Genomic DNA, 57,671 nt, shown 5'->3' on the forward strand with positions numbered 1-57,671 from the left:
GCTGAGCAGGATCACCTCGTCACCACGGGTCACTTCAGCGGTGCCGCTGACCACGATCCAGTGTTCGGCGCGATGGTGATGCATCTGCAGGCTCAGCGTGCCGCCGGGCTTGACCGTGATCCGCTTGACCTGGAAGCGCTCGCCGTTGTCGATCGAATCGTAGGCACCCCACGGGCGATAGACCTTGCGGTGCCAGGTGGCCTCGCTGCGGCCTTCGGCCTTCAGCTGCGCCACTACGGTCTTGACCTCCTGCATGCGGTCCGCCTTGCCGACCAGCACCGCGTCGTCGGTTTCCACCACCACCACGTCATCCAGCCCCACCAGCGCCACCAGGCGCTGTGCGTAGGCATAGGTGTTGCGGCAGTCGATGGCGATCACGTCGCCCTGGTGGGCGTTGCCATCGCCGTCCTGCTGCGAGACATCGCGCAGCGCGGTCCACGAGCCGACATCGTTCCAGCCGGCATCCAGTGGAATCACCACGGCATCGGCGGTCTTCTCCATCACCGCATAGTCGATCGAATCGGACGGAACGGCAGTGAAGGCCTCCTTGTCCAGGCGGGTGAAATCGGCATCGCGACGCGCCTGCTGCCAGGCCTGGCGGCTGCCGGCGAGCATGGCGGGCTGGAAGCGTTCCAGCTCCTGCAGGTAGCGCGAGGCCTTGAACAGGAACATGCCGCTGTTCCAGTAGTACTGGCCGCTGCTGACGTAGCGGGTGGCGGTACCCAGGTCGGGCTTCTCGACGAAGCGCTCGACCGCGCGCAGGCCCTGGCCATCGGCGGCCTTGATATAGCCGTAGCCGGTTTCCGGGCCGGTCGGCACGATGCCGAAGGTCACCAGCTTTCCGGCTTCGGCGGCAGCGGCGGCAGCCTGGACGGCGCTGCGGAATGCAGTCTCGTTGTTGATCACATGATCGGAGGGCAGCACCAGCAGCAGCGCGTCGCCGCCGTCGCGGGTGGCTTCCAGCGCGGCCACCGCGATCGCCGGTGCCGTGTTGCGGCCGACCGGCTCAAGGATGATCGCGGCTGGCTCGGCGCCAACCTGCTGCAGCTGCTCGGCGGCAACAAAGCGGTGTTCCTCGTTGGCAATCACCAACGGGCCGCGCGCGGCAATCGGCGCCACCCGCTGCCAGGTGGCCTGCAGCATCGTCTGTTCGCTGGCCAGCGGAAGGAACTGCTTGGGATAGGCTTCGCGCGAAAGCGGCCACAGACGGGTACCGGAGCCACCGGACAGGATGACAGGCTGGATAGTGCTCATGGCCTTCCTTTGATTATTTCTGCAGCAGGGAGGAAATCTCGTCGGTACGCGCCTGCATCAATGCAGCGTCTCCCCGCGATTCCACATTCAGGCGCAGCAGCGGTTCAGTGTTGGAGCTGCGCAGGTTGAAGCGCCAGTCGCCGAAATCGGCGCTGACGCCATCGGTGTAGTCCAGCGCGGGCGACTGCGCGGCGAAGTGTTCCATCACGCGTGTGACCGCAGCCTTGGCATCGGCAACCTTGAAGTTGATCTCACCGCTGCAAGGGTAGGCGGCCATGCGGTCTTCAACCCAGTCGGCCAGCGAGCGGCCGCTTTCGGAGACCAGCTGGGCGATCAGCAGCCACGGAATCATGCCCGAGTCGGCATACGCGAACTCGCGGAAGTAGTGGTGGGCGCTCATCTCGCCGCCGTACACGGCATCCTCCGCGCGCATCTTTTCCTTGATGAAGGCGTGGCCACTCTTGCACAGCACTGGCACGCCACCGGCCTGTTCGACCATCTCCACGGTGTTCCAGACCAGGCGGGGGTCATGCACGACCTTGCCACCCGGATGGTGGGCGAGGATTGCCTTGGCCAGCAGGCCGACCAGGTAGTAGCCCTCGATGAAGCGGCCGTTGTGGTCGAAGAAGAAACAGCGGTCGAAATCGCCATCCCACGCAATGCCGAAGTCCGCGCCATGTTCGCGCACGGCGTCGGCGGTGGCGGCGCGGTTTTCCGGCAACAGTGGATTGGGAATGCCGTTGGGGAAGCTGCCGTCCGGTTCGTGGCAGATGCGGATGAACTCGAACGGCAGGTGCGGTGCCAGCAGGTCGACGATGGCACCGGCGCCGCCGTTGCCGGCGTTGACAACGATCTGCAGTGGCTTGAGCTTGCTGGTGTCAACGTAGCTCAGCAGGTGCTGGATGTAGGCGCTCTTGTCATGCTGGGCGATCTGGCCGGCGCAAGGCGGCTGTGCCGCGGATGAATCGGCGGCGACCGCATCGGAGATCGCGAACAGGCCGGTATCGGAGCTGATCGGCCGGGCGTTCTCCTTGACCAGCTTCATGCCGTTGTAATCCATTGGATTGTGGCTGGCAGTGACCATCACCCCGCCGGCAGCCCCCAGGTGATCGGTCTGGAAATAGACCTCCTCGGTGCCACACAGGCCGATGTCGATGACTTCGCGGCCGGCACCGCGCAGGCCGGCCGCCAGCGCGTCCTGCAGCGCGGGGCTGGTCAGGCGGACGTCGTGGCCCAGCACCACCGGGCCCGGAGCGAGCTGTGCATTCAGGGCCGTGCCGATCCGGCGTGCCAGGTCTTCGTTCAGTTCTTCCGGCACGCGGCCGCGGATGTCATAGGCCTTGAAGGCGGGCAGGGGCATCGGTCAGATCCAATGTGAGCTTAGCCACTGATTGTAGCCTTTGTCCTGTATGGGAATCGTTTCCATTCCGCAACTCCCGGTGATTGGCTGAGGGTATCGGGTACGCGGGGGCGCCCGTACCGCTTGGCAAGCGGGTAAACGGCCGCTGGCTGGGCGATCACGGCCAGGCCAGCCTGCGTCAAGTGGCCGGGAGCCAGCAGCAGCCCCAGGAGTTCCTGCCACTGGCAGCCAAACGCGATCACGCCGTTGCTGGCGTACTTGACGTGGCGGAGCAGGACCGGCGGGCGATGGCCGGACGCGGACAGCTGCAGGGATGACGCAGGCTTGTGGCGCGGTTGCTTCCCCCCGCCAGGAATTTCTGGCCGAGCATTTCACCCTGGCGACGCGCCTGTCGCCGCATGGCTGCGTGCCGCGACATCTGACAGGCAGCGTTCACCCTTTTCCAGCGGCCACGCGTCCGTCCCGCGAAGCAGGCCCTCTTCGTTGCAGGTCCGGGCCATCAGTGCGGGCGAGCCGAGCGCCGCGCCCACCACCGGCAGGAGAAACCCCCATGCAACGCAGCCCTTGGCGATGCCTCGGCAATGCTGCGGCGCATCCAGCTCTTTCGTTGCCTCCGGCTAGAATGCGGTCATCCTCAACGTGCAGGGCAGTAGAGCAATGCAGCAATCGACTTCCGGCGGAAAGCGCGGCAAGCGCTTCGCCAGTGCGACGGAGGCCCTGCAGGGGGTGGTCGCCGATGGACAGACCCTGGCCGTGGGCGGCTTTGGCCTGTGTGGCATTCCCGAGGCGCTGATCGCTGCGCTGCGCGACAGTGGCGTCAAGGGCCTGACCGTGATCTCCAACAATGCCGGTGTCGATGGCTTCGGACTGGGCCAGCTGCTGGAAACCCGGCAGATCAAGAAAATGATTTCGTCCTACGTGGGCGAGAACAAGGAGTTCGAACGGCAGTTTCTGGCTGGTGAGCTGGAGCTGGAGTTCAACCCGCAGGGCACACTGGCCGAGCGCCTGCGTGCCGGTGGTGCGGGTATTCCGGCATTCTTCACTGCCACCGGCTATGGCACGGTGGTTGCCGAGGGCAAGGAAACCCGCGAGTTCGACGGTAAGCACTACGTGATGGAGACGGCGCTGCGCGCCGATGTGGCACTGGTCAAGGCCTGGAAGGCCGACGAGGCCGGCAACCTGGTGTTCCGCAAGACCGCACGCAACTTCAACCCGGCCTGTGCGATGGCCGGCAAGGTCTGCATCGTGGAAGTGGAGGAGGTGGTGCCGGTCGGTGCCATCGACCCGGACCAGGTGCACCTGCCAGGCATCTATGTGCACCGCATCGTGCACAACGCGCATCCTGAGAAGCGAATCGAACAGCGCACCATCCGCGCGGAGGGCAACTGACATGGCGTGGACCCGTGACGAGATGGCGGCACGCGCCGCCCAGGAGCTGATCGATGGCGCCTACGTGAACCTGGGCATCGGCCTGCCGACGCTGGTTGCCAATCACATTCCCGAAGGCGTGGATGTGTGGCTGCAGTCGGAGAACGGCCTCCTCGGCATCGGCCCGTTCCCGACCGACGCTGAAGTCGACGCGGACCTGATCAATGCCGGCAAGCAGACGGTTACGGCGCGTGCCGGTGCCAGCTACTTCGGCAGCCACGACAGCTTCGCGATGATCCGCGGTGGCCATGTGAACCTGGCCATCCTTGGCGCCATGCAGGTCACCGACAAGGGTGACCTGGCCAACTGGATGGTGCCCGGCAAGATGGTCAAGGGCATGGGCGGGGCAATGGACCTGGTCGCCGGCGTGCAGCGCGTTGTGGTGCTGATGGAGCACACTGCCAAGAACGGCGAGCACAAGATCCTGGCCGAATGCACGCTGCCGTTGACCGGCGTGGGCGTGGTCGACCGCATCATCACCGATCTGGCGGTGTTCGACGTGACTGAAAAGGGCCTGTTGCTGGTGGAGGCCGCGCCGGGTGTCAGCGATGAAGAGCTGAAGGAAAAGACCGGCGTCGCGTTCCGGCGTTGAGGACAATGATGTTGCCGCGCAGCGCCAGCCTCAGGGTTGGCGTTGTGCGCCTCCGACGACGTAGCCGGCGTTGGCAACAAGGTCCGGCAGCAACTGCATGACCGGATCAAGTGCATTGTCGTTGTCCAGCTCACTGGGATAGCAGTGCGCATCCAGCAGTGACCGCAACGCCGACGCCCGCAGCCACATCGTGCCTGCTGTCTGCGGCGTAGGGGCGTCGGCCATCCCCAGCCGCGCCGCCCAGCGGAGATGACGGCGTGAAACGGCGATGGCCTCCGGAGTGGATGCCGCGAACATGCCCAGCGCAGGTTGCTCATCGAACTGTTGAAGCACAGCGTCGAGATCGGCCGTTCCTGGTAGCTGAGGTCTTGTCTCGCTGCTTCCGCGGAGGTCCAGCCAGCAGGCCAGCAACGATGGATCCGGACCAAAAGCCTCCAGGACCTGCACGATGCTGGACAAGGCATTGCCCGCATGGCCGATGATATCGACCGCAGCGTCATGAGGGCGCTGCGCCATTGGAATGAAAACACGGTAGCTCACGCCCAGGCCGCTGGCGGCCTCGCAAGCTGTAGCGATCAGCCCGGGATCATCAATGAGAATCAGCAGGCAGGCCCGCAGGGGGCCGGCGGGCGAAGCCGGGGACAGCGCTTGGCGCGTCGCGTCAAGCCAGGCATGCCCAAGCCGGGCATCCGGTTCCAGCACCGCGCCTTCGGCCCATTCGTTCCAGGCATTGATGAAGACCATGCGTTGGCGCGCAGGCGCCAGGGCCAGGCGTTCATGGATCGTGGTGCGCAACCAGTCGCGGTAGCCACGGGGTGAGGCGTGCAGGTACACGCGTCCGCGGCCGGAACGACGCGCCTCGTTGTCCCAGCCCGGGTTCACGCCGGGATAGAGCGGATAATCCGGAAGCGGCCGCGCTGCGATTTCTGCAGCCAGTTCGCGCCAGTCGCGTACATCGCCATTGAAGGCAGGATTGAGCAGCCACTGCTGTGCCGACAACGAGCGCGGGTTACTCATGTTCGGCGGGAATTCGACGGCGGCATCGAAGCCGATATCGCGCGGATCCGGTCGCTCGAAGCCTTGGACGTAGGCCAGGTGGATCTCGCCCGCGCCGTTGTCGCGGCACCAGCGGCGCCAGCGCTCGGCAGTCGCCCGGGCGTCGGGCAGCAGGTTCGGGCGATAGACCAGCAGCATCGGCCGACCCTCGACCTTCAATGCACGGCGGTCGCGCAGGTAGGGCGCGACATGTGCGATGAAGGCCAGATCGTCCTCTGCGCTGTGCTGCTGGCCGATCAGGATGTCGTCGTCGCGGCCGTCCCAGCGTCGTGCCCAGTTCTCGTTGGCCCAGCACAGGCAGAACGGCAGGTCGATGCTGTCATCGGCCAGCCATTGACGCAGCGGGTCCTCCATCAGGGTGCGGCCGCTGAACCAATAGTAGTAGAAGCAGAATGCGCCGATGCCGTACTCCGCAGCCAAGCGTGCCTGGTCACGCATCACCTGCGGGTTGCGCAGGTCATAAAAGCCGAGGTCGGCCGGCAGGCGGGGTTGGATGTGACCCTCGAACTGCGGCAGGGCGCGGGTGACGTTGCGCCACTCGGTAAAGCCCTTGCCCCACCAGGCGTCGTTCTCCGGGAAGGTATGGAACTGCGGCAGGTAGAAAGCGACCAGCGTCGCCGGCATGGGTGACGGCAATGCTCCCTCACGCCATGGCACGTGGCCGATCGCCGGTTCATCGGCACGCCAGCGCAGCTGGGCACTGGCGCGCGCGCCCCCCTCATCCTGCTGCCCCTTGGGGGGCGGCGGCACCCAGTCGCCATGCCGTGCCAACAGCCGGGTGCGCAACCGGTCGCGCTGCGCCTGCGGCAACGGCAAGGCCCGGAACACGGCGCGCAGCAACGGGAACAGCGACTGGCGCAGGCTCATCGGGCGAGGCCTCGCGACAGCGGGCGGTAGGACGGGATCAGCATCTGGGCAACGGTCATGGCGCCATTTTCGGTGCTGGCGGCCATGACGGCAAACGGCGGCGTGCTAGCGTGTGACCATGCTGTTCCCCCACGACCTGCCCGATGCCGATGTCCTGCACCTGCCGGGATGGCTGGCTGCGGCCGAGGCCGACCAGCTGCTGTATTCGCTGCAGGCCGAAGTGCCCTGGGAAACCCATCGCATCCGCATGTTCGGCAACTGGGTGGACTCGCCGCGGCTGAGCTCCTGGATCGGCGACCCGCAGGCCCGCTATCGCTATTCCGGTGCCGAGTTCGTGCCGCGCCCCTGGCCGCCGGTGTTGCAGGCCATGCGCGGGCGCCTGGAAGCCGAAGGCCACGGCCGCTTCAACAGCGTGCTGCTGAACCGCTACCGCGGTGGCGGTGACTACATGGGCTGGCACAGCGATGACGAGCCGGAGCTGGGTCCGGCCCCGGTGATCGCTTCGCTGAGCCTGGGCGCGGCGCGCCGATTCCTGCTGCGACGCCGCGAGGACCCGGCACGCAAGGCTGAATTCGTGCTGGGCCACGGCGACCTGCTGCTGATGGCCGGACAGACCCAGCGCTTCTACCAGCACGCGCTGCCGAAAATGGCGCGGGTGCACGGCGAGCGGATCAACCTGACCTTCCGTTGGATTTCGCCGCGTTGACGAAGAAGGGGTCAGATCCCTTTCCGGCCGGAAAGGGACCTGACCCCGTAACCACATGCCCGGCGAATGCTGCGATCAGCGCGCAACGGTCGGCTGGTCGGCCTGCCCGCTCTGCAGCGTCCAGCCCACCACGTCCTGCGCCAGCTGCTGCAGGCCACGCTCGAACGCGGCGGTCACCGCCGGTACGTCGGTGCTGCCGACCGGCTGCGCCTGGCGGAAGGTGCGGTCAGCGACCACACGCTGGTCGGCGACATGGATCAGCTTGGCGTTGACCTCGATCACCACGGTGGGCGTGGCCTGGCCCTGGTAATCCGATTCGAAGCGGCGCACATCGGTGGACAGCTTGTAGTCGGCGCGGATGCCGGCGGTGCTGCGGGCCACGCCGCGGATGCGGCCGGAATCCTCGAAGCCACGCAGCAGGGTGTCCTCGATCATGTCGGTGGCCGGCTGCGCCCAGCTGGCGCCCTTGTAGATCTCAAGCTGCGACGGTGTCGGCCGCACATTGATGCGCGGGCTGTCGACCATGCGCGCGGCGCTGGGCTTGGCCAGTACCAGCTGCCAGCTGGCCTGCGGCCACGCCGGGTCCGCCTTGACCTGCACGGACGGCGAGTACAGCGTCACCGCGGTTTTCTCGCTGCTGCCGAGGATGGAGCAGCCCCCCAGCAGGGTGACCATCGAAGCGGCCAGCAGCAGGCGCGGAAGGGTGGTCGGGCTCATTTGGGTTCGAACTCCTTCGGTGCGTCGCGGCCCAGCAGGTAGCGCGCGGGGTTGTTCTCGAGGCGGTCGCTGACCCGGCGCAGGTCGCGGATCAGGCCGCGCAGTTCGGTAAGCGTCGGGCCCAGCTGGCCGAGGCCATCGTTGGCGAAGCTGTTGATCGCGGCGCGGTTCTCGCCAAGGATCGAATCGGCGTTGCCGGCGGCCGAGTCGAGCTTGGCCAGGGTCGCGTCGAGCTTGTCGATGATGCCAGGCAGCTGCTGCACCAGGTTCCTGTCCAGGCGCTCGATGGTGCCGTTGGTGGTCTTCAGCGTGGTGTCCAGGCTGCGGGCGGCATCGCGCGCGCTGAGCAGCAGCGCCTGCGTGCCCTGGTCACGGTCGGCCAGGCCGCCGCTGATCGTCTCCAGGTTGGCCAGCGTCGCGTTGATCGAGGCCACGTTGCGGTCGCTGAGGATCTGGTCCATGCGCTCGACGATGCGGTTGGCGACGTCGGTGATGTTCTGCAGCGCAGAGGGCGTGGTCGGGATGATCGGTGCCGGGTCCTTGTTGACCGTGGTCAGCGCCGGCGACTGCGGCGTGCCGCCGCTGAGCTGGATGATCGACGGGCCGGTCAGGCTGGTGATCGCCAGCTTGGCGCGGGTATCGGTCTTGACCGGCGTGTTGGAGTTCAGGCGGATGCGCGCGACTACCTGGCGCGGGTCGTCCGGCACCAGGTTCAGTTCGGTGATCGAGCCCACCGCGATGCCGTTGTACTGCACCGGGCTGCCCACCGACAGGCCGGTCACCGCTTCGCGGAACACCACGCGGTACTCCTGCCAGGTACGGTCGGAGGAGTATTTGGCGGCCCACAGGCCAAAGGCCAGCAGGGCCAGGCCGGTGATCAGGGTGAACGCGCCGATCAGCACGTAGTTGGCTTTGGTTTCCATGGCTCAGGCACTCTCGATCTGTTCGCCACGCGCGGCGCGCGCGCGGGGTCCGTGGAAGTATTCCTGGATCCACGGATGATCCAGTTTCTCGATGTCAGGCAAGGGTGCGTTGGCCACCACCCTGCGGTCGGCGATCACCGCGACCCGGTCGCAGATCGCGTACAGCGTGTCCAGGTCGTGGGTGATCAGGAACACGGTCAGCCCCAGCGCTTCCTGCAGGGTCTTGATCAGGCGGTCGAACGCGGCCGCGCCGATCGGGTCGAGGCCGGCGGTGGGTTCGTCCAGGAACAGCAATGGCGGATCCAGCGCCAGTGCCCGGGCCAGGCCGGCGCGCTTGCGCATGCCGCCGGACAGCTGTGAGGGCAGCTTGTTGATCGCATCGGCGGGCAGGCCGGCCAGCTTCACTTTCAGCAGCGCCAGTTCGTAGTGCCAGCGCTCGGGCAGCTCGCGGTGGTGTTCCTTCAGCGGCACCTGCACGTTCTCGCCCACGGTCAGCGAGGAGAACAGGGCGCCGTCCTGGAACAACACGCCGGTGTTGCGCTCGATGTGCAGGCGGCTCTCGGCGTCGTCGGCCCGCGCGTCGCGGCCGAGTACTTCGATCTGCCCGGCATCGGGCACGCGCAGGCCCAGGATCGAGCGCATCAGCACCGATTTGCCGGTACCGGAGCCGCCGACCACGCCCAGGATTTCGCCGCGGCGCACATCCAGGTCCAGGTCTTCGTGCACGGTCTGGCTGCCGAAGCGGTTGACCAGACCACGCACGCGGATGGCCAGTTCGTGGCCCTGGTCGTCGCGCATGTCGATGGGGTCGGGGAGGGCGGATGTGCTCATGTCACCAGTCCATGTGCATGAACCACAACGCCGCGAAGGCGTCGATGATGATCACCAGCGAGATCGTCTGCACCACGCTGGAGGTGGTGCGCTCGCCGACCGACTGCGCGGTGCCCTCGACCTTCAGTCCTTCCAGGCAGCCGATCAGGCCGATCACCAGCGCGAACACGGGTGCCTTGGACAGGCCGACCAGCAGGTGCCGCACTTCCATCGTCTCGTGCATGCGCGCGATGTACATCTGCGGCGGGATGTCGAGGTCGAACGCGCCGACGGTGATGCCGCCGGCCAGGCCCGCGATCATCGCGATGAAGGTCAGCAAGGGCAGGGTGACCAGCAACGCCAGCAGTCGCGGCAGCACCAGCAGGTCGACCGGGTCCAGGCCCAGCGTGCGCATTGCATCGATCTCCTCGCGTGCCTTCATCGCACCAATCTGCGCGGTGAACGCACTGGCGGTGCGGCCGGCCAGCACGATCGCGGTCAGCAGTACCGCGAACTCGCGCAGGAAGGCGATGTTGACCAGCTCGACCACGTAGATCTCGGCGCCGAAGTCGCGCAGGATGGTCGAGCCGAGGAATGCGATCACCGCACCCACCAGGTAGGACAGCAGCGCCACCAGCGGTACCGCATCCAGCCCCACCTGCTCCATCTGGTGCACGGTGGCGGTCAGCCGGAAGCGGCGGGGTTCCTTGACCAGCCGGGCCGCCTTGACCAGGTTCTCGCCGAGGAAACTGCACAGCGCCTTGATGTTGTGGCCAGTGGCGTGGACGCTGACACCCAGCCGTTCCAGCGCGGCCAGCACGCCGAAATCGCGCTTGGGCTTGGGGCGGTCGTCGGCCACTTCCTCGATGGTGCACACCAGCGCCTGGTGGTCCGCGCGGAACTGCAGTGCGTCTTCGTGCAGATCGGCACGGTGGGCCACGCGCAGCACCTGCAGCACGCCGGCCGAATCCAGCTGCTCGATGCCGGTGGCATCGATGCCGGTCAGCTTGTCGGGAACGCCGTGCAGGACCTCGGCCGCGGCCAGCGCGGTCTTCAAGGTCCAGGTGCCGGACAGGTGGATCAGGCCCGGGTCATGGGCATCCTGTTCGAGCTGGGGGGCGAGGTTCGGGGTGACGTGGGCCATTCGGGTCGCAGCATAACCGTTCTGTATCGGGCTTCGCGTCGAACTCGGATGAATTTCTCCGGTGGGCCCCAGCGTAGGTAATACTACGGCGCATGTCCGCAGACGCTCACACGATCCCCACGCCCCAGGCCACCTACGCACAGCGCGTGGCCTTTGTTTCCGAGATCGCCGGACGCCTGCACAGCTATGGCACCACGGCCCAGCGCCTGGAAACGGCGGTGGTGGCACTGGCCCGCCAGCTCGATCTGGATTGTGAACCGTGGTCGAATCCCACCGGTATCATCCTCAGCTTCAGCGATCCGGCGCAGGCGATCGGCTCCAGCGACATCACCCGCGTGATCCGCCTGGCGCCCGGTGAGAACGACCTGCACAAGCTCAGCGTCGCCGACCATATCGCCGAAGAAGTGTCCAACGGGCGGATGAGCATCGCCCAGGGCCATACCGCGCTGCGCCAGCTGGACAAGGATCCGGGCCGGCGCGGCAAGCTGCGCACCATCCTGTCATTCACCCTCGGCGCGGCCGGCGTGGCCGGCATGTGGAAGCTGCCGTGGCTGGACATCGCCACCGCCGGTGTCATCGGCCTGATGATCGGCCTGCTCGGCATGGTCACCGACCGCCGCCCGGCCACCCGCGAAGCGGCCGAGGCGCTGGCGGCGCTGCTGGCCGGCATGGTCGCCACCCTGGTGGCGTCCTTCATTGGCGCGCTCAACCTCAATACGGTGATCATCGCCTCGCTGGTGGTGCTGCTGCCCGGCATGTCGCTGACCAATGCGGTCAATGAGCTGGCCAGCCAGCACTGGGTGTCGGGCACCGCGCGCTTTGCCGGCGCGCTGACCACCATCATGAAGCTCAGCGTCGGCGCGATGATCGCGGTGACCCTGGCCGACGTGCTCGGGCTGGATCCGGTGATCCGCGCCACGCGGCCGCAGGGGCCGTGGGTGGAGTGGGGTTCGCTGCTGACCGCGGCCTTTGCGTTCGCGATGCTGTTCAAGGCCAACCGGCGCGATTACCCGTGGGTGATCGCCGCCTCGGTAGCCGGTTATGCGATCTCCAAGTTCGGCGGCCATGCCTGGGGCGCGCCGGCCGGCATCTTCCTGTCGGCGATGCTGCTGACCGCGGGCGGCAATCTGTTCGGTCGCCTGGTCGGGCGTCCGGGCGCGATCATCCGCCTGCCCGGCATCATCATGATGGTGCCCGGCAGCACCAGCCTGCGCGGCGTGCTGACCCTGGTCCAGCAACAGGATGTCGGCGCCGGCCAGAGCGTGTTCCTCACCGTGCTCAACGTGGTGATGGCGCTGGTCGCCGGCCTGCTGTTCGGCAACCTGCTGATGCCCGCTCGCAAGACCCTGTGATGATGTCGGTGGGTGTGGACCCCGGTCCACACACCGGAGAATGAAAAACGCCGGCGTCCGCCGGCGTCTTTCATTCCAACCTGATCCCGGCCTCAGGCCTTCTTGATCAGGAAATCTTCCGGCTTCTTGTTGCCCTTGGCGGTCAGTTCAGCCATCCAGCGCGGCTGCTTGCCACGGCCGGTCCAGGTTTCCTTCGGATTGGCCGGGTTGCGGTACTTCGGTGCAACCTTGCCCAGCTTGCGGCCGGCGGTCTTCGACGGGGCCTTGGCGGCCGGGGCGGCCTTGCGGGCACGCGTGGCCGGGGCGCTGCCGAACAGTTCTTTGATGGTGTAACCCTCGGTCTTGGCCAGCTTGGTCAGCTGGGCCCGGACCTTGGTGATCGGCCGGCGCTTGGCGACGATGGTCTGCTGCTTCTTGGCGGTACGGATCAGGGCGCCCAGCTCGCGTGCTGACAGGCCGGTCAGGTCAATGCTCATTTACGGTTACTCCGGAAACTAATGTGTGGACGGGACAAGCCAGTCCATGGCGTCGGCGGACAGAATAGAGATGAATTAATCACAGCACAAATGCAGGCGGGTCATGGCGTGGCGGCATGCAGACGCCGTCGCGGTGATTTTGACCGGATTATGTCCGCTGCAATATCGGGGAAGGGCGCGGGCAAAAAAAAAGACCGGGGCAGGCCCCGGTCTTTTCCTGATCAGCCCTGCAGACGCTGCAGCAGGGAGGCCCTGTCCAGGTTCTCCGCGTCGCTGGCGCGGCGCGAGCGGTACTCGTAGGTGCCAGCGGCCAGGCCGCGTTCGCTGACCACCACGCGATGCGGAATACCGATCAGCTCCATGTCGGCGAACATCGCGCCCGGGCGCAGGCCGCGGTCGTCGAGTGCAGCGTCCAGGCCCGCGTCGCGCAGCTCCTGCAGCAGGTTGGCAGCGGCGTCGGCCACGGCCGCATCGCCCTTCGGGTTGATCACACACACCACCACCTGCCACGGCGCCATCGCGTCCGGCCAGATGATGCCGGCATCGTCATGGTTCTGTTCGATCGCGGCAGCCACCACGCGCGAAATGCCGATGCCGTAGCACCCCATCGCCATCACCGCGGCCTTGCCGTTCTCGTCCAGCACGGTGGCATCCAGCGCTTCGGCGTACTTGCGGCCGAGCTGGAACACATGGCCGACTTCGATGCCACGTGCGATCTTCAGTTCACCGCCGTCCACGGCACGGTCGCCGGCCCGCACGTTGCGGATGTCGGCCACTTCCGGTTCCGGCAGGTCGCGGCCCCAGTTGACGCCGGCCAGGTGGAAACCGGCTTCGTTGGCGCCGACGACGAAGTCGGCCATCGCCGCCACTTCGCGATCGGCGACCACGCGGATGGCCTTGGCCGGGGCGACCGGGCCAAGGAAGCCCGGCACGCTGCCCAGGTGCTCGGCGATTTCCGCCTCGCTGGCGAAGCGCTGCTCGTCCAGGCCGGCGACCTTGGCCAGCTTGATCTCGTTGACCTCATGGTCGCCACGCACCAGCGCCAGCACGAACTGCTGTGCCTTGCCTTCGCCGGCGATCAGCGCCACCGACTTCACCGTGCGCTGCAGGTCGATGCCGAGCAGCGCCGCGACGTCCTCGCAGGTCTTCTGGGTGGGGGTATCCACCTTGCGCATCGTTTCGGTGGCGGCCGCACGCGGCGCCGGATCGGCGGCAATCGCCGCTTCCATGTTGGCTGCGTAGTCCGAGCCGGTGGAGAACACCAGCGCGTCCTCGCCGGAATCGGCGATGACGTGGAATTCCTGCGACGCATCGCCGCCGATGGCACCGGAGTCCGCCTGCACCATGCGGAAATCCAGGCCGAGGCGGGTGAAGATGCGGCTGTAGGCCGACTTCATGTTCTCGTATTCGCGCACCAGGCACTCATCGTGCAGGTGGAACGAATAGGCGTCCTTCATCAGGAACTCGCGCGAGCGCATCACGCCGAAGCGGGGGCGGATCTCGTCGCGGAACTTGGTCTGCACCTGGTAGAAGTTCACCGGCAGCTGCTTGTAGCTGGACAGCTCGCTGCGCGCGAAGTCGCAGGCGGCTTCTTCGGCGGTCGGGCTGTAGCAGAACACCTGGTCCTTGCGGTCCTTGATCTTCAGCAGCTGCGGGCCGAACTTCTGCCAGCGGCCGGTCTGCTCCCACAGTTCCTTCGGCTGGATGGTCGGGATCTGGAATTCCACGGCACCGGCCCGGTCCATTTCCTCGCGCACGATGCGCTCGACCTTGCGCAGCACGCGCAGGCCCAGCGGCGACCAGGTATACAGGCCCGATGCCAGCTTGCGGATCATGCCCGCGCGCAGCATCAGCCGATGGCTGGTCAGCTCGGCGTCGCTGGGGGTTTCCTTGGTGGTGTGCAGGTGGAACTGGGAGAGGCGCATCGTCGGCTTCGAATAACGGCAGAGACCTCTATTCTGCCAGCCCGGCCGGGGGGAGGGGTATCGGCAGGGCTGCGCCCTGCACCTGCGGGTAGTGCCGGCCGCTGGCCGGCAACAGCAACAGAAAAAACGGGTTTCCTGGGAGATGGCGGGGTGGGTCCGGCGGCAGGGGACGCCGTGAACCCATCCCTGGGGGCTTGGTCGCGGCATCCATGCCGCTCACCCCCCTGCCGCCAAACCCACAGATAGCCCAGAGCCGGCTGTTGCCCTTGCTGTTGCCTCTGCAGGTGCAGGGCGCAGCCCTGCCGATACCCTTAACCGGCCGGTGGGCAGTACGCCTTGATGGCGGCCTCCGCCAATCCCCTCTGCGCGGTGTGCTGCTCCGGAGTCAACGGGGTATCGGCCTTGCCATCACCATCGGTGTCCTGCATCACCTGGCCACCACCGTCCAGCAGGGCCAGGTTGGCCCGGGCCGTGCTGCACTGCCCGGGGACCGGCGCGGCCGGGGTCTCGGTGCTGGCTGCGGCCTGCGGGGTGCGGGCCTGCTCGCGGGTCTCGAACTTCTTGCCCGCCGGCGGGGTCTCCGAATACTGGGTTACGCCATGGGCGTCCTTCCATTTGTAGACGGGGCCGGCCACGGCGTTGGCACTGGCCAACAGCAGCAGGCATCCAAGGCAGGACAGGGCACGCATGGCAGACTCCACGGAATGGGCGCAGAACGCCGATTGCAGCATTGGCGCCGACCGCTGGCAAGTCGATTAAACTGGATTCCATGGACCCGATCACACCGCCGCCGCGCTCGCGCACGATTTACCTGCTGCCCAACCTGTTCACCACCGCCGGCCTGTTCGCCGGTTTCTACGCGATCATCGCCGCGGCCAACGGGGATTTCGTCAATGCCAGCATCGCCGTGTTCGTGGCGGCGGTGATGGATGGCCTGGACGGGCGCGTGGCGCGCCTGACCGGTACCAGCAGCGAATTCGGCGTGCAGTACGACTCGCTGGCCGACCTGGTCAGCTTCGGCATGGCCCCGGCGCTGGTTATGTACCACTGGTCGCTGTCGTGGCTGAAGTTCGACGATCCGCTGCTCGGCCGCGTCGGCTGGGCCGTGGCCTTCCTGTATGCGGCCTGCGCGGCGCTGCGCCTGGCCCGCTTCAATACCCAGGTGGCGGTGGTCGACAAGCGCTGGTTCGTCGGCCTGGCCAGCCCGGCAGCAGCGGGCCTGATGATGTCCTTCGTCTGGGCGTTCGCCGATGGCAACCTGGGCTGGGACGGCAACCAGCTGCGGTACGTGGCGCTGGCGGTGACGATCATCGCTGCGCTGCTGATGGTCAGCCGCATCCGCTTCTGGAGCTTCAAGGGTGGCGCTGCCAAGGGCACCCGTTCGGACCGCGTGCCGTTCCTGGTGCTGGCACTGGTGCCGGTGGCGATCGCGATTGCGGTCATCGACCTGCCGCGCGTGCTGTTCGCGGTCGGCATCCTGTACGCCTTGTCCGGCCCGGTGATGTGGGCCGTGCAGCGCCTGCGCAAGAAGCCCGAGGCCGCGTGAGCCAGGACCTGCCCGTGCTGTGGTCACCGGCCCAGCAGGCCTGGCTGCAGGCCATGGGCTACACCGTCTATCACGATGGCCAGCTGGCTGCCGAGCTGGATGCCGCGCTGCAGTTGAGCGTGGCCGAAGCCGAGGCCAGCGTCGCCCCGCCGGAACCGGTGCGGGCCCCCGTGCCGTCGCGCGAACAGCATGCCGGGGTGGCGCCCGCAGCCCGCCCGGAACGGCCGGCACCGCCGCGCCGCGAAACGCCGGTCAGTGCCCCGGATACCGTGCCGGCGGCTGAGCGCCCGATGCCCAGCGGCAACGCGCGCCAGCCGGTGGTCCGCCTGCCGGATCGCCTGCAGATCGCGCTGCTGCGTGCGTCCGGCTGCAACCCGAACGACCCGGCTACGCAGCGGTTGATGGACAGCTGGCCGCTGGACCAGCTGCGCCACGACCCGGCCGCCAAGCGTGCGCTGTGGCCGCAGCTGCGTGCCCTGCGCAAGCGGGGCACGCCATGAGCGCGGTCACCCGGCCCGGCCCGGTCAGCCTGCGTGCGTTGCGCGAGAGCGACCTCAATGCGGTAATGGCGATCGAACTGCGCGGCTACCCTTTTCCCTGGACCCGCGGCATCTTCATCGACTGCCTGCGTGCCGGCTATCCCGGCCTGGCGATGGAGCGCGATGGCCTGCTGGTCGGCTATGGCGTGCTCAGCATCGCCGCCGATGAAGCGCACGTGCTGAACATCTGCATCGATCCGCTGGCACAGTCGCGCGGGCTGGGCCGCCAGCTGCTGCGCGCGCTGGTGCAGCTGGCCGCCGACCGTGGCGCACAGCGCGTCTTCCTGGAAGTGCGTCCGTCCAATACGCCGGCGCTGGCGCTGTATCACAGCGAAGGATTCAACGAGATCGGCCGCCGCCCGCGCTACTACCCGGCTGCACAGGGCCGCGAGGATGCGGTCGTGATGGCGATCGAGCTGGTCGACGGCGATCTGCAGGAAATGCCGCCGCTGTAACGCAGACGGGTTGCCGGCCAGCGGCCGGCACTACCGATGCGTCGCTCACGCCAGCCGCAACGCCAGCACACCGCCGACGATGAGCACCGCTGCCAGCCAGCGCGTGCGCGGAACCCGCTCGCGCAGCAGGAACACCGAGATCAGCAGCGCGAACAGGATCGAGGATTCGCGCAGCGCCGAGATCATTGCCACCGGCGCCTGGGTCATGGCCCACAACGCCATCGCATAGGAGGCGGTGGTGCCGACGCCACCGGCCAGTCCCAGCGGCCAATGCTGCCGCGCATAGTCCAGTACCGCGCCGCCGCGCGTATACAACGCCCACAGCGGCAGCGGGATGCCCGACAGCAGGAACAACCACAACGTGTAGCTGAGCGCGCTGCCGGACTGGCGCGCACCCTGCGCATCGACCAGCGTGTAGGTGGCGATCATCGCTGCGGTCAGCAGCGGCAGGCGCAGCTGGCCGCCACGCGCACCCAGTGCCATGCACAGGATGCCGGTGCTCACCAGCACCACGCCCAGCCACGCTGCGGCGGGCAATGGCTCACCGAGCAGGGTGCCGGCCAGTGCGACCAGGATCGGCGCGCTGCCACGCATCAGCGGGTAGGCCAGGCTCATGTCGACCTGCTGGTAACAACGCGCGACCAGCCCGTAGTAGGTCACCTGCAGCAGCACCGACGCAGCCAGCCAGGGCCAGCTGTGCGCGGCCGGGAAGGGCAGGAAGGGCAGGGCGGCGGCCGACAGCAACGCGGCACTGCCGGTCACCAGCACGGTACCGAGGAACTTGTCCGGGCCGCGCTTGACGATCGCATTCCAGCTGGCATGCAGCGCCGCGGCAGCGAGGACGAGCAGGAAGATGGAAAGCGGCATCCGCCGATGATGCCATGCGGGGCAAATGGAAACGCCGGGCATCGCCCGGCGTTTCCGATTCCGCTTCGGTGGGTGCCAACCTCTCCCGCCGTGGTAGGTGCCAACCTCTCCCGCCGTGGTAGGTGCCAACCTTGGTTGGCACGCACCAGAGCGCGACGTTACAGCTTCGCGCGCTGCTCGCGCAGGCCGGCCAGCTGGGTGTTCCAGTCGACCAGGCGCACGCGCTCCTGATCGACCACCGCCGGTGGCACCTTGTCGGTGAACCTGGCCAGCTTGGTTTCGCTCTTCTCCTGCTCACCTTCCACGCGCTTGATCTCCTTGTCCAGGCGCGCGCGCTCGGCATCGAGATCGACCAGGCCTTCCAGCGGCACCAGCAGCTTCAGCTCGCCCACGATCGCGGCGGCCGCCGGCGGTGCGCTTTCGCCCTCGGCCAGCCACTGGATGCTGTCCAGCTTCAGCAGGAACGACAGCGAGGCGCTGAAGCGTTCGATGCGCACGCGGTCCTGCTCCAGGCCGGCCTGCAGGCGCAGCGGCACCTGCCTGGACGGCGCGACGTTCAATTCGCTGCGCACGCGACGCACCGCACTGATCACCGCCTTCAGCCATTCCACGTCGGCCTCGGCCTGGGCGAAATCACCGGCGAATTCGGCGGCGGTCGGATACGGGCGCAGCGACAGCGTGGTTTCGGCCAGGCCCAGGCGCGGGGCCAGCTGCTGCCACAGCTGTTCGGTGATGAACGGGGTGAGCGGGTGCAGCAGGCGCAGCAGCGCTTCCAGCACGTACAGCAGGGTGTGGCGGGTGCTTTCGGCATCAGCCGCGTCGGCACCGTTCAGTGCCGGCTTGCTCAGCTCCAGGAACCAGTCGCAGAACGCGTTCCAGGCGAACTCGTACAGGCACTGCGCCAGCAGGTCGAAGCGGTACGCGGCGAAATGGCCCTGCGCTTCGGCGGTGGTGGCGGCCAGGCGCGAAAGGATCCAGCGCTCGGCATCGGTGCGCGGGGTCGGCACGCCGCTGAACGCCGCACCTTCGGTGTTCATCAGCGCGAAGCGGCTGGCGTTCCACAGCTTGTTGCAGAAGTTCTTGTAGCCCTCGGCGCGGTTCATGTCGAACTTGATGTCGCGGCCGTGGGTGGCCAGCGCGGCGATGGTGAAGCGCAGCGCATCGGCACCGTGGGCAGCAATGCCGTCCGGGAATTCCTTGCGGGTGGCCTTCTCGATCTTCTCCACCATCTTCGGCTGCATCAGGCCGCCGGTGCGCTTGGCGACCAGGTCGTCGATGGTGATGCCGTCGATGATGTCCAGCGGGTCGAGCACGTTGCCCTTGCTCTTGGACATCTTCTGGCCCTGGCCGTCGCGGATCAGGCCGGTGAAGTACACGTCCTTGAACGGGATCTTCCCGACCAGGTTGTCGGTGGCCATGATCATGCGCGCCACCCAGAAGAAGATGATGTCGAAGCCGGTGATCAGCACCGACGACGGCAGGTAACGATCGAAGCCGCGCTCGGCCATGGCCTGTTCGTTCGGCCAGCCCAGGGTGGAGAACGGCCACAGCTGCGAGGAGAACCAGGTCTCCAGCACGTCGCTTTCCTGGTTCAGCACCACCTCGCTGCCCAGGTTGTGCTTGGCCCGCACTTCCTCTTCGCTGCGACCGACGTAGCAGCTGCCGGTGGCGGCATCGAACCACGCCGGGATGCGGTGGCCCCACCACAGCTGGCGGCTGATGCACCAGTCCTGGATGTTGTTCATCCAGTGGCGGTAGGTGTTGATCCAGTTCGGCGGCACGAAGGCAATGCTTCCGTCCTCGACCAGGTCCAGGCCACGCTTGGCCAGGTCGTCCATCTTCACGAACCACTGGTCGGTCAGGTACGGCTCGATCACCTGGCCGGTTCGGTCGCCACGCGGCACCTGCAGCTTGTGCGCCTTGGTCTCGACCAGGATGCCCAGATCTTCCAGCTCGGCCAGCACGGCCTTGCGTGCTTCATAGCGGTCCAGGCCCCGGAAGCGTTCCGGCGCGTTCTCGTTCAGCGCCGCCACCGGGGTGAACAGGTTGATCATCGGCAGGCTGTGGCGCACGCCTACTTCATAGTCGTTGAAGTCGTGCGCCGGGGTGACCTTGACCACGCCGGTGCCGAACGCGCGGTCCACGTAGTCGTCGGCGATCACCGGCACGCGCCGGCCGGTCAACGGCAGCACCACGTTCCTGCCGATCAGGTGCGCGTAACGCTCGTCTTCCGGGTGCACCATCACCGCGGTATCGCCCAGCAGGGTTTCCGGGCGGGTGGTGGCAACGACCAGGTAGTCGCGGGTTTCGCGCAGGGTTTCCACGCCGTCGGCATCGCGCTCGACGTGTTCGTAGCTCAGGCCGTCATCCAGCGTGTAGGCGATCGACCACAGGAAGCCGTCCTCCTCGGCGCTCTCCACTTCCAGGTCGGAAATGGCGGTCTTCAGCACCGGGTCCCAGTTGACCAGGCGCTGGCCGCGGTAGATCAGGCCCTGCTCGTACCAGCGCACGAAGGCCTCGTTGACCGCCGCCGATGGCTGCGGGTCCATGGTGAAAGTGCTGCGCGACCAGTCGGCGGAGGTGCCGAGGCGGCGCATCTGGCGTTCGATGGTGTCGCCGGACTGCTGCTTCCACTCCCAGACCTTGCCGATGAAGCCTTCGCGGCCCAGCGAATCGCGGGTCTCGCCCTTGCCTTCCAGCGCCAGGTTGCGGCTGACCACCATTTCGGTGGCGATGCCGGCATGGTCGGTACCGACCTGCCACAGCGTGTCGTAGCCGCGCATGCGGTGGTAGCGCACCAGCGCATCCATCAGGGTCTGCTGGAAGGCATGGCCCATGTGCAGGGTGCCGGTCACGTTCGGCGGTGGCAGCAGGATGGTGTACGGCTCGCCCGTGCCGGACGGCTTGAAGTGGCCGGCCTTCTCCCAGGCCTCGTAGAGGTCGGTCTCGAAGGACGTCGGGTCGTAGCTGGAGGCGAGTTGGGTCATGCGGGGGAACCGGTAATCAAGGCGGAAGGGAGATCAGCGCGACCCGAGGGCGCGGCGGATCTTCTGGTCGGTGTGGTACTGGCTGACCGCGTAGGCGGCCCAGATGGCGGCGGGCAGCCAGCCGATCAGGGTGATCTGCAGGATCAGGCAGACGATCCCGGCCAGCGGCCGGCCGATGGTGAAGAAGGACAGCCAGGGAAGAATCAGGGCGATCAGCAGGCGCATCAAGGGGTCCTCGCCGGGCTCACATGTCGTGCTTGTTGAGGTCGTAACCGGCGGCCTTGTACTGGCGCCAGCGCTCGCGCAGCGGTTCGCGCGCTTCCGGATCGGCCGGGACCACTTCCAGCACACGCTCGCACTGGCCCAGCCAGGGCTCATCGCGCAGGTTGATCACCAGCGGGCGTGCCGGCGCGTCGGTGCCGGGTACGGCGATCAGCACCAGGGCCTCTTCCTCGTCCATGTCTTCGCCGGCAATCTGGTGCGGGATGTAGGCATCGTTGTCGAACGCCCACAGCAGCTCGTCCAGTTCCTCGGCCTGGGCCTGGTCACGGGCCAGCACCAGGGTGAACAGCCCGGCGTCGTTGGCCTTGCGCGCCAGTTCGCAGACCAGGCGCAACGGCTCGGTCAGGAAGCGGGGCTTGGCGATCAGGTAGAAGTCGGCGCGGGGCATGGCAGGGTCCGGGTCAGGCAAGGGCCCGGCAGTGCCGGGCGAGGCCCCGGCCGGCGTCTGCCGGCCAGGGTCGGGTACGGCATCAGGCGCGGGCGACCTGGTCCAGCAGCCACTGGCTCAGCAGGCCGACCGGGCGGCCGGTGGCCATGCCACGCTTGCCTTCATCGCTGGCGACGCCTGCGATGTCCAGGTGGGCCCAGCGCTGGCCTTCGGTGAAGCGCGACAGGAAGCAGCCGGCGGTGATCGCGCCGGCCCAGCGGCCGCCGATGTTGTAGACGTCGGCGAAGGTCGAATCCAGCATCGGCTGGTACTCGTCCCACAGCGGCAGGCGCCAGGCGCGGTCGAACACGTGCTCGCCGGCGGCCAGCAGCTCGTTGGCCAGGTCGTCGTGCTTGCTCATCAGGCCGGCGGTCTGGTGGCCCAGGGCGACCATGCAGGCACCGGTCAGGGTGGCGACGTCGACCAGCGCGGCCGGCTCGAAGCGCTGTGCGTAGGTCAGCGCGTCGCACAGGATCAGGCGGCCTTCGGCGTCGGTGTTGCCGACTTCGATGGTCTTGCCCGACATCGAGGTGATCACGTCGGAAGGACGGTAGGCGTTGCCGTCGATGGCGTTTTCCACCGCCGGCACCACCACCACCAGGTTCAGCGGCAGCTTGGCCTTGACCGCCGCGACAAAGGTGCCGATGACGTTGGCGCCGCCGCACATGTCGTACTTCATCTCTTCGATGCCGCCCTGGGTCTTCAGGTTGACGCCACCGGTATCGAAGGTGATGCCCTTGCCGACCAGCACGTAGGGCTTGGCGTCGCCGCCATTGTTCCACTTCAGCACGACCAGGCGCGGGCGGTTGGCCGAACCGCGGGCCACGGCCAGCAGCGAGCCCATGCCCAGCGCTTTCATCTGGTGCTCGTCGAGGATCTCGGCTTCGGCACCGTCGTGCTCGCCGGCGAACTTCACGCCGACCTCGGCCAGATGGGCCGGGGTGCAGTAGTTCGGCGGCAGGTTGCCCAGTTCGCGGGCGAACTCGACACCGGCGGCGATGGCCTGGCCCTGGGCCAGGGCCTGGGCGTCGTCACCGGCCACGGCCAGCTGGGCCAGGCCGGCATCGTCGGCCTTCTTCTTGCCCAGGGTGGCGGTGTAGCGGTAGGCGGCGTGATCGGCGGCGATCACTGCCTGGCGGATCGCCCAGGCCGCGTCGCGGTCCTTGATGGCCACTTCGGACAGGGTGAACAGCGCGCTGCGGACGGCGCCGGCCTTCAGCGCGCGCACCCCGTCGCCCACGGCCTTCAGGTACTGCGGCACGCCGAAGCGGGCGGCGTCGCCGAGGCCGACCACCAGCACGCGCGGCGCGGTCACGCCCGGCAGGTCGTGCAGCAGGGTGGTCGCGCCGGTCTTGCCGGACAGGTCGCCACGCTGGGCCAGGGCGGCCAGGCGGCCACCGCTGGCGGCGTCCAGGGCCTGCGCGGCCGGGGTCAGGGTATGGTCGGCATACGCGCCGACCACCAGGCAATCAACGGTGGCGGCGGCCGGAGCAACGTGGTTCAGGGTGAATTCGAGGGCCATTGAGCAGATTCCATTGGCGAGTCCGTACAATCGCAGGCCGTTTACGCCCAGACAGTAGACTGGGCGGCACCGCGAACGAACCCCAGAGTTTAAACCACCGCCCCATGCTGAAGCTCGACCGATACCTGCTGGGCGATTTCGTCCAGAGTTTCCTGGCTACCCTGATCGTCCTGCTGGTGGTCAGCGTGGGCGGCGTGCTGGTGGACATCCTCGGCAACATCGCCGACGGACGCCTGCCGGCCAAGCTGCTGTTCTCCCAGCTGGGCCTGCAGTTCATCGCCTACCTGCCGCTGATCCTGCCGCTGGCGCTGATGCTGGGCCTGCTGCTGGCCGTGGCCCGGCTCTACCGCGACTCGGAGATGGCGGTCATCACCGCCATTGGCGTGGGGCCCAAGCGGCTGCTGCGGCCACTGCTGATGCTGGTGGTGCCGGTGGTGCTGCTGGTCGGCGCCTGCTCGCTGTGGCTGGGCCCGTGGGCCGGCCGGATGGCCGAGCAGATGATCATCGAGGCCAACCGCAGCGTGCTGATGGCCGGCCTGGAGCCGGGCCGCTTCACCCCGCTGCCCAATGGCGGCGTGGTGTACCTGTCCTCGATCTCGCCCGATGGCACCCAGCTGGGCAAGGTGTTCCTGCAGCGCCAGAAGGATGACCGCCTGGAAGTGGTGTCCGCCAATGGTGGCCGCATGTTCTTCGAGGGCACCCGCCAGCGCTTCCTGGAGCTGGATGATGGCCACCAGGTGGAAGGCCCGGTGGCCGGCGCGCTGGATTACCGGCTGGCGACCTTTGCCCGCAACGACGTGGCCCTGCCCGACGGTGCACAGACCCGCACCGAGGACGACCCGGAACTGATGCCGACCCTGCAGCTGATCGGCGATGAGCGCCCCCAGGCGCAGGCGCAGCTGCACCGCCGCCTGGCACCGCCGCTGATCGCGCTGGCCTTCGCCCTGCTGACCGTGCCGCTGGGCCGCAGCTCGCCGCGCCAGCAGCGCTACGGCCGCATGATGCTGGCCCTGATGGCCTACATGGTGGGCACCAACCTGATGTTCATCGGCAGTGGCTGGATCGCCAACGGCAAGATTCCGGCCGCGCTCGGCCTGTGGTGGTTGACCGTGCCGCTGCTGGCGCTGGCGATCTGGATGTATGCACGTGATGGCCGCCTGGGCCGCTCGAAGGGAGCCCGCGCATGAGGCTGCGCCCGATGCGTTTCGATCTGTACCTGGGCCAGTCGGTGTTCACCACGGTGCTGCTGACCTGGGCGGTGCTGGTCGGCCTGGACGTGGTGATGGCGTTCTCCGGCGAGTTCAAGGACATCGGCAAGAACGGCTACACCCTGGGCCATGCCGCCGCCTGGGTGCTGTACACGGTGCCGCGCCGCGCCTACACGATGTTCCCGACCGCCGCGGTGATCGGCGCGCTGATGGGTCTGGGCCAGCTGGCCGCGACCTCGGAGCTGACCGCACTGCGTGCGCTGGGCCTGTCGCGCAAGCGCCTGAGCGTGTCGGTGGCGATCGCGCTGTCGCTGCTGACCGCAGTGATGGTGCTCAGCGCCGAGACGCTGGGCCCGTGGGGGCAGGACCGTGCCGATGCATTGAAGGCCAGTGCCAAGTGGGGGCGGGACATCTCCACCACCCGCTACTCCGGCCTATGGGCACGCGAAGGCGACACCTTCCTCAACGCCCAGAGCGGCGAGGAACAGCTGGTGGGCGACAAGGGCACGCGGCTGATCCTGCGTGACGTGCGGCTGTACCGGATCGCCGAAGACGGCAATATCGCCTCGTTGACCCATGCCGCCACCGCCGAGCACGACAAGGACGGTTGGGTGCTGACCGGGGTGCGTCGCGACACCTTCGGCGAGCGCTCGGCCACTCGCCAGGAAGTGGCGCGTGAGCCGTGGAACTCGAAGCTGGATCCGGCGGCGCTGGCCACCGGCATCGCCAAGCCGCGAAACCTCAGCGTGGCCGAGCTGAGCACCAGCATTGCCTACCGCCAGCGCAACGGGCTGGATGCGCGCGATTTCGAGGATGTGTACTGGAGCCGCTGGTTCTACCCGGTGAACGTGCTGGCGCTGTGCCTGGCCGCGGTGCCGTTCGCGTTCGGGTCGCTGCGTAGCGGCGGCATGGGCAAGCGCCTGTTCCTGGGCATCCTGTTTGCACTGGGCTTCTGGCTGCTGCAGCTGTTCTTCGGCCGCATGGCCGGTGCGCTGAAGTTCGATTACCGCATTGCCTATGCGCTGCCGCCGATCGTCATGCTGGCCGTGTCCGGACTGTTGTTCCGGCGCAAGTCGGGCTGATTCTGGTAGCGCGGGGCCATGCCCGGCGCTACCGGGGCAATCCACCGCTTCGGCATCCGTGCCACGACCACCAGCATCCCGGCCCAGCGTGCTGGATTCTGTAGAGCCGAGCCCATGCTCGGCTGCTTTTTGCGCACTGCCTGCCAGCCGAGCATGGGCTCGGCTCTACAGATCGTGCATCACCGCTTGGGCATGCGCACCAGGCGGGTGCCGCTGGCGCGGTCGTGCCAGGTCAGGCGTTGGCGGTCGACCCAGGCCCACCAGAATCCCAGGCCGCCCAGCAGCAGCGACAGCGTCCCCACCGCGAAGCGCAGCCACAGCTGGCCGTGCCGCAACGGCGTGCCATCGCGCGACTGCAGTTTCAGCCGCCACGGCCGCATGCCCAGCGTCTGCCCGCCGCGGCGCCAGCTGGCCGTGGCATACCACCCCGTGATCGCCCAGCACACCGCCCACAGCAGCCACTGCCAGATACTGAACGGTGCGATGTTCTCGCGCTGCGCGTGGCCGCTGAAGGTGTAGGCGAGGGTGAACAGCGTGCCGGCCAGCATCCACAGCGCCAGCACCGGCAGCGCGTCGTAGACCATCGCCAGCATGCGCCAGGACAGCAGCGCGCGCGGACGGGGCGTTTCGGTAGCGGCCGCAGGGGCCGTGTCGGTGGCAGGGCGGGACATGCGCCGAGCATACGCAAAGCTGGCCGTGCCCGCAGTGGCCCTCGTATCCTGCATGCATGGCCCTTGTTTCCACCCCCGCCGAACGCCGCCAGCTGGTCCAGCAACTGCCCGAGCTGCGCGCCGACGACAGTGTGCGCATCCAGCGCTTCCTCGATGCGATCTGGGCCGAGAACGGCCTGGCCCGCGCCACCCTGGACAGCTACCGGCGCGACCTGGAAGGGCTGGCGCGCTGGATGGATGGACGCGACGGTGGCCTGGCCGGCATCGAACGTCCCGGGCTGTTCGACTACCTGGCCTGGCGCACCCGCCACGGCTGGTCGCCGCGCAGCAACGCGCGCCTGCTGTCGGCGCTGCGGGCGTTCTTCGCCGATGGCGTGCGCCGTGGCGAACGCAGCGAAGACCCCAGTGCGCTGCTCGACCCCCCGAAGCTGCCGCGGCTGTTGCCCAAGGCGCTGGCCGAGAGCCAGATCGATGCGCTGCTGGCGGCACCGGACATCGACAGCCCGCTGGGCCTGCGCGACCGCGCCATGCTGGAACTGATGTATGCCGCCGGCCTGCGCGTGAGCGAGCTGGTGCTGCTGCCGGCCACGGCGGTCAACCTGCGCCAGGGCGTGTTGCGGGTCACCGGCAAGGGCAGCAAGGAGCGGCTGGTGCCGCTGGGCGAGGAATCGCAGCACTGGCTGGAGCGTTACCTGCAGCAGTCGCGCCCGCTGCTGGTCGGCAAGGGCAAGGTGCATGCCCTGGCGGATGGTCAGACCCCGTTGTTCATCGAGCCGACGCTGCATGCGCTGACCCGGCAGGCGTTCTGGCACCTGGTCAAGCGCCATGCGCAGGTGGCCGGCATCGACCCGGCGCGGATCAGCCCGCATGGCCTGCGCCACAGCTTCGCCACCCATCTGCTCAACCGCGGTGCCGACCTGCGCGCGCTGCAGATGCTGCTCGGCCACAGTTCCTTGTCGACCACCCAGATCTACACCCTGGTAGCGCGCGAGCATCTGCAGAAGCTGCACGCCCGCCACCATCCGCGCGGCTGAGCGCCGGGCTGAATCGCTGCCCGGGGCCGTGCCGGGCGTCGCGGCCCGGTACCGGCGGCTGTGTCAGAATCCGGAGTCTTCTTCTGCTGCGGATCGCTCCATGCTCCGATTTGCCATCGCCGCCGTGTTCGGTGCGCTCAGCCTGACCGCCTGCGCCCAGCCGGCTCCGCCGGCCGCCAAGGCGCCTGCTGCCGCTGCGGCCAAGGCCAGCCCGGCCGCCAACGCGCCGGCCGACCAGGCGGTACGTGCCGCGTTGACCGCGCTCAATCCGGGTTTCCAGGTCGATTACATCGGTGCCGCGCCGTTCCCCGGCTTCCGCGAGGTCGTCGTTTCCGGCCAGCTGCTGTACGTGTCCGATGACGGCCGCTACCTGTTCCAGTCGCAGCCTTACGACACCCGCGCCAAGGGCCCGGCCAACAGCGAGGGCCTGCTTGGTTACCGCCGGGGCCTGCTGGCCAAGGCCAACCACGGCGATCGCATCGTGTTCGCGGCGCCGAACGCCAAGTACACCATCAGCGTGTTCACCGACATCGAGTGTGGTTACTGCCGCAAGCTGCACCAGGACATCGCCGAACTCAACCGCAACGGCATCACCGTCGAGTACCTGGCGTTTCCGCGCATGGGCCTGGGCAGCAAGGACTACACCGACATGATCTCGGTCTGGTGTGCAGCGGATCGTCGCCAGGCGCTGACCAACGCCAAGCGCGGTGGCAGCGTGCCGGCCAGGAACTGCACCAACCCGGTGGCGATGCAGTACGCGCTGGGCCAGCAGCTGGGCGTGAATGGAACGCCGGCGATCTTCGCGCCGGATGGCACCCAGCTGGGCGGCTACCTGCCGCCGGCGCAGCTGCGTGCCGCGCTGGAGAAGCTGTCGGCCAAGCGCTGATCGTCGCTGGTCTTTTTCTGTAGAGCCGAGCCCATGCTCGGCTGCGGAAACAGCAGCCGAGCATGGGCTCGGCTCTACAGGCAGGAAGCCAGGGATGCGTGTCGCATCCCCGGCCTTTTGCTTACTTCAGGCCATCACTGACCGCCTTGGTCAGCGTGCCCTGCGCATCGTCACCGCTGAACTCCCAGACGAACGCGCCGCCCAGGCCCTGGGTCTTCACGTAACCCATCTTGCGGGTGATGTTGGCCGGGGTGTCGAAGCTCCACAGCGTGCTGCCGTTGTAGATCCAGGTGGCACCGGCGGTGTTGTCGGTGTAGCCCGGCCACGCCAGGTTCTTCAGCACCTTCCAGTCCTCGATGCCGGCTTCATACGTACCCGGGGCGGCGCCGGTCGCGGTCTGGTACAGGCCGTTGTTGGCGTTGGCCACACCCGTCCAGCCACGCCCGTAGTAGCCAATGCCCAGGTTGAGCTTGGCGGCGGGCACGCCACGGCTGATGAAGGCCTCGATGGCGTCGTTGCTGTTGTACAGCTTCTGGTCGCCGGTGGACGGATCATTCGGCGAATCGAACAGCGCCGACTGGTGATTGGTCTTCGTATCCCACGCGCCGTGGAAGTCGTAGGTCATCACGTTGATGTAGTCCAGGTACGGGTGGTATGCGGCCGGATCGGTGACACGGATCTTGTCGATGCCGGCGCCCACCGCCACCGTCAGCAACAGGCCCGGCCGCACCGCATCGAGCTGGCGGCGGAACTCGGCCATCAGCGCGGTGAAGTTGGCGTTGTCTTCCGGCTTGCCGCATTCGATGCCACAGGCCACCGGGTATTCCCAGTCGATGTCGATGCCGTCGAACACGCCCAGCGCGGCACCGGCACCGCCGGCACCGTCGGTCACCGGTAGGTTGCCCTTGATGTAGGCGTCGATGCACGAGGCGACGAAGGCCTGGCGGTTTTCCGGGCGCGCTGCGCTGGAGAAGCCGCGCGACCAGGTCCAGCCACCCAGCGAGATCAGCACCTTCATGCCCGGGTATTTGGCCTTGAGCTGCTTGAGCTGGTTCCAGTTGCCGCGCAGCGGCTGGTCCCAGGTATCGGCACTGCCGCTGACGCTCTCGGCGGCACTGAAGGCCTTGGTGTAGTCGGCGAAGGCATCGCCACCGGCACCGCTGTTCGGATCCGACGGCTGGGTGATGCCGACTTCGCATCGGTTGTTGCGCACGTTGCCGAACGCGTAGTTGATGTGGGTCAGGCGTGCGGCCGAGCCGCTGCTGTCGATGTTCTTGACCCGGTAGTTGCGGCCGTAGATGCCCCACTGGGTGAAGTAACCGATGACCCGCTTGCCGGTGGTGCCGCCGTCACCGGCCAGCGTGGTGGCGCTGATTTCGGTGCCCTGCGCCGACGCGTTGCCGGCGTTGTCGCGCGCCCGCACGCGGTAACGGTAGGTGGTCGATGCGGTCAGCCCGCCATCCACATAGCTGGCGCTGGACGGCGAACCGACCAGGCTGCCGTTGCGGTACACGTCATAGCCAGCCAGGCCACTGCCACCGGTGTTGTCGGTGGACGGGCTCCAGCTGAGCGCGATGCTGTTGGCGGTACGGGTGCCGACCGCCAGCCCGCCCGGCACGCTCGGTGCGGTGGTGTCGCCACCGGCGGCGTTGACGGTGATGGTGATGGTCGGGGTGCTGGTGGTGGCGTTGTTGTTGTCGGTCGCGACCGCACGCAGGGTGTGGCTGCCGGCGCTGGCATTGGCCCAGCTGGCCGCATACGGCGCACCGGTGGCCACGCCCAGCGAGCTGCCGTCGCGGAAGAACTCGACCTTGGCGACGCTGCCGTCCGGGTCACTGGCGGTAGCGGTCACGTTGACCGTGCTGCCGGCGCTGAAGGTGGCGCCGTTGGCCGGCGAGGTCAGGCTGACCACCGGCGGCTGGTTGCTGCCGCTGCCATCGCAGGCACCAAGGTTGGTGTAGTAGGGCGCACCGGCCGGATGGTCCGGCGGCGCGTTCCAGATGTCCTGGTTCGCCCGATAGAGGACGCCTCCTTTCTGCAGGGTATCGCCGGCCCGGTAGATCCTGGCCTGGTCCCACTGGGCCACGCCGGCACAGCTGGCAGCCTGCGCCAGGCCGGGCAGGGCGGCGGTACCGGCGGCCAGGGCAAGCAGCCAGGCCAGGTGGCGGGGACGACAGCTTCGGGTCGAACGTTCGGCACTGCGCACAATCGGGTCGTACATGGGTAAGTCTCCGATCAAAGGGCGCGCGGGCCCCGATGGCGCCGCGCGTGACGCAGGTCCGGGCGTCGCCCGGGAAGGCGACGGAGGGGGCGGACGGGGTACCTGGGGGGCCGGGGAGAGAGTCCGGCGCCAGGTGGGGACAACGTTGTCATCAATCGCGTGGTCAATCCGTGAGCAAGCGCATGGTTCCGGGATTCGGGCGGAGAGCGGCGCTGCGCGCGGTCGGCGGCCATCGGCGGAGCCCCCTCGTGGCTGGGGGCTTTCCGCGAAAAGCAGATTTCTGGGGTTGGCCGGGTGGGTGGGCTGCGCAGGGGACGCCGTGAATACGTCCCTGTAGGCTCGGGCGCGCCATCCATGGCGCTTACGCCCCTGCGCAACCCACCCGCCCGGCCACGGACAGGTTCCTGCGCGGCCAGCCACGAAAGACAGAACAAAAAATCAAAAGCAAAAGCCGGTCGCTTCGCTCTTCAATGCCTGACTTCTGAGATTTCCCTGGTTGCCGGCCAGCGGCCGGCACTACCGCAGAGCATGCACGCATGGCGTGGATTTACCGCAGATCGCGGAAATCTGTCGAAGGCGGGGTGGGTCCGGTGGCGGGGGTGTCCGCGGCATGGATGCCGCGGCCAAGCCCCCAGGGACGGGTTTACGGCGTCCCCCGCCACCGGACCCACCCCGCCACCCCACGGGAACCCCGCTTTTGCTTTGGCCGTTGCTGTTGCCGTTGCCCTGGCCTCGGCGGGTGCCGGGCGCCGCCCGGCCAGAGCCCTTCCCCCGCTTCCGGTACAATGTCGGGCCCGTTTCCCAACTACGGTTCCCCGGACATGATGGTCCTCGAGGGCGCGCCCGCCCTGTCGCCGTTCCGCCGCGAACGTCTTGAATCCCGCCTGCAGTCCATCGCTCCCTCCCTGCGCATCAGCGGTGCCTGGCACGTCTATTTCGTGCAGCCCGAAGGCAGCGCCGCCCCCGACCTGACCACCCTGTGCCGCATCCTCGAAGCGGCGCCGCAGGCCGAAGCCGTGGCCGACGGCGCGGTCAGCCGCATCGTGGTGCCGCGCCTGGGCACGCTGTCGCCGTGGTCGAGCAAGGCCACCGAACTGGTCCGCGGTGCCGGCCAGCCGGTCAGCCGGGTCGAGCGTGGCCTGCGCATCGACGTGCAGGGCTGGCCGGCCGATGCCGCCGCCCAGCAGGCGCTGGTCAAGGCGCTGCACGACCCGATGACGCAGTCGGTGCTGGAGACCGTGGAACAGGGCCAGGCGCTGTTCTCGGCACCGGCCCGGGGTGAACTGGAGCGCGTGCCGGTGGACCAGCTGGAGGCCGCCAACCAGCGCCTCGGCCTGGCCATGGCCCAGGACGAGATCGACTACCTGCGCGAGCGTTTCACTGCGCTGGGCCGGTCGCCGTCGGACGTGGAACTGATGATGTTCGCGCAGGCCAATTCCGAGCACTGCCGCCACAAGATCTTCAACGCCAGCTGGACCATCGACGGCCAGGAGCAGGACCGCTCGCTGTTCCGGATGATCAAGAACACCCACCAGCAGACTCCGCAGCACACGCTCAGCGCGTACAGCGACAATGCCGCGGTGATCGAAGGCCATCCGGCCTCGCGCTATCGCCCCGATCCGGCCAGTGGCGAATACCGCCGCGAGCCGCAGGTGCCCAGCGCGTTCCAGATCAAGGTGGAAACGCACAACCATCCGACCGCGATCGCGCCGTTCCCGGGTGCCTCGACCGGTGCCGGTGGCGAGATCCGCGACGAGGGCGCGACCGGCCGTGGCGGCAAGCCGAAGGCGGGCCTGACCGGCTTCTCGGTCTCGCACCTGCGCATCCCCGAGCTGCCGCAGCCGTGGGAAGCGCCGCGCGCGCTGAACCCGCGCATGGCGCCGGCGCTGGAAATCATGACCGACGGCCCGCTCGGCGGCGCCGCGTTCAACAACGAATTCGGCCGACCGAACCTGCTCGGCTACTTCCGCAGCTTCGAGCTGCCCGAAGGCGCCGATCTGGTGCGTGCATACGACAAGCCGATCATGCTGGCCGGCGGCCTCGGCGCGATCGACCGCGTGCAGGTCGACAAGATCCCGCTGCAGGCCGGTGATGCGGTCATCGTGCTGGGTGGCCCGGCAATGCTGATCGGCCTGGGCGGCGGCGCGGCCAGTTCGGTGGCCTCCGGCGAGAGCGCCGAGGACCTGGACTTTGCCAGCGTGCAGCGCGACAACCCGGAAATGGAGCGCCGCTGCCAGGAGGTCATCGACCGCTGCGTGGCGATGGGCGCCAACAACCCGATCAAGTTCTTCCACGACGTCGGTGCCGGTGGCCTGTCCAATGCCATCCCCGAACTGCTGCACGACTCCAAGGTCGGCGGTGTCATCGACCTGGGCAAGGTGCCCACCGATGATCCGTCGCTGTCGCCGATGCAGCTGTGGTGCAACGAGTCGCAGGAGCGCTACGTGCTGGGCGTGGCCCAGGAGCGCCTGGCCGAGTTCGCCGCGCTGTGCGCCCGCGAGCGCTGCCCGTTCGCTGCCGTTGGCGTGGCCACCGCCGAGGAGCACCTGGTGGTGGCCTACGGTGCCGTGCCGGGCCACACCCCGGCCGATGCGCCGATCGACCTGCCGATGGACGTGCTGTTCGGCAAGCCGCCGAAGATGCACCGCGACACCGCGCACCCGCCGGCACCGCGCTGGCCGGCGCTGAAGACCGGCGGCCTGGACCTGCAGGAAGCCGGCCTGCGCGTACTCGCGCACCCGACCGTCGCCTCGAAGAACTTCCTGGTCACCATCGGTGACCGCAGCGTCGGTGGCCTGACCGCGCGTGAGCAGATGGTCGGCCCGTGGCAGCTGCCGGTGGCCGACGTGGCGATCACCCTGGCCGACTTCGATGGCGTGGCTGGCGAAGCGATGTCGATCGGCGAGCGTACTCCGCTGGCCCTGCTCGATGCGGCGGCTTCGGCACGCATGGCGGTGGGCGAAGCGCTGACCAACCTGTGTGCGGCCCCGGTCGATGCGCTGGATGAAATCAAGCTGTCGGCGAACTGGATGGCCGCGGCCGGCCACCCGGGCGAAGACGCACTGCTGTACGACGCGGTGAAGGCGGTGGGCATGGAACTGTGCCCGCAGCTGGACATCAGCATCCCGGTGGGCAAGGACTCGCTGTCGATGCAGGCGCAGTGGCACGACCAGGGCGAAGCGCACAAGAGCGTGTCGCCGGTGTCGCTGGTGATCTCGGCGTTCGCGCCGGTCGCCGACGTGCGCCAGCAGCTGACCCCGCTGCTCGACCGCGACGTGGACAGCGAGCTGTGGCTGATCGGCCTGGGTGCCGGCAAGCAGCGCCTGGGCGGTTCGATCCTGGCCCAGGTGCACGCCGACCATGGCGATCTGCCGGCCTTCGCCGGTGCCGCTCCGGACCTGGACGATCCGCAGCGCCTGCGTGGCTTCTTCGAGCTGATCCGCGATGCGCGCCAGTCTGGCCTGCTGCTGGCCTACCACGACCGCAGCGACGGTGGTGCCTTCGCCGCGCTGTGCGAAATGGCCTTCACTTCGCGCCTTGGCCTGGACATCACGCTCGATGCCTGGGGCGATGATCCGTTCCGCAGCCTGTTCAACGAAGAACTGGGTGCGGTGGTGCAGATCGCGCGCGAAGACCGCGCTGCGTTCGCCGACCTGGTCGAACGCCACGCACTGACCGAATGCGCACAGCGCATCGCCAAGCCGACCACCGCGCCGGTGGTGCGCGTGTCGCTGGGTGGCGAGAACCTGGCCGAATGGCGTTGGGACGCACTGTTCGACGCCTGGTGGTCGGTCACCCACGCGATGCAGAAGCGCCGCGACAACCCGGCCAACGCCGATGCCGAGCGCGAGGTCGCCCGTGCCTTCAACGCACCGGGCCTGAAGCCCAAGCTCAGCTTCGACCTGAACGAGGATGTGGCGGCACCGTTCATCAGCACCGGTGCGCGTCCGCGCGTGGCGGTGCTGCGCGAGCAGGGCGTCAACGGCCAGATCGAAATGGCCAACGCCTTCGAACGTGCCGGCTTCCGCGCCTTCGACGTGCACATGAGCGACCTGATCGAAGGCCGCGTGGCGCTGCAGGATTTCACCGGCCTGGTCGCCTGCGGCGGCTTCAGCTACGGCGATGTGCTCGGTGCCGGCCGTGGCTGGGCCACCTCGATCCTGGAGCGCAGTGCGCTGCGTGATGCCTTCGCCGCGTTCTTCGCGCGCGAAGACAGCTTCGCGCTGGGCGTGTGCAACGGCTGCCAGATGATGAGCCAGCTCAAGAACATCATCCCCGGTGCCGGACACTGGCCGCAGTTCCGCCGCAATGCCAGCGAGCAGTTCGAAGCCCGCACCGCGCTGCTGGAAGTGGTGGAATCGCCGTCGATCCTGCTGCGTGGCATGGCCGGCTCGCGCCTGCCGGTAGCGGTGGCGCACGGCGAAGGCCAGGCCGTGTTCGACAACGCCGTCGACCAGGCTGCCGCCCGCGTCTCGCTGCGCTACATCGATGGCCATGGCAACGTCGCCAGCCAGTACCCGCTGAACCCGAACGGTTCGCCGGACGGCATCACCGGCCTGACCAGCACCGACGGCCGCGTCACCATCATGATGCCGCACCCGGAGCGCACCCCGCGCGCGCTCAACCTGAGCTGGGCACCGGCTGAATGGCAGGGTGATTCGCCGTGGATGCGCATGTTCCGCAACGCGCGGGTGTGGTGCGGCTGATCGCATCGTTCCGCGCAGGCCGCAATGCCACCGCGTATGGAAAAACCCGCCGCTTTGTCGGCGGGTTTTTCTTTGTGTGCGTGAAATTGCTGATCTGGCCGCTAGTTACATCCGTTTTCATGCGCCAGCAGTTCGTCACGTATGTCTAACAAAATGCCTTTATAAACACGTGAAATAGTGAACTGCTTCACGGCAATAGGATTTGTCGTGTCAAAGTCTTGACGATCTGCAAAGTTGCCGTTAACACTTGAACCCCGTTTCAGAATCATTCATTTCGCAGTAACCGGTTGGCGCACGCGCTCGGTTTTCTGTCGCTGCGCGCCGTTCGGCAATACCCCGCAGTAAATCACGCGAATAAACGCCCCCAGGGGACGTTGGGCCGGAAAGCCCAGCGGTGGCGTTGCTTTGCCCAAAACCAGTCCAATCAGGAGCCGTACCGATGAATCGGATTTATCGCAAGGTCTGGAACAAAGCACTGGGTCAGTTGGTGGTGGCCTCGGAACTGGCCTCCTCCGACAGCAGCAGTGGCGGGGTCGTCGACCAGCGCCGCGATGCGACACAGGCCACGCCCGCACTGCTGGCGGTGGCACTGGGCCTGGTATTGGGGTTGGGCATGAGCGGCAGCGCGACGGCACAGTCGGTGCAGATCGGCGGCAGCGCCACCTGCGTTGCATTCAGCGGCAAGCTGCTGGAAAAGTGCCTGATCGAAGGCTCGGCCACGGCCAAGGGCAGCAACGCGGTGGCGATCGGCAGCAACAGCAATGCCAGCGCCGCCAACAGCGTGGCGCTGGGCGCTGGCTCCAAGGCCACGCGGGCCAATACCGTGTCCATCGGCGATGCCGGCAAGGAGCGGCAGATCACCAACGTGGCTGCTGGCACGCAGGGCACCGATGCGGTGAACAAGGCGCAGCTGGACGCGCAGGCGCGCGCCACGCAGGCCGCGCTGGCTGATGTAGCCGCCGATGGAAACCGCTATTTCAAGGCCGACGGCGCAGGCGATGACAGCGACGCGGCGAAGATCGAGGGGCAGGGCGCAGTCGCGGCCGGCGCCGGTGCACAGGCGCTGGCCAACGCCACCACCGCCATCGGAACCCAGGCCATTGCCGCCGGTCTCGGCGCCAGTGCCTTCGGCCAGGGCGCCCTGGCCATCGGCGATGCCAGCGTGGTGGTCGGGCAGAGCGCGGCCGCGTTCGGGCTTGGCGATACAGCCGTCGGCGCCAGCGCGTACGCAGCCAGCGAGAACGGCGCGGCCACCGCACTCGGTGCGTTGTCCGAAGCCACTGCCGATGGCGCGACGGCCGTCGGCGGTGGTGCCGTGGCGATGGGCCCGGGCAGCACCGCACTGGGCCGCGGCGCCACTGCCGCCAATGAAGCATCGATCGCGGTGGGGGCGTTCAGCACTGCCGTGGGTGAGTACAGCACCGCGCTGGGGTCCAACTCGGCGGCGGTCGCCACCGGCAGCGTGGCGCTGGGCGCCGGCTCGCTGGCCGACCGTGTCGACACCGTGTCGGTCGGCGCCGCCGAATACGGCCTGACCCGGCAGATCACCAGCGTCGCGGCGGGCACCGAAGACACCGACGCGGTCAACGTCGGCCAGTTGAAGGGCGTCGCCGCCGTGGCCGATGCCACCGCCAAGCGTTTCCAGGCCACGGGCAGCAGCAACAGTGATGCGGGTGCATTGGCCGAGGGCGACGAGGCGCTGGCGGCTGGCGAGGCCGCCAATGCGATCGGCAAGGGTGCGACGGCCGTGGGCGCCGGTGCGACCGCCGTCGCGCAGAACGCCACCGCCGTTGGCAACAACGCGCTGGCCTCGGGCCAGAACAGTGCCGCGTTCGGCAACAACGCGCAGGCCAACGGCCCAGGCAGTGTCGCCGTCGGTGGTGCTGCGGTGGATGCCGATGGCAATCCGCTGATCACCAGTGGCGGCGTGCCGGTGGAAACCGGCGCCACCAGTGCCGGTGTCGGGGGTACTGCGGTGGGTGCGAGTGCCGAGGCCGGTGGTTTCGCCGCGTCGTCCTATGGCGTTGGCGCATATGCCGCCGGCGCGCAGTCGTCCGCGTTCGGTGCGGTTGCCAATGCCATCGGTGATTACTCCACCGCGCTGGGTACGCAGAGCAATGCCACCGGCACCAGCAGCGTGGCCATCGGCGGCCCGGCCGATCTGATTCCAGGCCTGGGCTTCTTCGTGCAGACCCAGGCCAGCGGCGAAGCGTCGACCGCCGTCGGCGCCGGTGCCATCGCCAGCGGTGATCGCGCGGTGGCCAACGGCAGCCTGACCGAAGCGTCCGGCGCCGAAGCGACTGCGGTCGGCTACTTCGCCTACGCACCGGGCGAGAACGCCAGCGCGCTCGGCGCGCAGACCTGGGCCAGCGGCGCGCAGAGCACCGCCGTGGGCTACTACGCCACCGCACGCGGTGCCAACAGCGTTGCGCTCGGCGCCAACTCCGAAGCGGTGCGTGCCAACAGCGTAGCCGTGGGCAGTGCCGGCAACGAACGGCAGATCACCAGCGTCGCCGCGGGCAGTGAAGCCACCGATGCAGTGAACAAGGCGCAGCTCGACGCGGTGGCCAGCACCGCCGACAGCACAGCGCGCTTCTTCCAGGCCCAGCCGGAAGCAGGCAGCGATGCGGGTGCATTGGCCGAGGGCGAAGGTGCGGTTGCGGCGGGTTCGTCGAGCAATGCGATCGGCGCCGGCGCGGTTGCACAGGGCGCAGCAGCCTCGGCCATCGGTGACGACGCCGTGGCGGTGGGTCGCAACAGCAACGCCACCGGCAATGGCGGTGTTGCCATCGGTGGCCTCGGCCAGGCCTACGACGAGTACAACCAGCCGATCATCGGTGCCGACGGTACGGCACAGCAGGTCGGCACCACTGCCGTCGCCGACGCCACAGCGGTCGGCAGTGGTGCGCAGGCGACCGGTGCTGCCAGCAGTGCGTTCGGCAACGCCGCCAGGGCCAGCGGAGACAACAGCTTCGCGGCCGGCGGCAAGTCGCGTGCGACCGGCAGCTACGCGGTTGCGGTTGGCGACAGCGCCTTCGCCAGCAGTGACGACAGCACCGCCGTCGGTGGCTACAGCTGGGCTACCGCAAGCGGGGCGAGTGCGTTCGGTTCCGGCGCCTGGGCAACGGCCACCAATGCCTCGGCATTTGGCAACGCGGCCTGGGCCAGTGGCAGTGGTGCGACCTCCATCGGTTACAACAGCTGGGCCAACGGCACCAGCTCCACCGCCGTCGGTCGCGGCGCATTCGGTTATGGCGACAACAGCGTGGCGCTGGGCTTCCAGGCGCTGGGCAACAGCCTCAACAGCATCGCCATCGGCACCAACACGGTGGCCGGTGGTGAAAGCGCGATCGCACTCGGTGCCGGCAGCAACGCCAGCGCCAGCAACGCCGTCGCACTGGGCGCCGGCTCGGTCGCCAACCGCGCCCGCAGCGTTTCGGTCGGCAGCACCGGCAACGAACGCCAGGTGACCAACGTCGCCGCCGGTACCCAGGCCACCGACGCGGTGAACAAGGCGCAGCTGGATGCCGTGGCGGGCGCGGCAGCCACCACCAGCCGCTTCTTCCAGGCCAGCGGCAACGGCGGTGATGTGGCCGGTGCACTGGTGGACGGTGACAACGCGCTGGCCGCCGGTGATGCGGCCAACGCCATCGGCAACGGGGCCACCGCACTCGGCAGTGGCGCCAACGCGCTGGCCAGCAATGCGCAGGCACTGGGCGTCAACGCCCTGGCCAGCGCCGCCAACGCCAGCGCGGTCGGTGCAAATGCACAGGCGACCGCTGAATACGCAACCGCGCAGGGTGCGGAAAGCGAGGCCAGTGGCGAGCAGAGTGCGGCGTTCGGTGCGGCCAGCATCGCCAGCGGTGCTGGCAGCACCGCGACCGGCGTGCTGTCCGAAGCCTCCGGCGAGGAGGCGGTGGCAGTGGGGTACTTCAGCAATGCCAGTGGCAGCGGCGCCACCGCGGTCGGCAGCGAGAGTGTCGCAAGTGGCACCGCGTCGGCAGCGTTCGGCATCGGTGCCGAGGCGACCGGCGGCTACAGCACCGCCATCGGTGGCTATGCACAGGCCTCGGCCTTCAATGCCACGGCCTTCGGCAACTTCGCCAATGCCTCCGGCTCCAACAGCGTGGCGCTGGGCGGTGATTCGGAAGCCTCCGGTGCCTACAGCACCGCCACTGGCCAGGGCAGCCTGGCCACCGGCACCAACAGCGTCGCCGTCGGCGGATCGCTGTTCGGCGTGCTGGCCACCGAAGCATCGGGCAACTACTCCACCGCCGTCGGTGGCGGCGCCTGGTCCGGTGGCATCAACAGCACCGCGCTGGGCAACGCCGCCGAATCGCGCGCTGCCAACAGCGTGGCGCTGGGTGCCGATTCGATCGCCGACCGCGACAACACCGTGTCGGTCGGCGGCGGTGGCAACACCCGCCAGATCACCAACGTGGCTGATGGCACGCAGGGCAATGATGCGGTCAACAAGAACCAGCTCGACGCCGTAGCCGCCGCAGCGGAAAAGACCAGCAGGCAGTTCCAGGCCAGCGGCAACGCCGATGGCGAAACAGGGGCACTGGTCGAGGGCGACAACGCGCTGGCGGCCGGCGATGCGGCCAACGCCATCGGCAATGGTGCCACCGCGCTGGGCAGCGGTGCCAACGCGCTGGCGGCCAACGCCACGGCCGTGGGCATCGATGCATTGGCCACCGGCAACAATGCGGCGGCGCTGGGCAGCACAGCGCAGGCCAGCGGTGAAGACAGCCTTGCGCTCGGCACCGGTGCCAGCGCCAGCGAGCTCGGCGCCAGCGCGGTCGGTGCGCGTGCACAGGCCAGCGGTGCGTACAGCACGGCAACCGGCACCGAATCCAACGCCAGCGGCACGCAGGCCCTGGCCAGCGGCTTCCGTAGTGCCGCCTCTGCCGATGGCACCACTGCCGTCGGTGGTTATGCCGAGGCCAGTGGACGCCTCGGCACCGCGTTGGGCTACGGCTCGGCGGCCAGTGGTGCCAACACGACCGCCGTCGGCTTCGGTGCTGCTGCAGCCGGTACCGGTGCCGTGGCGGTGGGTCAGTCCAGCGAGGCCAGCGGCGAGGAGAGCGTGGCCATCGGTGGCAGCACCTTCTTCGGCCTGATCCCGTCGCGTGCCAGTGGCACCGGTGCGGCGGCGTTCGGTGCCGGCGCATGGGCGACCGAAGACTACGCCACGGCAATCGGCTGGAACTCGTGGGCCGCCGGCAGCAATGCCACGGCCCTGGGCGCCAACGCCACCGCCAACGGCAGCAACAGTGTCGCCCTCGGTGCCGGCTCCAAGGCCGACCGTGACAACACCGTGGCCGTCGGCAAGGCCGGTGGCGAACGCCAGGTGACCCATGTGGCAGCCGGTACCGAAGCCACCGACGCGGTGAACAAGGGCCAGCTGGATGCCGTTGCCAGCGTCGCCGACAGGACCAGCCGCCAGTTCCAGGCCAGCGGCAACGCCGATGGCGAGGCCGGTGCCCTGGTGGACGGTGACAACGCCTTGGCCGCCGGCAACGCGTCCAACGCCATCGGCAACGGTGCCACCGCGCTGGGCAGTGGCGCCAACGCGATGGCCGCCAACGCCACGGCGGTAGGCGCCGACGCCCTGGCGACCGGCAGCAACGCGGCGGCACTGGGTACCAACGCACAGGCCAGTGGTGTCGACAGCGTGGCCGTGGGCAGCGCTGCCAGCGCCAGTGAACTCGGCGCCAGCGCTACCGGCGCCGGCGCCCAGGCCAAGGGCGCCTACAGCACCGCCAGCGGCGCGCAGGCCACGGCCAGCGGCACGCAGTCGCAGGCCAGCGGTTTCCGCGCCACTGCCTCGGCCGATGGCGCCTCGGCGCTGGGCAGCTACGCCGAAGCCAGTGGTCGACTGGGTACTGCGGTGGGTTACGGCAGCAAGGCCACCGGTGCGAACGCTACCGCGGTGGGTGTCAGTGCCAACGCTTCGGCGGCCGGCAGCATCGCACTGGGCGCAGGCTCGGTGGCTGATCGTGCCAACACCGTGTCGGTCGGCAGTGCCAGCAGTGATCGTCAGATCACCCGTGTCGCCGCCGGTACCGAGCGCACCGATGCAGTCAATCGTGGCCAGCTCGATGCGGTCGCGGCGACCGCCGATGGCACCGCACGCTACGTCAAGGCCAGCGGCGCGGGTACCGCCAGTGCCAGCGGCAGCGATGCCGCAGCGATCGGTTCGGCCGCCAGTGCCAGCGGCGCACGCAGCAATGCGCTGGGTGCAAATGCGATGGCCATCGGCAACGGTGCGCTTGCACTGGGCAACAGTGCCGGCGCGTCCGGTGCGAACTCGGTGGCACTGGGTGCGGGCTCGCGTGCGCTCGATGCCAACGTGGTGTCGGTCGGTGGTGGCAACGGCACCGATGGCCCGGCCGCGCGCCGCATCGTCAATGTGGCCGACGGCCGCATCGCCGCCGGCAGCAGCGACGCGGTCACCGGCTCGCAGCTCAACGTCACCAACCAGCGCGTGGGCGCCGTGGAAACCCGTGTCGGTGATTTCGACTCGCGCATCGCCACGGTCGAGACCACGGCGGCCAGCGCCGTCGGCTATGACGACGCCAGCCGTGACCGCCTGACCCTGTCCGGCTTCCAGGGCACCACCATCGACAACGTCGGCGCGGGCAACATCGCCGCCGGCAGCCGCCAGGCGATCAATGGCGGGCAGCTGTTCCAGTCGCTCAGTGATGCCGCCAGCTTCCTCGGCGGTGGTGCCAGCGTCGGCATGCAGGGTGTGTTCGTGGCGCCGAACTACGTGATCCAGGGCGCCACCTACAGCAATGTCGGCGATGCGCTGGGCGCGCTGGACCGCAAGGTCAGTGAGATTGACCGTCGTACTGCCGGTGGCACGCGTGCAGGCGCGTCCAGCCTGCGCGCAATGAGTGCTTCGCTGGATGAAAGCCCGCAGGCCAGCGTGGCCGACGCACCGGCAACGGCCGATGCCGCGCCGGCCAGTACCGCACGCGTGCAGGGCACGCCGACGGTGGCCGCGGCGGGGGCGGGCATTCCGGTCGGCACCCCGGCCACCGGCTTCAACGCCGTGGCCATGGGCGATGGCGCGGTAGCCAGCGGCGCTTCGTCCACGGCCATCGGCCAGGGCGCCAGTGCCACGGCGGCAAATGCCGTGGCGCTGGGCCAGGGCTCGGTTGCCGATCGTGCCAACACGGTCTCGGTGGGCAGCGAAGGCAACGAACGCCAGGTCACCAACGTCGCCGCGGGCACCACCGCCACCGACGCCGTCAACAAGGGCCAGCTGGATCGTGGCATGGCGACGGCGAACAGCTACACCGACAGTCGCGTCCAGGCCGTTGCCGACAGCTTCGATGTGTTCAAGGGCGAGATCGACGGACGCCTGCGCCACATGGACCGCCGCATCGACCGCCAGGGCGCGATGAGCGCAGCGATGCTCAACATGGCTACCAGTGCCGCCGGTATCCGCACCCAGAACCGTGTCGGCGTCGGCATCGGTTTCCAGGGTGGCGAGTCGGCGTTGTCGCTGGGTTACCAGCGTGCGATCAGCGATCGCGCCACGGTCACCTTCGGCGGCGCCTTCAGCAGTGACGACAGTTCGGTCGGCGTCGGTGCCGGCTTCGGCTGGTAAGCCACTCCATCGCGCCGGCGGCCACCCACGCCGGCGCCGTACCTGCAGTGAGGGCCTGGGGGGAGGTCACGGCAATCCCGGCTGGGCCGGCCGGGAGTCGTCAAGGAATGATGGCCGCAGTGTTGGTTCGATCCATGACCCAGAAGAGGAATTCGACGTGATCAAGAAGCAGAACCTTCGCATCAATGTGCTTGCCGCCGCCGTGCTGTCGATGACGGCGGTCGGTGCCGTCCACGCCGCCGGGTTGCCGACCCGTGAACCGGTGCGCCAGGCCAGCACCGCCCAGCCGGGTACCGAGCGCATCATCGTCAAGTACCGGGCCGGCGCTGCTGCCGCCACCGACCGCTCGGCGAAGCTGTCCACCGTGCAGTCCGCACTGACCCGTGCCAGTCTCTCCGGCGGCACGTCACGCGCCAGCACGCTCGGCCCGCAGGTGGTCCGCAAGCTGTCTACCGGTGCGGACCTCATCCGTGTGCAGGGCCGCCTGGCACCGGCCGAACTGCAGCGCGTGCTGAAGGAACTGAAGGCCGATCCGTCGGTGCAGTACGCCGAAGCCGACGTGAAGCTGCGCCGCAGCGAACTGCGTGCCGGCAACGTGCAGCCGGCGCTGGTGCCGAACGATCCCTTCTACCAGCAGAACCAGTGGCATCTGCACAATGCGGTCGGCGGCATCAACGCACCGGCGGCGTGGGATGTCTCGCAGGGCGAGGGCATCGTGGTGGCAGTGATCGACACCGGCGTCCTGCCGCAGCATCCGGACCTGGTCGGAAACCTGCTGGAAGGCTACGACTTCATCAGCGATGCGGAGACCTCGCGGCGCCCGACCAACGATCGCGTGCCGGGTGCGCAGGACTACGGTGATTGGGTCGAGAACGACAACGAGTGCTATGACGGCTCGCTGGCCGACGACAGTTCCTGGCACGGCACCCACGTCGCTGGCACCGTGGCCGAGCAGACCAACAACGGCGTCGGCATGGCCGGTGTCGCCTACAAGGCCAAGGTGCTGCCGGTCCGCGTGCTGGGCAAGTGCGGCGGCTACCTGTCCGACATCGCTGATGCGGTGACCTGGGCCTCCGGCGGTACCGTGACCGGCATCCCGGCCAACACCAATCCGGCCGAGATCATCAACATGAGCCTGGGGGGCGGTGGTTCCTGCGCCAGCACCTACCAGGACGCGATCAACGGCGCGATCTCGCGCGGTACCACGGTGGTGGTGGCTGCCGGCAATGAAGCCGACAACGCGTCCAAGTACCAGCCGGCCAGCTGCGAAGGCGTGGTGACCGTGGGTGCCACCCGCATCACCGGTGGCATCACCTACTACTCCAACTATGGAGCCCGCGTGGACCTGTCCGGTCCGGGCGGTGGCGGCAGTGTCGACGGCAACCCGGGCGGCTACATCTGGCAGACCGGCTCCAATGCGGCCACCACGCCGGAATCGGGCACGCCGGGCTACATGGGCATGGGCGGTACCTCGATGGCCTCGCCGCATGTGGCCGCCGTTGCGGCACTGGTGCAGAGCGCACTGATCGCCAAGGGCAAGGATCCGTTGACCCCGGCCGCGATGCGTACCCTGCTGAAGGAAACGGCGCGTCCGTTCCCGGTCGCCATCCCGGCGGCGACCCCGATCGGTACCGGCATCCTCGATGCCAAGGCCGCGCTGGCCAAGGCACTGGAAGAACCGTGCACCGAGAACTGCGGGCCGGTGGCCACGCCGCTGACCAACAAGGCCGCAGTCGGCGGCCTGAACGGTGCTGCCGGCAGCAGCAAGCTGTACAGCTTCGAAGCCGTCGCCGGAAAGCAGCTCAGCGTGATCACCTACGGTGGCACCGGCAACGTCTCGGTCTACATTGCCCAGGGGCGTGAGCCGAGCGCCAGCGACAACGACGGCAAGTCGACCCGTCCCGGCACGTCCGAAACGGTGCGGGTGAACAAGCCGGTGGCGGGCACCTACTACATCAAGGTGGTGGGCGAAGCGGCATACAACGGCGTGAGCATTCTCGCCACGCAGTAATCACCTCGTGTCGTAGTTGAACGGCCGACGCCCGTCACCCTGTGTGACGGGCTTCGTCTTTTTACGAAAGGTGGCCGCAGGGCGGCGGAAATCACGGCTTAACTGCTAAAGTCGGGCCGATTGACAGGAGAGTCACGTGAACGCGCTCGCTGCAACCGTTACCGACGACGCCGAAGGCCGCATCCTGGATGCGTTGCTGGCGCGCGGCCGGCTCAAGGAAGGAGACCTGGCACGCGCGCGGCCGTTGCATGCCGAGGCCGGCGGCAGTCTGCTGGGCCTGCTGGTGCGCCTGGGCCTGGTGTCTGAACGCGACCAGGCACAGGCCAGCGCTGAGGTGCTGGGCCTGCCGCTGCTGGAGGGCAAGCAGGTGCCGGAGGCCCCGCCGCAGGCGCTGGCCGAGGGACTTCCGCTGTCGCTGCGCTTCCTGAAGCAGTTCCATGTGTGCCCGCTGGAGTTGGATGAACACGGGGTGCGGCTGTGGCTGGCCGATGCCCACGACGCCTATCCACAGCAGGCCGTGCAGTTGGCCCTTGGGGTTCCGGTGATACCGGTGCTGGGCATGCGCGCGGAGATCGATGACCTGGTCGAGCGCTGGTTCGGCCAGGGCCGCAGCGCGATGGGCGCGATCGTGGAAACCGCGGATGGCGAGGGCGGTGCGGTCGACGACATCGAGCACCTGCGCGACCTTGCGTCGGAAGCACCGGTGATCCGCCTGGTCAACCTGGTGATCCAGCGTGCGGTGGAGCTGCGCGCTTCGGATATCCATGTCGAACCGTTCGAGAGCCGGTTGAAGGTCCGCTACCGCGTCGATGGCGTGCTGGTGGAGGGCGAAAGCCCGCCGGCCAACCTCACCGCTGCGGTGATCAGCCGCATCAAGATCATGGCCCGGCTCAACATCGCCGAGCGCCGCCTGCCGCAGGACGGCCGCATCATGCTGCGCGTGCAGGGCAAGGAGCTGGACCTGCGCGTGAGCACGGTACCGACCGCGCATGGCGAAAGCGTGGTGATGCGCCTGCTGGACCGCGAAACGGTGGTGTTCGATTTCCACCGGCTCGGCTTCACCGATGCCTTCCTGCCGCAGTTCCGCAAGGTGCTGGAACAGCCGCATGGCATCCTGCTGGTCACCGGCCCGACCGGCTCGGGCAAGACCACCACGCTGTACACCGCGCTGAGCCAGCTCAACACCGCCGACGTCAAGATCATCACGGTCGAAGACCCGGTGGAATACCAGATCGAAGGCATCAACCAGATCCAGGCCAAGCCGCAGATCGGCCTCGACTTCGCCAATGCCCTGCGCAGCATCGTGCGCCAGGATCCGGACATCATCATGATCGGTGAAATGCGCGACCTGGAAACCGCGCGCATCGCCATCCAGTCGGCGCTGACCGGCCACCTGGTGCTGTCCACCCTGCATACCAACAACGCAGCCGGTGGCATCACCCGCCTGCTCGACATGGGCGTGGAGGACTACCTGCTCACGTCCACCATCAACGGCATCCTGGCCCAGCGCCTGGTACGCCGGCTGGAGCCGACCCACGCCGAGCGCTACGAAGCCTCGCCGGAAGAGATCGAGCGGTTCGAACTGCGCCGCCTGCAGCCGGAAGGGCCGATCCACCTGTACCGCCCGAAGCCGTCTGCGCTGGCGCCGACCGGCTACCTGGGGCGTACCACCATCATGGAATTCCTGGTGATGAACGATGCGCTGCGCCGTGCGGTGATGCGCCGCGATGGCATGGGCGAGATCGAGCGCATCGCCCGCGAGGCCGGCATGCGCACCATGTACGAGGATGGCCTGTCCAAGGCGTTGAGCGGGCAGACCACCATCGAGGAAGTGCTGCGCGTGACCGAGGAAAGCTGATGCGTGCAGGACGCCGGGGCTGACATGCCGAACTATCGCTACAAGGCGCTCAATCCGCATGGCGAGGTCTTCGATGGGCAGATGGAAGCGGCCAGCGAGGCCGAGCTGATCGCGCGCCTGCAGGACCAGGGCCATCTGCCGATGGAGACGCAGCTGGCCGACGCCGGCGCGATCGGCGGCAGCAGCTGGCGCAACCTGCTGCAGCAGCGCCCGCTGCAGGGGGCCGCGCTGCTGCAGTTCACCCAGCAGTTGGCGACCCTGCTCGGTGCTGGCCAGCCGCTGGACCGCGCGCTGTCCATCCTGCTGGGGTTGCCCGAGGACGAACGATCGCGCCGCGCGATCACCGACATCCGCGACGTGGTGCGCGGTGGCGCACCGCTGTCCACCGCGCTGGAGCGCCAGCATGGGCTGTTCTCGCGCCTGTACGTGAACATGGTGCGCGCCGGCGAAGCCGGTGGCAGCCTGCATGAAACCCTGCAACGCCTGGCCGACTACCTCGAGCGCAGCCGCGCGCTGCAGGGCAAGGTCATCAACGCGCTGGTCTACCCGGCGATCCTGCTGGTGGTGGTCGGTGGCGCGCTGTTGTTCCTGCTCGGCTACGTGGTGCCGCAGTTCGCGCAGATGTACGAAAGCCTGGACGTGGCGCTGCCGTGGTTCACCAACGCGGTACTGCAGCTGGGCCTGTTCGTGCGTGACTGGTGGGTGCTGCTGCTGGTGGTGCCCGGCGTGCTGGTGCTGTTCTTCGAGCGCAAGGCGCGGCAACCGGCGTTCCGGTTGGCGCTGGATGGCTGGCTGCTGCAGCGGCGTGGCATCGGTCGCCTCATCGGCGAGCTGGAAACCGCCCGGCTGGCGCGCACGCTGGGCACACTGCTGCGCAACGGCGTCCCCTTGCTGGGGGCACTGGGCATCGCGCGCAACGTGCTGGGCAACCGCGCCCTGGCCGCTGACGTCGAAACGGCCGCCGATGAAGTGAAGAACGGCGCCGGCCTGTCGCTGGCCCTGTCGCGCGGCAAGCGGTTCCCGCGCCTGGCGCTGCAGATGATCCAGGTCGGCGAGGAATCCGGCGCACTCGATACCATGCTGCTCAAGGCCGCCGACACCTTCGAACAGGACAGCGCCCGGCGCATCGACCGCATGCTGGCGGCGATGGTGCCGGCGATCACCCTGGTGCTGGCCTCGGTGGTCGGCGCGGTGATCGTGGCCGTGCTGGTGCCGCTGTATGACCTGACCAATGCCATCGGTTGACGATGGCACTCCCTGCAACCCCGATACTCCGCAACTGAAAGGACCGTCCATGATTGCCCGTCGCCGACCGATCCGCCTTTCCTTCACCGCCGCGCGCAACCAGTCGGGCATGAGCCTGCTGGAAATCATCATCGTCATCGTGCTGATCGGCGCGGTGCTCACCCTGGTCGCCAGCCGCGTGCTGGGCGGCGCCGACCGTGGCAAGGCCAACATCGCCAAGGCGCAGGTGCAGACCGTCGCCTCCAAGATCGACAACTACCAGATCGACACCGGCAAGCTGCCGGCCACGCTCAACGACCTGGTGACGGCGCCGGCCGGTGTCGGCGGCTGGCTCGGCCCGTACGCCAAGCCCGCCGACCTGAATGATCCGTGGGGCCACGCACTGGAGTACCGGGCGCCGGGCGAAGGCCAGCCGTATGAGCTGGTCAGCCTGGGCAAGGATGGCAAGGCTGGCGGCAGCAGCGTCGACGCTGACATCCGCTACCAGCCGTAACCGCGCATGACGCACTTCCTGCCGCGCCGGTTGCCACGCCCGCGCCTGCACGGCAGGCGCGCGGCTGGACTGTCGTTGCTGGAAATGCTGCTGGTGATCGCCTTGATCGCGGCGATCGGCCTGATCACCGCCGCCGGCCTGTCGCGCGGGTTCGCCGGCATGCAGCTGCGCAGCGCCGGCAAGGACATCGCCAGCCAGCTGCGCATGGTGCGCGCGCAGGCGATCGCCCGCGGCGAACCGCAGCGCTTCGTGATCGAACCGGCACGGCGCCGCTGGGAGGGGGCCAACCAGCGCCACGGTGAGGTGCCGGCACAGCTGCAGGTGCAGTTCGAAGGCGCCGCACAGCTGGCCACCGCGGCGGGGCAGGGCGTGATCGAGTTCCATCCCGATGGTGGCTCCAGCGGCGGCCGTATCCGGTTGCAGCGCGACGGTGCCGAATGGCGCGTCGACGTCGGCTGGCTGACCGGCGAGGTCCGCTCCGGCCCCTGGCGGGCGCAATGAAGCGGCGCGCGCGTGGCTTCACCCTGCTGGAAGTGATCATCGCTTTCGCCCTGCTGGGCCTGGCGTTGACCCTGCTGCTGGGCAGCCTGTCCGGTGGCGCGAAGCAGGTACGTGACGCCGAGCTGCGCACGCGTGCGGTGCTGCATGCACAGTCGTTGCTGGCCCAGGCCGGTGTCGACGCGCCGCTGCAGGTGGGCAGCCAGCAGGGTGACTGGGAACAGGGGCGCTATCACTGGGAGCTGCAGGTCCAGCCGTGGGTCGAGCCACGCGCCGGCAACGTCGTGCAGGCCACGTCAGCGGGCACCCCATGGCTGGCCGAGCTGCAGCTGCGGGTGCGCTGGGGCGACAGCGAGCGCGAACAACTGCACTGGCGCAGCCTGCGCCTGTTGCCGCCCGACCTGGAGAACGCGCGATGAAGCGGCGCGCCGCGGGCTTCACCCTGGTCGAAGTGATGCTGGCCACCGTGCTGCTGGCCGGCGGCCTGGCACTGGCCTTTGCCAGCGTGCGCTCGGCGATGGCGGTCAGCCAGCGCGGCGAGCAGATCGCCGCTGAAAGCGAACGCATGCGCGCGGTCGAGTCGTTGCTGCGCAGGCAGCTGGCGGGTGCACTGCGCACCCCGCTGGAGGCCCCGGACCCCACCCGCGAACCCAACTTCTTCCAGGGCGAGGAGCAACGCATGCTGTTCGCCGCCGACCTGCCCGGTTACCTCGGCCGTGGCGGCCCCTACCTGCACGCGCTGCAGGTGGACGGACGCGGTGGCCAACAGCGCCTGCTGCTGGACCTCGTGCTGCTGCAGGAAGGCGAGCGCATCGCCGAGAATCCGCCGCGCCCGCCGGAGGTGCTGGTGGACAACCTGAAGTCGGTGCAGCTGCGCTATCGCGGCATCGATGCCAGCACCGGGCAGGTGACCGACTGGCTGCCGCGCTGGGATGACACCCGCCGCCTGCCGATGCTGGTGGAAATCCAGATCGTGCCATCCCGGGGCGCGCCGTGGCCGCCACTGGTGGTGGCGCTGCGTGCCGGTGGCAGTGGAGGCACGCGATGAGCCGTCAGCGCGGGGCGGCATTGGTGCTGGTGCTGTGGCTGATCGCATTGATGACGGCGCTGGTCGGTGCGTTCGCGCTGAGCGCACGGGTCGAGCACCTGCAGCAGCGCGTGCTGGATGACGATGCACGCGGGCAGGAACGTGCGCGCGCCGGCCTCGAATATGCCCTCCTGCGCCTGTCAGCCGATCCGCAACGGGCGCCCTGGCGTGCCGATGGCCGTACCTACCGCTGGCAGTTCGACGACGCCAGCATCGAGATCAAGGTGCTGGACGAGAACGGCAAGATCAACCTGAACCTGGCCGACGCCGCACTGCTGACCGCCTTCCTCAAGGCGCTGGGCGAAGACGATGCACAGGCCCGGCAGTTGGCCGGCGCCATCATCGACTGGCGCGACGAGGACAGCCTGCTGCAACCGGGCGGTGGCGCCGAAGCGCCGGACTACGCCGCAGCCGGATTGCCCTACGGCCCACGCAACAAGCGCTTCGAGACCCTGGGCGAGCTGCAGCGGGTCCTGGGCATGCGCGGACCCCTGTACCGGGCGATGCTGCCGCACCTGACCCTCTACAGCCGCCAGGCACGGCCGGATCCGCAGTTCGCCAGCACGCCGGTGCTGACCGCGCTGGGCCTGGATGCGGACAGCGTGATGGCGCAGCGCGCACAGCAGGAGCGTGATGCAGATTCCGCTGGCGGCACGACAACGCTTGCCAGCAGCAGCGGCACCTATAGTATCGAGTCCGGTGCCATCGACGGCAGTGGACGCAGGTCGGTGTTGCAGGCAGTGGTACGCAGTGGCTCGGGCGGGGTTCCCGGGCGGACTTACACAGTGCTTCGCTGGGAGCAGGGAATGACAGCAAGATGACGGCGTGGCAGGACAGTCTGCGGCAGGTGCAGGGCCGGATCGGCCCGGGCGCCGGCCGTTTCCTGCGCTGGTGGCGGCAGTCGCTGCTGGCCTGGGTGCCGGTGCGCTGGCAATGGGCATTGGGCTGGGGCCAGGCACGCCTGCTGCTGCTGCACGAGGGCGACCAGCTGCAGGTCTGGCGTGAAGCCGGCGAACGCCGCGAAGGGGTGGCGCGCCTGCCGTGGCCGCTGTCGCCGGTGGAGCTGGACCGCGTGCTGGAGCCTCGCCTGCGTACTCTGCCGCGGGTGTGGCTGCTGCCGGCGACGGACGTCCTGCGGCGTAGCCTGCGCCTGCCTGCCGCAGCGGCCGACCGCCTGCGCGCCGTGGTCGGTTTCGAGATCGACCGGCAGACCCCGTTCGAATCATCCCAGGTCAGTTATGACGTGCGTGAGCTCGGCGCGGGCGGCGAGGGCCAGCTGCAGGTCGAACTGGTGGCGTGGCCGTTGCGGCAGCTGGACGCATGGCGCACTGGTGTGGGCCCATGGGCCGATGCGCTGGCGGGCGTCGATGCCATCGATGCGCAGGGCAACGTGCTGCAGGTGAACCTGCTGCCTCCCGCGCAGCGCCAACTGCGGCCAGACCCGATGCGACGCTGGAACCTGCTGCTGGCAGTGGCTGCCGTCGTGATGCTGGTACTGGCCGCGGTGCAGCTGCTCGACAACCGCCAGGCCGCCGCCGATGAGCTGCGTGCACAGGTCGAGCGCAGCGCGCGCAGTGCGCGAGGTGTGGCCAGCGAACGCGCGCAGCTGCAGGCGCTGATCGATGGCGCCGCATTCCTGGAGAAGCAGCGCAGCCAGCGCGCCGGCACCGTTGAAATCTGGAACGAACTGACCCGGCGCCTGCCGGAAGGTACCTACCTGGAGAAGCTGGCGATCGAGAACAACAACCTGCAGCTGATCGGCCTGAGCCGCGAGGCGTCGCAGCTGGTGCAGCTGCTGCAGGACGCACCGCAGTGGCGCAAGGTCAACCTGACCGGGGTGCTGCAGGCCGATGGCGCGGCCAGTGGCCGCGACCGCTTCACCATGACCGCCGAACTGCAGCCGTTGCCGGCCGCCGCACCAACCCCGGAGGCGGCCGATGCCGATGCCAAGCGCACGCCGTGACCGCTGGCTGGCGCTGGCACTGCTGCTGGCAGTGCTGGGCCTGGCCTATCTGCTGCTGGTGCACCCCTGGTTCACCCAGCCGCTGCGTGCGATCGATGCCGATGTCGCCGCCCTGCGCGAACGCGAGTCGCGCGTGCAGGCGCAGCTGCAGCAGCAGCCGCAGATCGAACAGCGCCTTCGCGCTACCCGCGAGGCACTGCAGCAGCGGCCAGGCTTCCTGCGCGAAGCCACTGCAGAAGCTGCCGCCGCTGCATTGGGCGCCCGGCTGCAGGATGCGGTGGCGATGGCCAGCCCGGGCAACCGCAGCTGCACCATCAGCAACCGCACGCCGCTGACCGACAACCGGCGCGACGCCGAGTTCGTGCGCGTCGCCATGCAGGTGCGCCTGCGCTGCGGGGTGGCCGAACTGGCCACCGTGCTGCACAGCCTGGAAACCGGCAGCCCACGCCTGTTCGTCGACAACCTCAACCTGATCGCGCAGCGCTTCCAGCAATCACCGAACGAATCGGGGCTGGGCCTGGACGTGTCCTTCGAGCTGGCCGGCTATCTGCTGCCGGGCGCTGCCGCCGATGGCACGGTTCCGGCGCCTGCTGCGACACCGGCACCGTCCGCGTCGCCGGCCGAGGCCGCACCTGCGCCGCAGCCGGCGCCCCCGTCCGAAGGACAGGAGGTGGCCGATGAAGCTTGAGCAGATCAGCCTGCGTACCGGCTTCCTGCTGGCGCTGGCCGGTTGGGCGGCCGCCGTCTGGCTGGCGACCGGCTTCGGGCTGGGCAGCCAGCTGCCGGGTGCCGGCGGTGATGCCGACGCCGCGCCATCGCTGCCATCGCTGCCGCCGCTGGCGGCCGAGCGCATGGCCAGCGCCGACAGCTACAGCGCGATCGGTGAGCGCCCGTTGTTCGCCGAAGACCGCAGGCCGCGGCCTTATCTGCTGGGTGGCAGCGAACCGGCGGCCAGCGCCGCGTTGCGCCTCACCGGTGTGCTGCTGACCGGCGATTTCGGCATGGCCACGTTCACCACCGAACAGAACCGCTCGCTGCGCCTGCGCCTCAACGGCGAAGCCGTGGATGGCTGGCAGCTGGTGGCGCTGCAGCCGCGCCAGGCGACGGTGATCGGCCCCGGTGGCAACCAGGTCCTGGAACTGGCGGTGTTCAACGGCCAGGGCGGTGAGCCGCCGACGGTGCTGCGCGGTGCCAACGGCGCACCGCCTGCAGGTGCGATCGTGGTGCCGCCCTCGGCGGGCGCTCCGCCGGCGCCGCCACCGCCCGCGGCAATCCCATCGCCGTCGCCCGCTGGCAATGCACCAGCGCCTGCGGCGGCCGCTGCAACAACCCCACCGGCCAACAACAACGGTCCCAGTGAAGCGCAGATGCAGGCCATCCGCGAGCGCATCCAGGCCCGCCGCCGCCAGCTGCAGCAACAGCAGCAACAACCGTCGCCGCCCCCGGGCGATGGCACCAACCGATAGAGTGAATGCATGAACCTGCGTTTTCTTCCCTGGTCCTTTGCCCTCGCGCTGCTGGTCGGCTGCAGTACGGTGTCCGCGCCGCACGTGCAGCGCAACGGCAATCTGTCGCCCAGCGCCGACGCCGGCCAGGCGGCCGATGTCGCTGCCGATGCCGCCCGTGAAAGCCAGGGGGCACCGCAGGCGGTGATCCGCCGCGGCACCGGCACCATGATCAACCGCGAGGCCGCGCGTGCGCCGGCACCGGCGCTGCACGGTGCCAGTACCGGCGAGGCGACCTTCAACTTCGAAGGCGAATCGCTGCATGCGGTGGTCAAGGCCATCCTTGGTGACATGCTTGGCCAGAACTACGTGATCGCGCCAGGCGTGCAGGGCACGGTCACCCTGGCCACGCCCAAGCCGGTATCGCCGGCGCAGGCACTGAACCTGCTGGAGATGGTGCTGGGCTGGAACAACGCGCGGATGGTCTACAGCGGTGGGCGCTACAACATCGTCGCCGCCGACCAGGCGCTGGCCGGCACGGTCGCGCCAAGCACGGCACCCGCGGCCAGCGCGCGCGGCTTCGAAGTCCGCGTGGTCCCGCTGCAGTTCATCTCCGCCACCGAAATGAAGAAGGTGCTGGAGCCGTACGCGCGCCCCAACGCCATCGTCAACGTGGACAGTGGCCGCAACGTGATCACCCTGGGGGGTACCCGCGCGGAACTGGAAAACTACCTGCGCACCGTCGAGATCTTCGACGTCGACTGGTTGTCGGGCATGTCGGTGGGCGTGTTCCCGATCCAGTCGGGCAAGGCCGAGCAGGTCGCGGCCGACCTGGAAAAGGTGTTCGGCGAAGAGAGCAAGACGCCCAGCGCCGGCATGTTCCGTTTCCTGCCACTGGAGAATGCCAACGCGGTGTTGGTGATCACGCCGCAGGTGCGCTACCTGGACCAGATCCAGCAGTGGCTGGATCGCATCGACACCGCTGGTGGCAGCGCCCGCCTGTTCTCCTACGAGCTGCGCTACATCAAGGCGCGCGACCTGGCCGAGCGCCTCAGCGAGGCCTTCGCCAGCAGTGGCAACCGCGGCGGCTCCAGCCCGGCCTCGCTGGCACCGGGCGCCATTCCGTCGCAGCTGGGCGGCGACGGCGACCGTGGCATGGACAACAGCAGCAGCAACCTGGGTTCGACGCTGGGCGGAACCAGTGGTAGTGGCAGTGGCAGCAGCAATGGCAGCCTGAACCTGCCGCAGCGCCAGCCCGGCAACGTCAGTGTCAGCCTGGAAGTGGAGGGCGACCGCGTCGGCGTGTCGGCGGTGGAGGAAACCAACACCCTGCTGGTGCGCTCGACGCCGCAGGCGTGGCGCTCGATCCGCGAGGTGATCGAGAAACTGGACGTGATGCCGCTGCAGGTGCACATCGAGGCACAGGTGGCCGAAGTCGCGCTGACCGGTGACCTGAAGTACGGCGTGAACTGGTTCTTCGACAATGCCGTGGCCGGTCGCGCGCTCACCGGAGCCCTGGCGGGCCTGACCCTGCCGCCGGCTGCAGGTGGTTCGTGGAACACCTTCGCCGGCGGCGTCACCGGCAATGACGGTGTGGGCTGGGCCTTCACCGGCCACAACGCGGCCGCGGTGGTCAGTGCACTGGACAAGGTGACCGACCTGCGCCTGCTGCAGACGCCGTCGGTGTTCGTCCGCAACAACGCCGAGGCCACGCTCAACGTCGGCGACAAGGTGCCGATCAACACCACCACGGTGAACACCGGCGTGGGCACCAGCACCTACAGCTCGGTGCAGTACATCGACACCGGCGTGATCCTCAAGGTGCGCCCGCGCGTGACCCGCGACGGCACCGTGTTCCTGGACATCGTGCAGGAAGTCAGCAGCGCCTCGGACGTGCCGGAGGCCTGCAACCCGACCGAGCGCAACTGCAACCCGCGCATCTCGACCAAGAAGCTGTCTACCGAAGCGGCGGTGCAGAGCGGTGACACCATCATGCTGGCGGGCCTGATCACCGATTCGGCCACCGACGGCAGCAGCGGCATCCCGGGGCTGAGCAGGATTCCGGTGGTCGGTGCGTTGTTCGGGCAGAAGACCCGCACCAGCCGTCGTTCGGAAGTGATCGTGCTGCTGACCCCGACCATCGTCCGCAACAGCCAGGAATCGCGCAACCTGACCGACGAGTACAGCAAGCGCTTCCGCGCGATGGAGCCGCTGAACCAGCCGCGCGCGAAGAAGTAAGGGGTTACGGCCGGGCGGCGCCCGGCACCCGCCGAGGCCGGAGCAACGGCAACGGCCAAAGCGAAAGCAACAGCAACAGCAACAGCAACAGCGGGTTTACTGAGGGAGGGTGGGTCGGCGTGGGGTGGCAGGACACGCCGTAAACCCGTCCCTGGGGGCTCGATGGCGCCATCCATGGCGCCAACGGTCCTGCCACCCCACGCCGACCCACCTCTGACAGACTCCCGCGGCTGTTGGTAGGTGTCGACCTTGGTCGACACGATCCACGCCATGCGTGGATGACTGTCTGTCAGATTTCGAAATCAGAGAATGGGGTCAGATCCGTTTTCCTCTGGAAAACGGATCTGACCCCAGGCTTTGCCGACAGATCGCAGAAATCTGTCGAAGGCGGGGTGGGTCTGGTTGCGGGGGCGTGAGCCGCATGGATGCGGCGACCGAGCTTACATGGACGTACTTGCAGCGTCCCCCGCAACCGGACCCACCCCGCCATCCCACGGATAGCCGGCTTCTGCTGTTGCTTCGGCTTCGGCTCCAGCTCCAGCCTCCGCGGGTGCCGGGTGCAACCCGGCCGATACCCTCCCGGTGCTACGCTGTGGCCACCGACAACCACGGAGGCGGGATGGGGGCGATCGTGTTGTTGCCGCTGTGCGTGGACGATGCCGCACTCGACCGCTGCCTGGCCGCGCTGGATGCCGGCACGGCGCCAGGGACCGCGGTCTGGTTGGCCGATGACGCACAGACCGGGCCACGCGCGCAGGCGGTGGTGGAACACTGGCTGGCGCATACGCCGCTGCAGGCCGAGTACACCCGGCGCGCGCGGCCACTGGGCGAAGTCGCCCATCTGGACGAGATGCTGCGCGCCTGCGATGGCCTGGACGTGGCCGTGCTGGCGCCGGACAGCGTGCCATCACCCGGCTGGTTGCAGCAGTTGCAGGATGCCTTCGCCCGCGATGCCGCGATCGCCACCGCAACCCCCTGGTGCAATGCCGGCGAGACCGCCGCGTGGCCACGGCTGGGCGAGATCAATCCCGAGCCGCAGGACCCGGTCCTGCTGGCGCACACCTGCGCGACGCTGCCGACGCTGCACCCGGAGCTGCCATCGGCGGTCACCCACGCGGTGCTGGTGCGCGGCAACGCGCGCCGTCGCGCCGGCGGCCTGGACGTGGACAGCTACGCTGGCTGGAACGCGGCACTGGTCGACCTCAGCCTGCGCATGGCAGGCCTTGGCTGGCGCAACGTGCTGTGCGAGACCGCCTTCGTCAGCCGGGCAGGGGAGGCGGTCAGCCGCGATGGCGATCTGGAGGCCCTGGCCGCGCGCTGGCCGGCCTGGGTACCGCGGCTGGCCGATTTCCTGATGCACGACCCGCTGCACGGGCTGCGCGCCGACCTGCAGCAGCGCATGCGGCAGGCGATAATGCCGAAGGAACAGGGCGACCTGTTCGTCCCGTCAGTGCCGGAGCCACCCGTTTGAATGTTGCCATCGCCGCCATCGTCGTCACTTACCAGAGTGGCAGCACCATCGATGCCTGCCTCTCGCGCCTGCGCCAGGCGCAGGATGTGGCCGAGATCCGGGTGATCGACAATGGTTCGCTGGATGGCACCCTGGACATCGTGCAGCGGCATGCCAGCCACGATCCACGCGTGCGCTTCGTCGGCAACCCGGACAATCCCGGCTTCGCCGCCGCCAACAACCAGGGCGTGGCCGACTCGCACAGCCCGTGGCTGGCCTTCATCAACCCGGACCTGATGGTCGAGCCGGACACGCTGGCCGAACTGCGCTCCCGCGCCGAAGCGCTGGGCGACTGCCTGCTGGGCGTTGAACAGGTGGACGAGCATGGCCATGCCGACGAGGCGGTGCGCCGCCGCGACCCGGATTTCCTGAGGATGCTGCGTTCGCCCGGCAAGGGCTCGAAGCTGGCGGTTCCGCGTGAGCCGCACCAGGCACTGCAGCGGGTGCCGGCACTGTCCGGCGCACTGCTGATGATGCCGCGCGCGCTGTTCGACCGTATCGGTGGCTGGGACGCGGGCTATCGCCTGCACGCCGAGGACCTGGACCTGTGCCGGCGCGCGCGCGAAGCCGGCGCGGTGGTAGCGATCGCCAACGACCTGCAGGTTACCCATGTGCGCGGTGTCTCCAGCCGCTCGCGGCCGTTCTTCGTGGAATGGCAC

General features: G+C 68.5%; 43 protein-coding genes and 1 pseudogene (2 of these 44 only partly in view). 27 read left to right on the top strand and 17 right to left on the bottom strand.

The features are described from left to right. Nucleotides 1-1,254, bottom strand: partial view of a mannose-1-phosphate guanylyltransferase/mannose-6-phosphate isomerase gene (locus tag AC5P53_RS16380; protein ID WP_053494806.1) — the 5' portion only. It extends 150 nt beyond the left edge of the window; the window shows 1,254 of its 1,404 coding nt (coding positions 1-1,254); the start codon lies at nucleotides 1,252-1,254; its stop codon lies beyond the left edge, outside the window. A gap of 13 nt (nucleotides 1,255-1,267) precedes the next feature. Beyond that, nucleotides 1,268-2,614: a phosphohexomutase domain-containing protein gene (locus AC5P53_RS16385; protein WP_053494807.1), complete on the bottom strand. Its 1,347-nt coding sequence runs from the start codon at nucleotides 2,612-2,614 to the stop codon at nucleotides 1,268-1,270. 657 nt (nucleotides 2,615-3,271) lie between these two features. On the opposite strand from AC5P53_RS16385, the gene AC5P53_RS16390 reads away from it, so the two are divergent. Both AC5P53_RS16390 and AC5P53_RS16395 read left to right on the top strand, forming a co-directional pair. Next, nucleotides 3,272-4,003 (top strand): CoA transferase subunit A, encoded by a 732-nt coding sequence (locus AC5P53_RS16390; RefSeq protein WP_053494809.1) that lies wholly within the window; start codon nucleotides 3,272-3,274, stop codon nucleotides 4,001-4,003. A 1-nt stretch (nucleotide 4,004) separates the two neighbouring features. Further along, nucleotides 4,005-4,634, top strand: a complete 630-nt coding sequence (locus tag AC5P53_RS16395; protein WP_053494810.1) for a CoA transferase subunit B — start codon at nucleotides 4,005-4,007, stop codon at nucleotides 4,632-4,634. A gap of 642 nt (nucleotides 4,635-5,276) precedes the next feature. Here the strand turns inward: AC5P53_RS16395 and AC5P53_RS16400 are convergent. Continuing rightward, nucleotides 5,277-6,557: pseudogene (locus tag AC5P53_RS16400) on the bottom strand (glycoside hydrolase family 99-like domain-containing protein); the annotation flags it as partial. Nucleotides 6,558-6,675: 118 nt separating this feature from the next. Here AC5P53_RS16400 and AC5P53_RS16405 point away from each other — a divergent pair. Next, nucleotides 6,676-7,263: an alpha-ketoglutarate-dependent dioxygenase AlkB gene (locus AC5P53_RS16405; protein ID WP_241887262.1), complete on the top strand. Its 588-nt coding sequence runs from the start codon at nucleotides 6,676-6,678 to the stop codon at nucleotides 7,261-7,263. A 75-nt stretch (nucleotides 7,264-7,338) separates the two neighbouring features. Here AC5P53_RS16405 and AC5P53_RS16410 read toward each other — a convergent pair whose 3' ends face one another. Genes AC5P53_RS16410 through AC5P53_RS16425 form a run of 4 tightly spaced genes read right to left on the bottom strand, consistent with a single transcriptional unit; the run spans nucleotide 7,339 to nucleotide 10,857 of the window. Next, nucleotides 7,339-7,980, bottom strand: coding sequence for an ABC-type transport auxiliary lipoprotein family protein (locus tag AC5P53_RS16410; protein WP_014645864.1), 642 nt, complete (start codon nucleotides 7,978-7,980; stop codon nucleotides 7,339-7,341). After that, the gene (locus AC5P53_RS16415; RefSeq protein WP_014645865.1) at nucleotides 7,977-8,903 is read right to left on the bottom strand and encodes an MlaD family protein; all 927 of its coding nucleotides are present in this window, start codon (nucleotides 8,901-8,903) and stop codon (nucleotides 7,977-7,979) included. The genes AC5P53_RS16410 and AC5P53_RS16415 overlap by 4 nt, the downstream gene beginning before the upstream one ends. Nucleotides 8,904-8,906: 3 nt before the next feature. Next, nucleotides 8,907-9,734, bottom strand: coding sequence for an ABC transporter ATP-binding protein (locus tag AC5P53_RS16420; protein ID WP_142235417.1), 828 nt, complete (start codon nucleotides 9,732-9,734; stop codon nucleotides 8,907-8,909). Between the two features lies 1 nt (nucleotide 9,735). Then, nucleotides 9,736-10,857: an MlaE family ABC transporter permease gene (locus AC5P53_RS16425; protein ID WP_014645867.1), complete on the bottom strand. Its 1,122-nt coding sequence runs from the start codon at nucleotides 10,855-10,857 to the stop codon at nucleotides 9,736-9,738. A gap of 92 nt (nucleotides 10,858-10,949) precedes the next feature. Here AC5P53_RS16425 and AC5P53_RS16430 point away from each other — a divergent pair, with 92 nt between their 5' ends. Beyond that, on the top strand, nucleotides 10,950-12,209 hold the full coding sequence (locus AC5P53_RS16430; RefSeq protein WP_014645868.1) for a threonine/serine exporter family protein: 1,260 nt from the start codon (nucleotides 10,950-10,952) through the stop codon (nucleotides 12,207-12,209). A gap of 92 nt (nucleotides 12,210-12,301) precedes the next feature. Here the strand turns inward: AC5P53_RS16430 and AC5P53_RS16435 are convergent, their stop codons facing one another. The 3 genes from AC5P53_RS16435 to AC5P53_RS16445 form a co-directional block, all read right to left on the bottom strand. Further along, complete coding sequence (locus tag AC5P53_RS16435) at nucleotides 12,302-12,685, bottom strand: H-NS histone family protein (RefSeq protein ID WP_495227469.1); 384 nt, start codon at nucleotides 12,683-12,685, stop codon at nucleotides 12,302-12,304. A 221-nt stretch (nucleotides 12,686-12,906) separates the two neighbouring features. After that, nucleotides 12,907-14,610, bottom strand: a complete 1,704-nt coding sequence (locus AC5P53_RS16440) for a proline--tRNA ligase (protein WP_241887263.1) — start codon at nucleotides 14,608-14,610, stop codon at nucleotides 12,907-12,909. A gap of 311 nt (nucleotides 14,611-14,921) precedes the next feature. Then, nucleotides 14,922-15,299 (bottom strand): DUF4124 domain-containing protein, encoded by a 378-nt coding sequence (locus AC5P53_RS16445; RefSeq protein ID WP_046428468.1) that lies wholly within the window; start codon nucleotides 15,297-15,299, stop codon nucleotides 14,922-14,924. 80 nt (nucleotides 15,300-15,379) lie between these two features. Here AC5P53_RS16445 and pssA point away from each other — a divergent pair, with 80 nt between their 5' ends. Genes pssA through rimI form a run of 3 tightly spaced genes read left to right on the top strand, consistent with a single transcriptional unit; the run spans nucleotide 15,380 to nucleotide 17,150 of the window. Next, nucleotides 15,380-16,156 carry a CDP-diacylglycerol--serine O-phosphatidyltransferase gene (pssA, locus tag AC5P53_RS16450; RefSeq protein ID WP_005415206.1) on the top strand — a complete coding sequence of 259 codons (777 nt, stop codon included), beginning with the start codon at nucleotides 15,380-15,382 and terminating at the stop codon, nucleotides 16,154-16,156. Further along, entirely contained in the window at nucleotides 16,153-16,656 is a 504-nt protein-coding gene (locus AC5P53_RS16455; RefSeq protein WP_014645872.1) for a hypothetical protein, read from the top strand. The genes pssA and AC5P53_RS16455 overlap by 4 nt, the downstream gene beginning before the upstream one ends. Further along, the gene (gene rimI, locus AC5P53_RS16460; RefSeq protein WP_014645873.1) at nucleotides 16,653-17,150 is read left to right on the top strand and encodes a ribosomal protein S18-alanine N-acetyltransferase; all 498 of its coding nucleotides are present in this window, start codon (nucleotides 16,653-16,655) and stop codon (nucleotides 17,148-17,150) included. The genes AC5P53_RS16455 and rimI overlap by 4 nt, the downstream gene beginning before the upstream one ends. Before the next feature lie 45 nt (nucleotides 17,151-17,195). Here the strand turns inward: rimI and AC5P53_RS16465 are convergent, their stop codons facing one another. From AC5P53_RS16465 to AC5P53_RS16485, 5 genes are all read right to left on the bottom strand, one after another. Beyond that, entirely contained in the window at nucleotides 17,196-18,017 is an 822-nt protein-coding gene (locus AC5P53_RS16465) for an EamA family transporter (protein WP_014645874.1), read from the bottom strand. A gap of 158 nt (nucleotides 18,018-18,175) precedes the next feature. Then, complete coding sequence (locus AC5P53_RS16470; protein WP_014645875.1) at nucleotides 18,176-21,004, bottom strand: valine--tRNA ligase; 2,829 nt, start codon at nucleotides 21,002-21,004, stop codon at nucleotides 18,176-18,178. A 33-nt stretch (nucleotides 21,005-21,037) separates the two neighbouring features. Continuing rightward, nucleotides 21,038-21,229, bottom strand: coding sequence for a YqaE/Pmp3 family membrane protein (locus AC5P53_RS16475; RefSeq protein WP_014035920.1), 192 nt, complete (start codon nucleotides 21,227-21,229; stop codon nucleotides 21,038-21,040). A gap of 19 nt (nucleotides 21,230-21,248) precedes the next feature. Further along, complete coding sequence (locus AC5P53_RS16480; RefSeq protein WP_014645876.1) at nucleotides 21,249-21,674, bottom strand: DNA polymerase III subunit chi; 426 nt, start codon at nucleotides 21,672-21,674, stop codon at nucleotides 21,249-21,251. Nucleotides 21,675-21,756: 82 nt separating this feature from the next. Further along, nucleotides 21,757-23,235 (bottom strand): leucyl aminopeptidase, encoded by a 1,479-nt coding sequence (locus AC5P53_RS16485; RefSeq protein WP_241887264.1) that lies wholly within the window; start codon nucleotides 23,233-23,235, stop codon nucleotides 21,757-21,759. Nucleotides 23,236-23,339: 104 nt separating this feature from the next. Between AC5P53_RS16485 and lptF the strand changes: the two genes are divergently transcribed. Together lptF and lptG are read left to right on the top strand one after the other, a co-directional pair. Beyond that, nucleotides 23,340-24,422, top strand: coding sequence for an LPS export ABC transporter permease LptF (lptF, locus tag AC5P53_RS16490; protein WP_032962260.1), 1,083 nt, complete (start codon nucleotides 23,340-23,342; stop codon nucleotides 24,420-24,422). Then, nucleotides 24,419-25,525, top strand: a complete 1,107-nt coding sequence (gene lptG / locus AC5P53_RS16495; RefSeq protein WP_032962258.1) for an LPS export ABC transporter permease LptG — start codon at nucleotides 24,419-24,421, stop codon at nucleotides 25,523-25,525. Before lptF ends, lptG begins: the two co-directional genes overlap by 4 nt. A gap of 179 nt (nucleotides 25,526-25,704) precedes the next feature. Here the strand turns inward: lptG and AC5P53_RS16500 are convergent, their stop codons facing one another. Further along, nucleotides 25,705-26,196, bottom strand: a complete 492-nt coding sequence (locus tag AC5P53_RS16500; protein WP_049442192.1) for an RDD family protein — start codon at nucleotides 26,194-26,196, stop codon at nucleotides 25,705-25,707. 56 nt (nucleotides 26,197-26,252) lie between these two features. On the opposite strand from AC5P53_RS16500, the gene xerD reads away from it, so the two are divergent. Both xerD and AC5P53_RS16510 read left to right on the top strand, forming a co-directional pair. Beyond that, nucleotides 26,253-27,230, top strand: coding sequence for a site-specific tyrosine recombinase XerD (xerD, locus tag AC5P53_RS16505; RefSeq protein ID WP_046428433.1), 978 nt, complete (start codon nucleotides 26,253-26,255; stop codon nucleotides 27,228-27,230). Nucleotides 27,231-27,330: 100 nt separating this feature from the next. Continuing rightward, nucleotides 27,331-28,116: a thioredoxin fold domain-containing protein gene (locus tag AC5P53_RS16510; protein ID WP_014645882.1), complete on the top strand. Its 786-nt coding sequence runs from the start codon at nucleotides 27,331-27,333 to the stop codon at nucleotides 28,114-28,116. Between the two features lie 121 nt (nucleotides 28,117-28,237). On the opposite strand, the gene AC5P53_RS16515 is transcribed toward AC5P53_RS16510, so the two are convergent. Then, entirely contained in the window at nucleotides 28,238-30,337 is a 2,100-nt protein-coding gene (locus tag AC5P53_RS16515; protein ID WP_241887265.1) for a glycosyl hydrolase family 18 protein, read from the bottom strand. 821 nt (nucleotides 30,338-31,158) lie between these two features. On the opposite strand from AC5P53_RS16515, the gene purL reads away from it, so the two are divergent. The 16 genes from purL to AC5P53_RS16595 form a co-directional block, all read left to right on the top strand. Then, complete coding sequence (gene purL / locus AC5P53_RS16520; protein WP_140222906.1) at nucleotides 31,159-35,043, top strand: phosphoribosylformylglycinamidine synthase; 3,885 nt, start codon at nucleotides 31,159-31,161, stop codon at nucleotides 35,041-35,043. A 439-nt stretch (nucleotides 35,044-35,482) separates the two neighbouring features. Then, nucleotides 35,483-42,664 (top strand): ESPR-type extended signal peptide-containing protein, encoded by a 7,182-nt coding sequence (locus AC5P53_RS16525; RefSeq protein ID WP_180835253.1) that lies wholly within the window; start codon nucleotides 35,483-35,485, stop codon nucleotides 42,662-42,664. Between the two features lie 157 nt (nucleotides 42,665-42,821). Then, nucleotides 42,822-44,675, top strand: a complete 1,854-nt coding sequence (locus AC5P53_RS16530) for a S8 family peptidase (RefSeq protein WP_014645887.1) — start codon at nucleotides 42,822-42,824, stop codon at nucleotides 44,673-44,675. A gap of 136 nt (nucleotides 44,676-44,811) precedes the next feature. After that, complete coding sequence (gene gspE, locus AC5P53_RS16535) at nucleotides 44,812-46,533, top strand: type II secretion system ATPase GspE (RefSeq protein ID WP_032956506.1); 1,722 nt, start codon at nucleotides 44,812-44,814, stop codon at nucleotides 46,531-46,533. Nucleotides 46,534-46,557: 24 nt separating this feature from the next. Further along, nucleotides 46,558-47,778, top strand: coding sequence for a type II secretion system protein XpsF (gene xpsF / locus AC5P53_RS16540; protein ID WP_032956504.1), 1,221 nt, complete (start codon nucleotides 46,558-46,560; stop codon nucleotides 47,776-47,778). 49 nt (nucleotides 47,779-47,827) lie between these two features. Further along, nucleotides 47,828-48,271, top strand: a complete 444-nt coding sequence (gspG, locus tag AC5P53_RS16545) for a type II secretion system major pseudopilin GspG (protein WP_014645890.1) — start codon at nucleotides 47,828-47,830, stop codon at nucleotides 48,269-48,271. Between the two features lie 6 nt (nucleotides 48,272-48,277). After that, entirely contained in the window at nucleotides 48,278-48,772 is a 495-nt protein-coding gene (xpsH, locus tag AC5P53_RS16550) for a type II secretion system protein XpsH (protein WP_014645891.1), read from the top strand. Then, on the top strand, nucleotides 48,769-49,188 hold the full coding sequence (gene xpsI, locus AC5P53_RS16555) for a type II secretion system protein XpsI (RefSeq protein WP_032956500.1): 420 nt from the start codon (nucleotides 48,769-48,771) through the stop codon (nucleotides 49,186-49,188). Before xpsH ends, xpsI begins: the two co-directional genes overlap by 4 nt. After that, nucleotides 49,185-49,817 (top strand): type II secretion system protein J, encoded by a 633-nt coding sequence (locus tag AC5P53_RS16560; RefSeq protein ID WP_180835256.1) that lies wholly within the window; start codon nucleotides 49,185-49,187, stop codon nucleotides 49,815-49,817. The genes xpsI and AC5P53_RS16560 overlap by 4 nt, the downstream gene beginning before the upstream one ends. Next, a complete protein-coding gene (locus AC5P53_RS16565; protein ID WP_241887266.1) occupies nucleotides 49,814-50,677 on the top strand; it encodes a general secretion pathway protein GspK in 864 nt (287 codons plus the stop codon). Before AC5P53_RS16560 ends, AC5P53_RS16565 begins: the two co-directional genes overlap by 4 nt. After that, a complete protein-coding gene (locus AC5P53_RS16570; RefSeq protein ID WP_049442167.1) occupies nucleotides 50,674-51,819 on the top strand; it encodes a PilN domain-containing protein in 1,146 nt (381 codons plus the stop codon). The genes AC5P53_RS16565 and AC5P53_RS16570 overlap by 4 nt, the downstream gene beginning before the upstream one ends. Next, on the top strand, nucleotides 51,794-52,507 hold the full coding sequence (gene gspM / locus AC5P53_RS16575) for a type II secretion system protein GspM (RefSeq protein ID WP_032957951.1): 714 nt from the start codon (nucleotides 51,794-51,796) through the stop codon (nucleotides 52,505-52,507). Before AC5P53_RS16570 ends, gspM begins: the two co-directional genes overlap by 26 nt. Next, on the top strand, nucleotides 52,497-53,285 hold the full coding sequence (locus AC5P53_RS16580) for a type II secretion system protein, XpsN-like (RefSeq protein ID WP_014645897.1): 789 nt from the start codon (nucleotides 52,497-52,499) through the stop codon (nucleotides 53,283-53,285). The genes gspM and AC5P53_RS16580 overlap by 11 nt, the downstream gene beginning before the upstream one ends. Before the next feature lie 9 nt (nucleotides 53,286-53,294). Then, a complete protein-coding gene (gspD, locus tag AC5P53_RS16585; protein ID WP_014645898.1) occupies nucleotides 53,295-55,502 on the top strand; it encodes a type II secretion system secretin GspD in 2,208 nt (735 codons plus the stop codon). Between the two features lie 619 nt (nucleotides 55,503-56,121). Continuing rightward, nucleotides 56,122-56,973 (top strand): glycosyltransferase family 2 protein, encoded by an 852-nt coding sequence (locus AC5P53_RS16590; protein WP_046428748.1) that lies wholly within the window; start codon nucleotides 56,122-56,124, stop codon nucleotides 56,971-56,973. Next, nucleotides 56,970-57,671: the 5' portion of a glycosyltransferase family 2 protein gene (locus AC5P53_RS16595; protein ID WP_032962463.1), read on the top strand. 138 nt of this gene lie beyond the right edge of the window; the window shows 702 of its 840 coding nt (coding positions 1-702); the start codon lies at nucleotides 56,970-56,972; its stop codon lies off the right edge, out of view. The genes AC5P53_RS16590 and AC5P53_RS16595 overlap by 4 nt, the downstream gene beginning before the upstream one ends.

Source organism: Stenotrophomonas sp. YJH_SMC_82 (assembly GCF_059368875.1).

Coding starts and splice junctions, on each gene's coding strand:
- AC5P53_RS16385 (WP_053494807.1), bottom strand. CDS start 2,614: ATGCCCCTGCCCGCCTTCAAGGCCTATGACATCCGCGGCCGCGTGCCG.
- AC5P53_RS16390 (WP_053494809.1), top strand. CDS start 3,272: ATGCAGCAATCGACTTCCGGCGGAAAGCGCGGCAAGCGCTTCGCCAGT.
- AC5P53_RS16395 (WP_053494810.1), top strand. CDS start 4,005: ATGGCGTGGACCCGTGACGAGATGGCGGCACGCGCCGCCCAGGAGCTG.
- AC5P53_RS16405 (WP_241887262.1), top strand. CDS start 6,676: ATGCTGTTCCCCCACGACCTGCCCGATGCCGATGTCCTGCACCTGCCG.
- AC5P53_RS16410 (WP_014645864.1), bottom strand. CDS start 7,980: ATGAGCCCGACCACCCTTCCGCGCCTGCTGCTGGCCGCTTCGATGGTC.
- AC5P53_RS16415 (WP_014645865.1), bottom strand. CDS start 8,903: ATGGAAACCAAAGCCAACTACGTGCTGATCGGCGCGTTCACCCTGATC.
- AC5P53_RS16420 (WP_142235417.1), bottom strand. CDS start 9,734: ATGAGCACATCCGCCCTCCCCGACCCCATCGACATGCGCGACGACCAG.
- AC5P53_RS16425 (WP_014645867.1), bottom strand. CDS start 10,857: ATGGCCCACGTCACCCCGAACCTCGCCCCCCAGCTCGAACAGGATGCC.
- AC5P53_RS16430 (WP_014645868.1), top strand. CDS start 10,950: ATGTCCGCAGACGCTCACACGATCCCCACGCCCCAGGCCACCTACGCA.
- AC5P53_RS16435 (WP_495227469.1), bottom strand. CDS start 12,685: ATGAGCATTGACCTGACCGGCCTGTCAGCACGCGAGCTGGGCGCCCTG.
- AC5P53_RS16440 (WP_241887263.1), bottom strand. CDS start 14,610: ATGCGCCTCTCCCAGTTCCACCTGCACACCACCAAGGAAACCCCCAGC.
- AC5P53_RS16445 (WP_046428468.1), bottom strand. CDS start 15,299: ATGCGTGCCCTGTCCTGCCTTGGATGCCTGCTGCTGTTGGCCAGTGCC.
- pssA (WP_005415206.1), top strand. CDS start 15,380: ATGGACCCGATCACACCGCCGCCGCGCTCGCGCACGATTTACCTGCTG.
- rimI (WP_014645873.1), top strand. CDS start 16,653: ATGAGCGCGGTCACCCGGCCCGGCCCGGTCAGCCTGCGTGCGTTGCGC.
- AC5P53_RS16465 (WP_014645874.1), bottom strand. CDS start 18,017: ATGCCGCTTTCCATCTTCCTGCTCGTCCTCGCTGCCGCGGCGCTGCAT.
- AC5P53_RS16470 (WP_014645875.1), bottom strand. CDS start 21,004: ATGACCCAACTCGCCTCCAGCTACGACCCGACGTCCTTCGAGACCGAC.
- AC5P53_RS16475 (WP_014035920.1), bottom strand. CDS start 21,229: ATGCGCCTGCTGATCGCCCTGATTCTTCCCTGGCTGTCCTTCTTCACC.
- AC5P53_RS16480 (WP_014645876.1), bottom strand. CDS start 21,674: ATGCCCCGCGCCGACTTCTACCTGATCGCCAAGCCCCGCTTCCTGACC.
- AC5P53_RS16485 (WP_241887264.1), bottom strand. CDS start 23,235: ATGGCCCTCGAATTCACCCTGAACCACGTTGCTCCGGCCGCCGCCACC.
- lptF (WP_032962260.1), top strand. CDS start 23,340: ATGCTGAAGCTCGACCGATACCTGCTGGGCGATTTCGTCCAGAGTTTC.
- lptG (WP_032962258.1), top strand. CDS start 24,419: ATGAGGCTGCGCCCGATGCGTTTCGATCTGTACCTGGGCCAGTCGGTG.
- AC5P53_RS16500 (WP_049442192.1), bottom strand. CDS start 26,196: ATGTCCCGCCCTGCCACCGACACGGCCCCTGCGGCCGCTACCGAAACG.
- xerD (WP_046428433.1), top strand. CDS start 26,253: ATGGCCCTTGTTTCCACCCCCGCCGAACGCCGCCAGCTGGTCCAGCAA.
- AC5P53_RS16510 (WP_014645882.1), top strand. CDS start 27,331: ATGCTCCGATTTGCCATCGCCGCCGTGTTCGGTGCGCTCAGCCTGACC.
- AC5P53_RS16515 (WP_241887265.1), bottom strand. CDS start 30,337: ATGTACGACCCGATTGTGCGCAGTGCCGAACGTTCGACCCGAAGCTGT.
- purL (WP_140222906.1), top strand. CDS start 31,159: ATGATGGTCCTCGAGGGCGCGCCCGCCCTGTCGCCGTTCCGCCGCGAA.
- AC5P53_RS16525 (WP_180835253.1), top strand. CDS start 35,483: ATGAATCGGATTTATCGCAAGGTCTGGAACAAAGCACTGGGTCAGTTG.
- xpsF (WP_032956504.1), top strand. CDS start 46,558: ATGCCGAACTATCGCTACAAGGCGCTCAATCCGCATGGCGAGGTCTTC.
- gspG (WP_014645890.1), top strand. CDS start 47,828: ATGATTGCCCGTCGCCGACCGATCCGCCTTTCCTTCACCGCCGCGCGC.
- xpsH (WP_014645891.1), top strand. CDS start 48,278: ATGACGCACTTCCTGCCGCGCCGGTTGCCACGCCCGCGCCTGCACGGC.
- xpsI (WP_032956500.1), top strand. CDS start 48,769: ATGAAGCGGCGCGCGCGTGGCTTCACCCTGCTGGAAGTGATCATCGCT.
- AC5P53_RS16560 (WP_180835256.1), top strand. CDS start 49,185: ATGAAGCGGCGCGCCGCGGGCTTCACCCTGGTCGAAGTGATGCTGGCC.
- AC5P53_RS16565 (WP_241887266.1), top strand. CDS start 49,814: ATGAGCCGTCAGCGCGGGGCGGCATTGGTGCTGGTGCTGTGGCTGATC.
- AC5P53_RS16570 (WP_049442167.1), top strand. CDS start 50,674: ATGACGGCGTGGCAGGACAGTCTGCGGCAGGTGCAGGGCCGGATCGGC.
- gspM (WP_032957951.1), top strand. CDS start 51,794: ATGCCGATGCCAAGCGCACGCCGTGACCGCTGGCTGGCGCTGGCACTG.
- AC5P53_RS16580 (WP_014645897.1), top strand. CDS start 52,497: ATGAAGCTTGAGCAGATCAGCCTGCGTACCGGCTTCCTGCTGGCGCTG.
- gspD (WP_014645898.1), top strand. CDS start 53,295: ATGAACCTGCGTTTTCTTCCCTGGTCCTTTGCCCTCGCGCTGCTGGTC.
- AC5P53_RS16590 (WP_046428748.1), top strand. CDS start 56,122: ATGGGGGCGATCGTGTTGTTGCCGCTGTGCGTGGACGATGCCGCACTC.